The sequence below is a fragment of the Streptomyces sp. NPDC059142 genome (genome assembly GCF_042755665.1).
GTDB lineage: Bacteria > Actinomycetota > Actinomycetes > Streptomycetales > Streptomycetaceae > Streptomyces.
The window spans coordinates 1-46,746 of sequence record NZ_JBHZDA010000032.1; the positions used below are offsets into that span (position 1 = coordinate 1).

Consider the following 46,746-nt stretch of genomic DNA (forward strand, 5'->3'; position numbering starts at 1 on the left):
AAAAAACAAACAATCATTAGTTTGGGGTGCGCGCGCGCCCCCCCCCCACCGCGCCGCCGGCGGGCCCCCCCCCCCCGCAGCTCATTTGAGAGGACAGAGAAGCTCCCATGGCGAAGATCCTGAAGTTCGACGAGGACGCCCGTCGCGCCCTTGAGCGCGGCGTCAACAAGCTTGCCGACACGGTGAAGGTGACGATCGGCCCCAAGGGCCGCAACGTCGTCATCGACAAGAAGTTCGGCGCCCCCACCATCACCAACGACGGTGTCACGATCGCCCGCGAGGTCGAGCTCGACGACCCGTACGAGAACCTGGGCGCCCAGCTCGTGAAGGAGGTGGCGACCAAGACCAACGACATCGCGGGTGACGGCACCACCACCGCCACCGTGCTGGCCCAGGCGCTGGTCCGCGAGGGCCTGCGTAACGTCGCCGCCGGCGCTTCCCCGGCCTCCCTGAAGAAGGGCATCGACGCCGCGGTCAAGGCCGTCTCGGACGAGCTGCTCGCGACCGCGCGCCCGATCGACGACAAGTCGGACATCGCCGCCGTCGCCGCGCTCTCCGCGCAGGACGAGCAGGTCGGCGAGCTGATCGCCGAGGCGATGGACAAGGTCGGCAAGGACGGTGTCATCACCGTCGAGGAGTCCAACACCTTCGGTCTGGAGCTGGACTTCACCGAGGGCATGGCCTTCGACAAGGGCTACCTGTCCCCCTACATGGTGACCGACCAGGAGCGTATGGAGGCCGTCCTCGACGACCCGTACATCCTGATCCACCAGGGCAAGATCGGCTCGATCCAGGACCTGCTCCCGCTGCTGGAGAAGGTCATCCAGGGCGGCAGCTCCAAGCCGCTGCTGATCATCGCCGAGGATGTCGAGGGCGAGGCGCTCTCCACCCTCGTGGTCAACAAGATCCGCGGCACGTTCAACGCGGTCGCGGTCAAGGCCCCCGGCTTCGGTGACCGCCGCAAGGCCATGCTCGGCGACATCGCCACCCTCACCGGTGCGACCGTCATCGCCGAGGAGGTCGGCCTCAAGCTCGACCAGGCCGGTCTGGACGTGCTGGGCTCCGCCCGCCGCGTCACCGTCACCAAGGACGACACGACCATCGTCGACGGCGCGGGCGCCGCCGACGAGATCACCGGCCGCGTCAACCAGATCAAGGCCGAGATCGAGTCCACGGACTCCGACTGGGACCGCGAGAAGCTCCAGGAGCGCCTCGCGAAGCTGGCCGGCGGCGTGTGCGTGATCCGTGTCGGTGCCGCCACCGAGGTGGAGCTGAAGGAGAAGAAGCACCGTCTGGAGGACGCCATCTCCGCGACCCGCGCCGCGGTCGAGGAGGGCATCGTCTCCGGTGGTGGCTCCGCCCTGGTGCACGCCGCCAAGGTGCTGGAGGGCAACCTCGGCAAGGAGGGCGACGAGGCCACCGGTGTCGCCGTCGTCCGCCGCGCCGTCGTCGAGCCGCTGCGCTGGATCGCCGAGAACGCCGGCCTTGAGGGCTACGTCATCACCTCGAAGGTGGCGGAGCTGGACAAGGGCCACGGCTTCAACGCCTCCACCGGCGAGTACGTCGACCTGGTGAAGGCCGGCGTCATCGACCCGGTCAAGGTCACGCGCTCCGCCCTGGAGAACGCCGCCTCCATCGCCGCGCTGCTGCTCACGACCGAGACCCTGGTCGTCGAGAAGCCGGCCGAGGAAGAGGCCGACGCGGGCCACGGCGGCCACGGCCACAGCCACTGATTCTCGCGGCTGAACCCGACGCGGCTCTCCCGCGACGCACAGCCGGGCCCGGTACCCCAGAAGGGGTGCCGGGCCTCGCTGCTGCTGTGGTGCCGGTGGTGCCGGTGGTGCCTCACCGCCGGTGTCCGGTGCCGCCCACCCGTACCGCCGGTGCCGGTTCACCCCTGCCGCCGGTGCCGGTGATCCGTACCGTCGGTGTCCGCGGCGCCCCCGCTCCTACTGCGGGCCGTACTTGCGGCCCGTCTTCGAGGTGACCCCGCCGAGCAGTCCGCGCGGGGTCAGCTTCACCACACCCATCAGCGCCTTGTACCGCGGATCCGGTACGGACACGACCTTCCCGCGCGCCAGATCGGTCAGCGCGGCCGTCACCAGCTTGTCCGCGTCCAGCCACATCCACCCCGGGATGCTGTCCGTGCCCATCCCGGCCCGGTCGTGGAACTCGGTCCGTACGAAACCGGGGCACAGCGCCATCAGCCGTACCCCCGACCCCGTCAGATCCCGCGCCACGCCCTGGGTGAACTGCACGACCCATGCCTTCGACGCGCCGTACGTCCCGCGCGGCACGAACGCGGCGACCGACGCCACATTGACGACCCCGCCCCGCCCGCGCGTTCTCATACCGCCGACCGCGGCCGACGTCAGCCGCAGCACCGCCTCGCAGTGCACCTTCAGCATCGTCAGCTCATCGGCCATCGGGACATCGAGGAAACTGCCCTTGTTGGCGAAGCCCGCGTTGTTGACCAGCAGGTCCACCGCGTGCTTGGAGTCCGAGAGCCGCTTCTCCACCGCCCCGATCCCGGCCTCCGTGGACAGGTCGGCGGTCAGCACCTCGGCCTCGATGCCGTGCAGGTCGTGCAGTTCGGTGGCCTGGTCGCGCAGGCGCTCGGTGTCGCGGGCCACGAGCACGAGGTTGTGCCCGTCAGCCGCCAGCCGTCGCGCGAAGGCGGCGCCGATGCCCGCCGTCGAGCCCGTAATCAGAGCAGTCGTCATACGCGCACGGTAGTGCCTGTGCCGCGGCCGCCCCGGCTCCGTCCAGAACCGGCCGCCCGCCCCGCCGGAGGCCGGCCGGGGCTACCCGCGCCCGCCGTGCTTCTCCACGTACTCCCGCGCGGTCCTCAACTCCTCGCCGTGCAACGCCTCTCCGGCCGCCAGCACCCGCGGCAGCAGCTCCCGCTCCGTCGTGACCGCCCGGAACGCCAGACCCACCGTCACCTCGTGGTCCGGCCGGTGAACCACCTCGATCGGGTCACCCGCGCGGATCTCGCCCGGAGTGATGACCCGCAGATAGGCACCGGTCACCGCCTCCCGGGTGAAGCGCCTGACCCAGCCCTTCTCGCCCAGCCAGCTCTGGAACGTACGGCACGGGATCCGCCCGCTCGTCGTCTCCAGCACCACCTCGGAACCGATCCGCCAGCGCTCCCCGATCCGCGCGTTCATGATGTCGAGGCCGGACGTCGTGAGATTCTCGCCGAACGTGCCGTTGGGGAGCGGCCGCCCCAACTCGCGCTCCCAGAAGTCGAGATCCTCCCGCGCGAACGCGTACACCGCCTGGTCGGTGCCGCCGTGATGGCGCAGATCACAGACCGCGTCCCCGGAGACCCCGCTCGCCCCCTCGCCCTTGGCGCCGGGATCGGCCACCCGCACGGGACCCTCGACCGGGCGCTTGTCGATCCCCGTCGCGCCGCCCGGCGCGTCCGTGTACTCCACGGCCCGGGGCCGTCCCACATTCACGGTCAGAAGCTTCATGGCCACACGCTAACCACCCCCGCCCAAGCGATCCATTCAATAATGATCGATACCTCCAAGGATCACTTATATTCGGGACATGCGAGGAATGATCGAGGCCCGCCATCTCCGCGTGCTGCGCGCCGTGGCCGCCACCGGCTCCTTCTCGGCCGCCGCCCGTGAGCTGGGCTGTACGCAGCCCGCCGTCAGCCAGCAGATGAAGGCGCTCGAAACCTCCGCGCGCACACCGCTGATCGTCCGCACCGGCCGTGAGACCCGGTTGACCCAGGCGGGTGAAGCGCTCGTACGCCACGCGACCGGCATCCTCGCCGGGCTCACCGCGGCGGAGGAGGAGATGGCCGCCATCGCCGGGCTGCGCGCGGGCCGGGTCCGGCTGGTCTCCTTCCCGAGCGGCAGCTCCACCCTCGTCCCCACCGCACTGGCGGCCCTGCGCGCCGCCCACCCCGGCACCCGCGTCTCGCTCGTCGAGGCCGAGCCGCCCAGCTCGGCGGCGATGCTGCGGGACGGCGACTGCGAGGTGGCGCTGGCGTTCCGGTACGGCCACCCCGGGACGGAATGGGACGACCTGGTCGTCCGGCCGCTGCTCAGGGACCGGCTCGTCGGCCTCGTCCCCGAGGGCCACCGGCTCGCGGACGCGGGCGGCGCCCCGCTCGGCGAGTTCGCCGGCGAACCGTGGATCGCGGGATGCCCGCGCTGCCGTACCCAGCTCGTCGACGCCTGCGGGGAGGCGGGGTTCACGCCCCGGATCGACTTCGCGACCGACGACTGCCCGGCGGTGGTCGGACTGGTCGCGGCCGGGCTCGGGGTGGCGATGCTGCCGGAGCTGGCGATGGAGTCGGTCCGTACGGAAGGTGTGCGGACGCTGAGGGTCGAGCCGTCCGTGGAACGGGAGATCGTCGCGCTCACGCTGCCGGACCTGGCGCGGGTCCCGGCCGTGGCGGCCATGCTGGACCAGCTCGCGCGGGCCGCCGCGCGCTGACCCCCGCCGACACGCCGGAAAACGCCCCCGTGAAGGTGCGGGAGCCGCGACAGAGAGATGCGGAAACGTTTCTTCCTTGAGGCAGGGTCGTGTTCAGTCCATCCCGTGATGTCCCCCGGGCCCCGCGCCCCCGCCCGGCCCCGGAGCGCCCGCGGACGCCGGTGCCGAGTTCGCGGTGGTGGACGGCGTGGAGGCGTGCGCCGTGATCAGCCGGGAGCGCGCGCGTCCCATCAGCTCCTCACGCTCGTCCTCCGTCAACCCGCCCCACACGCCGTACGGTTCCCGTACCGCCAGTGCGTGCGCCGCGCACTCCGCGCGGACCGGGCACCGCATGCACACCTCTTTCGCCGAGTTCTCACGCGCGCTTCGTGCCGCGCCCCTTTCCCCCTCCGGGTGGAAGAAGAGCGAACTGTCCACACCGCGACAAGCCGCGAGCAGCTGCCAGTCCCACAGATCTGCGTTCGGTCCGGGAAGGCGGGAGAAATCTGCCATTGCTCATGTCCCCTTGAAACCGTGCTGAGGCGGATACGCGCCGCTTGGACGCCGGGTACGAGCCCGGCGCGTACCCGCACCGGTGCTCCCGACCGTACATCTACTATGTAAGTAGATGTAAATATGACTCATTGCGAATCTAGCCACAGACACCAGTAAAAGTGAAGAAAACCCGCTAAATGGGGCATAGCTTCCACTGGGCACCGGAAGACTTACCGCCGCTCTCCTCCGTGTGCGACCCCTCACGGGGAGTGCCGAAGTCGGCCGTCGGACCCGTAACTCTTTCGAGTGACCGTCGTTGAATGTGCGAGGCGGTTGAGAGAATGAGCGATCGGGCACATGTCCGAGAGCGTCAATCGCACAGGTGACGATATGTACCCAGCCTGGAGGCTCAAGGTGACGCGCACTAGCTGCGGAGGACGGTCATGACATCCGTCCTCGTCTGCGACGACTCCCCGCTTGCCCGAGAGGCGCTTCGCCGCGCGGTCGCGACCGTGCCCGGTGTCGAGCGCGTGACGACCGCGGCCAACGGCGAGGAAGTCCTCCGCCGCTGGGGTGCCGATCGGTCGGATCTCATTCTGATGGACGTACGGATGCCCGGCCTCGGGGGTGTCGAGACCGTCCGCCGGCTGCTCTCGGCCGATCCCGGCGCCCGGATCATCATGCTGACGGTGGCGGAGGATCTGGACGGCGTCGCGCTCGCGGTCGCCGCCGGGGCCCGCGGCTATCTGCACAAGGACGCCTCGCGCGCCGAGCTGCGCGCGACGGTCACCCAGGCGCTCGCCGACCCGACCTGGCGGCTCGCCCCGCGCCGGCTCCGGTCGGCCGAGATGGGCGCGGCGCCCACGCTCACGGCGCGTGAGATCCAGGTGCTCGAAGGCATGAGCCACGGCCGCTCCAACGCCGAGATCGGCCGGGAGCTGTTTCTCTCCGAGGACACGGTCAAGACGCACGCCCGGCGGCTCTTCAAGAAACTCGGCGCCTCCGACCGGGCACACGCGGTGGCGCTCGGCTTCCGGTGGGGCCTGGTCCGCTGACGTACGACCGGTCCTGACCCCTCGCCCGCCGACGGTTCCCGACGGCGGGCGAGCCGGCGTTCCGGGCCGTCGGGAGAGGGGATTCCGGACGGTACGCGGTGGTTTCCGGGCGCCGGGTGAGGCAACGTACGTCCGTACACACCCGTTTCCCGCGCAATGCCGCATCCTTGAGATGTGGACTTCCACGGGGACGAGTCGGACGAGCGCGAGGGGAGAGCGCAGGAGATGAGTTCTGCCGCACCACCTCATAACGCTTCGGTGCACAACTACGGACGCAGTGCCACCGATCAGCAGCCGCCAAGGCACCATGGACCGATGCGCGAAGACGAGCCCACGGTGATTGGTGCGCTCGTTCACCGCGCCGTCAACGGTGACGAACGGGCCACGCACGACCTGCTGGCCCGCGTCCATCCGCTCGCGCTGCGTTACTGCCGTACGAGACTCAACCGGCTGCCGGGTGACGCGCGCCACTTCGTCGAGGACCTCGCGCAGGAGGTCTGCGTCGCCGTACTCATGGCGCTGCCGCGCTACCGGGACACCGGACGGCCCTTCGAGGCGTTCGTCTTCGCCATCGCGGGACACAAGGTCGCCGACCTCCAGCGGGCCGCCATGCGGCACCCGGGATCCACGGCCGTACCGTCCGACGAGATGCCCGAGCGGCCCGACGACTCCCTGGGTCCCGAGGAGCGCGCGCTGCTCAGCAGCGACGCCGAATGGGCCAAGAAACTGCTGGCCAACCTGCCGGAGAACCAGCGCGAGCTGCTGGTGCTGCGGGTCGCCGTCGGGCTCACCGCGGAGGAGACCGGACAGATGCTGGGCATGTCCCCGGGAGCGGTCCGGGTCGCCCAGCACCGCGCGCTGAGCCGGCTGCGGGCGCTCGCGGAACAGTGACCGGGGCGTGCCCCGGGCGTACTCCCCGCGCGCGTTCGCGCGTACGGGGCCGTTCGCCGTACGAACGTACAAAGCCGGATCGGTGATCTCAAGCGTGGAATGAGAGGCCCGCAGAGGCCGTTAGCATGGACATCCGCACCGATCAAGGCCATTTGGGGAAGGTGTCATGACTGCAAACGTCGACGGAGTGCCCGAGAAGTTCGCGACGCTCGGGCTGACATACGACGACGTGCTGCTGCTGCCGGGCGCCTCGGAAGTGCTGCCGAACCAGGTGGACACCGCGTCTCTGGTCTCGCGGAACGTCAAGGTGAACATCCCGCTGCTCTCCGCGGCGATGGACAAGGTCACCGAGGCCCGCATGGCGATCGCCATGGCGCGGCAGGGCGGCGTCGGCGTGCTGCACCGCAACCTCTCCATCGCCGACCAGGCCAACCAGGTCGACCTGGTGAAGCGCTCCGAGTCCGGCATGGTGACCGACCCGATCACGGTCCACCCGGACGCGACGCTCGGCGAGGCGGACCAGCTCTGCGCCAAGTTCCGCATCAGCGGTGTCCCGGTCACCGACCGCGCGGGCAAGCTGCTCGGCATCGTCACCAACCGTGACATGGCCTTCGAGGCGGACCGGACGCGCCAGGTGCGCGAGGTCATGACCCCGATGCCGCTGGTCACCGGCAAGGTCGGCATCTCCGGCGTGGACGCCATGCAGCTCCTGCGCCGCCACAAGATCGAGAAGCTGCCGCTGGTCGACGACGCGGGCATCCTCAAGGGTCTGATCACGGTCAAGGACTTCGTCAAGGCCGAGAAGTACCCGAACGCCGCCAAGGACGCCGAGGGCCGGCTGCTCGTCGGCGCGGCCGTCGGCGCCAGCCCGGAGGCGCTGGAGCGCGCCCAGGCGCTGGTCGCCGCAGGCGTCGACTTCCTCGTGGTGGACACCTCGCACGGCCACAACAGCAACGCGCTGAGCTGGATGTCCAAGATCAAGTCGTCGGTCTCCGTCGACATCATCGGCGGCAACATCGCCACCCGCGACGGCGCCCAGGCGCTGATCGACGCGGGCGTGGACGGCGTCAAGGTCGGCGTGGGCCCCGGCTCGATCTGTACGACCCGTGTCGTCGCCGGCATCGGCGTGCCGCAGGTCACGGCGATCTACGAGGCGGCCGTGGCGTGCCAGGCCGCCGGGATCCCGGTCATCGGCGACGGTGGCCTCCAGTACTCCGGCGACATCGGCAAGGCGCTCGCGGCCGGGGCCAGCACGGTCATGCTCGGCAGCCTGCTCGCCGGGTGCGAGGAGTCGCCGGGCGAGCTTCAGTTCATCAACGGCAAGCAGTTCAAGTCGTACCGCGGCATGGGCTCCCTCGGCGCGATGCAGTCGCGCGGCCAGGGCCGCTCCTTCTCCAAGGACCGCTACTTCCAGGCCGAGGTCTCCTCCGACGACAAGCTCGTCCCCGAGGGCATCGAGGGCCAGGTCCCCTACCGCGGCCCCCTCTCCGCCGTGCTGCACCAGCTCATCGGCGGACTGCGCCAGACGATGGGGTACGTGGGCGCCGCGTCCATCGACGAGATGGAGCGCAAGGGCCGCTTCGTACGGATCACGTCGGCGGGCCTCAAGGAGAGCCACCCGCACGACATCCAGATGACGGTCGAGGCGCCGAACTACACCGGCCGCTGACGCCCGCGTGGTCGACTTCACCCAGGTCCGTCCTGAGGTGTGACCACGGGGATACTGGGACGGCAGACGTAGAGGGAAAGGCCACACATCGTGACTGAGATCGAGATCGGGCGCGGCAAGCGCGGCCGCAGGGCGTACGCCTTCGACGACATCGCCGTCGTCCCCAGCCGGCGCACCCGGGACCCGAAGGAGGTCTCGATCGCCTGGCAGATCGACGCCTACCGGTTCGAGCTGCCGTTCCTGGCCGCGCCGATGGACTCCGTGGTCTCGCCGAGCACCGCCATCCGCATCGGCGAGATGGGCGGTCTGGGCGTCCTCAACCTGGAGGGTCTGTGGACCCGGTACGAGGACCCCGAGCCGCTGCTCGACGAGATCGCCGAACTGGACGAGTCGAGCGCCAACCGCAGGCTCCAGGAGATCTACGCCGAGCCGATCAAGGAAGAGCTGATCGGCCGGCGCATCAAGGAGGTGCGGGACTCGGGCGTCGTGACGGCCGCCGCGCTCTCGCCGCAGCGCACCGCGCAGTTCTCCAAGGCCGTCGTGGACGCCGGGGTCGACATCTTCGTCATCCGCGGTACGACGGTCTCCGCCGAGCATGTCTCGGGGGCCGCGGAGCCGCTCAACCTGAAGCAGTTCATCTACGAGCTGGACGTCCCGGTCATCGTCGGCGGCTGCGCCACGTACACCGCCGCCCTGCACCTGATGCGTACGGGTGCGGCGGGTGTGCTGGTCGGCTTCGGCGGCGGCGCGGCGCACACCACCCGTAACGTGCTGGGCATCCAGGTGCCGATGGCGACGGCGGTCGCGGATGTCGCGGCGGCCCGCCGCGACTACATGGACGAGTCCGGCGGCCGGTACGTGCATGTCATCGCGGACGGCGGTGTCGGCTGGTCCGGCGACCTGCCCAAGGCGATCGCGTGCGGCGCGGACTCGGTGATGATCGGCTCCCCGCTGGCGCGGGCGACGGACGCGCCGGGCAAGGGGCGCCACTGGGGCATGGAGGCCGTCCACGAGGACGTGCCGCGCGGCAAGCTGGTGGACCTGGGCATCGTCGGCACGACGGAGGAGGTCCTGACGGGCCCCTCGCACATCCCGGACGGGTCGATGAACTTCTTCGGCGCCCTGCGGCGCGCGATGGCCACGACGGGCTACAGCGAGCTGAAGGAGTTCCAGCGCGTCGAGGTGACGGTCGCGGACTCGCAGCACCGCCGCTGAACACCGTCCCGCAGGGACGTACGAAGGCGCGTGAAGGCGTTTTCGGGAGAAGGCCGCTTCCTTGGAGGAGGCGGCCTTCTCCGCGTCCAGGCCTCCAAGAAGTGGCCTTCTCCGCGTCCGGGCGTCTAGGAGGCGGCCTTCTTCGCGCCCGAGAACGCGGCGAAGGCGGCCAGTGCGAAGAAGAGGAACGTCATGACGTCCTTGCCCTGGTTCCACGCGTCGGTCAGCAGACCGAAGTGGTCGAGGAAGACGTCCGTCGCGGACAGGTTCAGCTCCTTGGCGACGATGATCGCGATCCCGACGATCTGGCCGAGGTAGACGGCGCCCAGCGCCAGTACGCCGCTGACGACCGGCAGGACGGGGTTGGTGCCGCCCACCTTGCCCGCGACGAGCCCGATCAGGAAGCCCACCCCGATGGCCGCCCAGCCGATCTCCCGCTCGATGGCCCCGGCGATCCCGCCGTAGATGCCGGCGGCGACCAGAGCGGTGACCAGAGCCGCCGCCAGACCGAGCGCGATGTTGTCACGGGCGGGCGCGGGCGGAGGGGCGAACGGCGCGGGCGGCACGGCGCCCGGGGCGAAGGGGTTGCCGGGTGGCGGAACGGACTGGCTCATGGTGAAACATCCCCCAGGGAAATTGGCGCGAGCATGACTTGCGCGCGACAGCCCCGGACAGTAGCAGCCGGCTCCGACAACGGGCCCGGTAATTCCCCGGGGGATCCCGGTAATTCCTTGGAGGAAGCTCCCCGGAGGGGACCGTGGAGGGCGGCGCCGACAGGCTCCGCGCGGCTCAGAGGCGGTGCGCGGCGCCCGCCGGGCTCGCGCCCCTGGTGTCCAGCAGGAGCTGCGCCTTGACCGCCAGGCCCTGGAGGTCGTACGTACGGTGGTGCTGGAGCAGCACCGTCAGATCGGCGTTCGCGGCGGCCTCGTAGAGGGAGTCGGCGCGCGGTACGGGCTGCTCGCGTACCCGCCAGTCCGGGACGTACGGGTCGTGGTAGCTGACCGCCGCGCCCAGGTCCATCAGCCGGCAGGCGATCTCGGTGGCCGGTGAACTCTCCTGGTCGGCGAGGTCCGGCTTGTAGGTGACGCCCAGGAGCAGCACGCGGGCCGCGCGCGCCGACTTGCCGTGCTCGTTGAGGAGGGCGGCGCAGCGCTGGATGACGTACTGCGGCATCCGGTCGTTGATCTCCTGGGCGAGGCCGACCATCCGCAGCGGGTGGCCGGGCGTACGGCCCGCGTGCGGCAGATAGCTGGGATCCAACGGCACTCCGTGCCCCCCGACCCCCGGGCCGGGGCGGAACGCCTGGAAGCCGAAGGGCTTGGTCTCGGCACAGCGGATGACGTCCCAGAGGTCCACGCCGAGGTCGTGGCAGAGCACCGCCATCTCGTTGACGAGGGCGATGTTGACATGCCGGAAGTTGGTTTCGAGGAGCTTGACGGTCTCGGCCTCGCGCGGGCCCCTGGCCCGTACGACCTTGTCGGTCAGGCGGCCGTAGAAGGCGGCGGCGGACTCGGTGCACGCGGGGGTGAGGCCGCCGATGACCTTGGGGGTGTTGGCGATGCCGTGGGTGCGGTTGCCGGGGTCGAGCCGGCCCGGTGAGTACGCGAGGTGGAAGTCGCGGCCGGCGCGCAGCCCTGAGCCCTCCTCCAGGGTGGTGCGCAGGAAGCCCTCCGTGGTGCCGGGCGCGGCGGGCGACTCCAGCAGCACGGTGGTGTGGGGGCGCAGCTTGGCGGCGAGCGCGCGGGCCGCCTCACCGAGGGCGGTCAGATCGGGGGTGCGGTCGGCGCCGAGCGGGGTGGGCGCGCAGATCACGGCGGTACGGACCCGGCCCAGCTCGGTCGGGTTGGTGGTGGGCCGGAATCCGCCGGCCAGCATTCTGCGGATGTCGGAGGGGGCGAGCGGGCCGTCGACGGGGGTGTGGCCGGCGGCCAGCTCCGCGACGGGGCGCGGGTCGGTGTCGAAGCCGATGGTCTGGATCCCGGCGGCTACGGCGGCCTGGGCGAGGGGCAGTCCGAGATGACCGAGTCCGATGACGGCGAGATCTGCGGGCATGGCGGTGGCCGTCCTTCCCTTAGCCGGAGTGGACAGTGAGCGCAAGCCCTGTGGACAGAATGGGCGGGCGCAATGTCAGACTAGGCGTAAATATGACCGTTATGCGGCATTGCGGGGCCGGAGGATTCGTCCTGTCGCCCGCGCGCCGGTCGCGGGGTGGCAGCGGGGTGGCGGTGGGGCGGCGGCCCGGCGCGGTGGGATCCGGTCCCGGGCAGGGGTGTGGCCGGGGTTGTCCACAGCCGGTGGCTGAAGTCGGTGAGTGCGGACAGAATCGAGACGTGAGCCCGATCACGGGGGGACGACGGGAGGCAAGCGGTGAGGACAGCGACACTGGGGCCTGCGGAGCGCGCCCGAGCGCTCGCGGCGATGGCCGAGCGTGAACTGGACATACTGGTCGTGGGCGCGGGGGTGGTCGGCGCCGGGACCGCTCTCGATGCCGCGACCCGGGGCCTGGCGACCGGCCTCGTGGAGGCGCGGGACTGGGCGTCCGGCACATCGAGCAGATCGAGCAAGCTGATCCACGGAGGTCTGCGCTATCTGGAGATGCTCGACTTCACACTCGTGCGGGAAGCCCTCAAGGAGCGGGGGCTGCTGCTGGAGAAGCTGGCGCCCCACCTCGTGAAGCCGGTGCCGTTCCTGTACCCGCTGAAGCACAAGGGCTGGGAGCGGTTCTACGCGGGCTCGGGCGTCGCGCTGTACGACGCGATGTCCGTCTCCTCCGGGCACGGCCGGGGCCTGCCGGTCCACCGCCACCTCTCCCGGCGGCACGCCCTGCGCGTGGCGCCCTGCCTCAAGAAGGACGCCCTGGTCGGCGCCCTCCAGTACTACGACGCCCAGATGGACGACGCGCGCTATGTGGCCACCCTGGTCCGCACGGCCGCCACCTACGGAGCGCACGTCGCCGGCCGGGCGCGCGTCGTCGGCTTCCTGCGGGAGGGCGAGCGGGTCGTCGGCGTCCGGGTGCGGGACGTGGAGAGCTCGACACGGGAAGGGGCCGGCGAGTACGAGATCCGGGCCAAGCAGGTCGTCAACGCGACCGGTGTGTGGACGGACGACACCCAGGCGCTGATCGCCGAGCGCGGGCAGTTCCACGTCCGCGCCTCCAAGGGCATCCATCTCGTCGTCCCCAAGGACCGGATCCACTCGACCACGGGGCTGATCCTGCGGACGGAGAAGTCCGTGCTCTTCGTCATCCCGTGGGGCCGCCACTGGATCGTCGGCACCACGGACACGGACTGGGACCTGGACAAGGCCCATCCCGCCGCCTCCAGCGCGGACATCGACTATCTGCTCGAACACGTCAACACGGTGCTGCACACACCCCTCACCAGGGACGACGTCCAAGGGGTGTACGCGGGGCTGCGTCCGCTGCTCGCCGGGGAGTCCGACGCGACGAGCAAGCTGTCGCGCGAGCACACGGTCGCACACCCGGTGCCCGGCCTCGTCGTCGTCGCCGGCGGCAAGTACACGACGTACCGGGTGATGGCCAAGGACGCGGTGGACGAGGCGGTGCACGCCCTCGACCAGCGGGTGGCGGAGTGCGTCACGGAGGACGTGCCGCTGCTCGGAGCCGAGGGGTACCACGCGCTGTGGAACGCGCGGGCCAGGATGGCGGAGCGCACCGGCATCCATGTGGCACGGGTGGAGCACCTCCTGAACCGCTACGGCACGCTGGTCGAGGAGGTGCTGGAGCTGATCGCCGGCGAAAAGGGACTCGGTGAGCCGCTGGGCGGCGCGGAGGACTATCTGCGCGCGGAGGTGGTCTACGCGGCCTCGCACGAAGGGGCGCGCCATCTCGACGACGTCCTGACGCGGCGGACGCGCATCTCGATCGAGACCTTCGACCGGGGGACGCGCTGCGCCCGGGAGTGCGCGGAGCTGATGGCGCCGGTGCTGGGCTGGGACAAGGACCAGATCGAACGGGAGGTGGAGCACTACGAGAAGCGGGTGGAGGCCGAGCGGGAGTCGCAGCGCCAGCCCGACGACCAGACGGCGGACGCGGCCCGGCTGGGAGCCCCGGACATCGTGCCCATCTGAGCCGGGCTCAGGCGATCCGTCCCACTGACGCGCGCCCGTCCGGGGGGCTTCCGGCGCAGGCCCCCCGGGGGCGCGTCCTGGCACGGCGTGCCTTTCCGGTCCTCTGCGGTGCCGCCGCCCACGGGAGTTGAGTCATCGGCGGCCGTGTTCCGTACTGATCACAGGCGTGCGTGGGCAGCGTGCGCCGGTGACGGTCCAAGGGCGGGGACGAGGGCGTGAGGAAGCGTCAACCCGCCCTCGGTGAACACGGGTGCCCCCTCGTGGGGGATACTCCCGTAACCCCCACTCCGGCCCCACGCGTCACAGCATGCTCATCCGTCACCAGGTATCCGTTCCTCCGCCGAACGGGTACCTGACCGGCTGGGTGCTGGGCGGGGCCCGGGGTAGTGGCAGTGTGGGGGGCTCCTCCGTCGGGCACCGCCGAGGCGGACGCCGGACCCGGGAGCAGTGGCTGTCCCGGAATGAGGGACAATGAAGGCTCTGCCAGGGCGCGTTACGGCACCGCGCGGTGAGGGCAGTCGCGGGCCAGGATCAGGGATCGCAGAGGGGACGCATGTCGGAGTCGGAGCAGTCGCGGGACACGGCGAAGGAACCTCGGCAGGACGCGGGGAAGAGCGCCGACAGCAGCCCTGAAGGGCGTCTGCTCGCGGGCAGGTACCGGCTCGGCGGGGTGCTCGGGCGCGGGGGCATGGGCACGGTGTGGCGTGCCCTCGACGAGACGCTGGGCCGTACGGTCGCGGTGAAGGAACTCCGCTTCCCCTCCAGCATCGACGAGGACGAGAAGCGCCGGCTCATCACGCGCACCCTGCGCGAGGCCAAGGCGATCGCCCGGATCCGCAACAGCGGCGCGGTGACGGTCTTCGACGTCGTCGACGAGGACGACCGGCCGTGGATCGTCATGGAGCTGGTCGAGGGCAAGTCCCTGGCCGAAGCCGTGCGCGAGGACGGACTCCTGACGCCGCGGCGGGCCGCCGAGGTCGGTCTCGCCATCCTCGACGTGCTGCGCTCGGCACACCGCGAGGGCATCCTGCACCGCGATGTGAAGCCGTCCAACGTGCTGATCGCCGAGGACGGCCGCGTCGTCCTCACCGACTTCGGCATCGCCCAGGTCGAGGGGGACCCCTCGGTCACCTCGACCGGCATGCTCGTCGGCGCGCCGTCCTACATCTCGCCGGAGCGCGCCCGGGGCCACAAACCGGGGCCCGCGGCCGACCTCTGGTCGCTCGGCGGCCTGCTGTACGCCTCGGTGGAGGGCTTCCCCCCGTACGACAAGGGCTCGGCGATCGCCACGCTGACCGCCGTGATGACCGAGCCGCTCGACCCGCCGAAGAACGCGGGCGCGCTCACCGAGGTCATCTACGGGCTGCTCGCCAAGGACCCCGACCAGCGGCTCGACGACGCGGGCGCGCGGGCCCTCCTGGAGGACATCGTCCAGGCGCCCGAGGCGGAGCCGGAGCCGCCGCTCGACGTCACCCGGATCGTCCCGATGCCTCCGCTGCCCGAGGAGTCCGCCGAGCGCACCGGCCGTAAGTCCGCCGCCGAGTCGGGGAGCGACCGGGTACGCGGAGCCCTGCGCTCCGCGCGGAAGGCCACGGTGCCCGTGGGCGCTTCGGCCTCCGTCGGCTCGGCCTCGGCGGCGTCGGCGGGTCCCCGGCCGGAGCCCGCGGCGGCTCCGTACCGGCCGGCCGCGACGCGCGCCTCGCTCACCGACGTGGTGCCCCGGCGCACGCTCGTGATCATCGCGGTCGTCGCCGCGGTGGCCCTGATCTCCACGGTCCTGGTCGTCGCCCTCTCCGGTGGGGACGAGAAGGACGCCGGCGGCGGCAAGGCCACCGAAGGCACCAACGCGCCGGTCGTGCCCAAGTCCGACGGCACCAACGGCAGCGCGGACGCGGGCAAGAGCCCCGCCGAGGACGGTAAGGACTCCGTCGCCACCGGCGGGTCGGAGACGGAGGGCGACGACTCCGGTTCCGACCCGGGTTCTTCGGGCGACTCCGACGAGGACGGCGAGGACAGCGGCGACGACACCGGCGGTGACGGCGGCGGAAAGGCGGGGGAACTGCCGGAGGGGTACACCACCGTCAGCGACGACCGGTTCCGCTTCACGATGGGCATGCCCGAGGACTTCAAGCGCACCGCCATAGCCGGTGTGAACTCCGGTGGTATCTACAACCGGTCCGCGGGCGCCTTCCCGCGTGTCCAGGTCGACTTCAACGCCAAGCCCACGGACGACGCCGCGGCGGCGTGGCGGGGGGCCGAGCCGGCGGTCGCGGGCAGTAGCAGCAACTACAAGCTGCTCTCCATCAAGGAGATCGAGTACAACGGCTACCCGACCGTCGCCGACTGGGAGTTCGAGCGCAGGCAGGGCGGCCAGCAGATACGGGTGCTCAACCGGGGCTTCAAGATGGACGGCACGCACGGTTACTCGATCATGGTGAGCTGCAAGGCGAGCGAGTGGGACGGCACGGAGTGCAAAACCCTCCGGGAGACGGCGCACGCGACCTTCGCCCCCAAGGACTGACCGAGCGGAACGACCGGACTGGTGAGTTCCGGCTGCGGGCGGGAAGGATGCGGCATACCGGATGCGAACGTTCCGCAGCGGGTTGCCGCGACCCGGCGGCATGTTCCCCCGCCGCCACGTATCGTGAGAACTCGCGAACCGTACGCATCCACAATGAGCCGGTAAACGACCGGAATTGGCGGTTTCGCGGGTCTCCGTGACCAGGAGACGGCCTGTTTGTGGGGAGGCGTCGTGGACGAATACGCGGGTCGAGTGCTCGCAGACCGCTATCGCCTGCCGTTGCCGCCCTCCGACGAGTATGAACTCGTCGAGACGCGCGCGTTCGACACGTACAGCGGACAGGAAGTCCTCGTCAGGCAGGTGCCGCTGCCGGAGGTCGTGGAGGCCGAGGTCGTGGAGGCCGACGGCGCGGCGCCGCGCCGGGTCCACGGGCGTACGCCGCGCAAGGCCACGGATCCGGCGGTGCGGCGGGCCATCGAGGCCGCGCAGAGCGCCGCCCAGATCCCCGACCATCCGCGTCTCGACCAGGTCTTCGACGTCTTCGCGGAGTCCGGTTCGCTGTGGATAGTGAGTGAACTCGTCGCCGCCAGACCGCTGGCGGCGCTGCTCGCGGAGAAGCCGCTCAACCCTTTCAGGGCGGCCGAGATCGCCTCCGACGTGCTCACGGCCGTACGCGTGGTGCACGCCCACGGCTGGACCCACCGGAACATCACCGTCCGTACGGTGCTCGTCTGCGACGACGGGCGGGTCGTGCTCACCGGGCTCGCGGCGGGCGCGGCCGAAGAGGCCCTGTGCGGTTACGCACCGGTGCCGGAACCACTGGATCCGGATCCGCTGTCCGAGGGGCCTGAGGGCCAGGACCAGGGGCACGGTCAAGGGCCTGATCCGGTCGATGACGCACAGCGGTCGGGGCCCCAGGGGCAGTCCGCGCTGCCCGAAGGGTTCGCGCCGACCGGGGGAGTGCCGGGCGCCCTGCGCCAGGGGGCGGCGTACGAACCGGGCCCGACGGCGGGCGTGCCGGGACCCTCCGGCCACGCCGAACTGGAACGTGCCCGCCCGGAGAACCCGTACGGGGACGGTACGTCGTCCGGTACGTCCGGCGCCTTCCCCCGGCCGCAGGGCGCCACCCCGGGGGTGCCCGCCCCGTACGACGGCCGGCCCGCGCTGCCCGGCGGGAACGCCTCGGGCGACATCCGCGCCGCGCGCGCCGGCGCCATCGCCGCGTACCGCGCGGGCGCACGCGCCGCCGCGCGCGCCGGTGAGGACCCGAACTCCGGCAGGACGGCGGTGCCCCCGCTCCCCGAGCCGGGCACCGGCACCGGCATCAGCGGCGCGGACACGGGATCCGGCGCCACGGGCGTGGCGGGCGGCCCCGGCGGCGGTACGGGGCACGGGCCCCGGGAGACTCCGCGCGACTCCCGACCCGACCCGGACTGGTGGGCCCAGCCGCGCGGCTTCTCGGCCGACGATCCGGACGGTGACGCCGACGCGGACGAGGACGACGACCCGCCCACCCCCTACCGCCCCCAGCTCGCCGGAACGTGGCGCGACGGCCCGGCGTCCTGGAACGACGCCTCGGGGTCCGTGCCCGCGGGCGGTGGCGGTCTCCAGGGCGGCGGCGCGGACCCGTACGCGGGACCGTACGGCCGGCACCCCGGCTCCTACGGAGGGGGCGCCACCTCCGGCACCACCTCGGGCATTCCCGTGGGCGGCGTCCCCGACCAGCGGCCCGGCACCGACCTGGTCATGGCCCGGGGCGGCGGCGACCCGTACACCGGCCCGGGTTCCGGGCACGGCGGGAACGACGGCGCCCCGGGCGCTCCGGGCAGCGAGGCGCGGCGGCAGTCGCTCCAGCTCCCCGCCGTCGCGGGCGGCGGCGCCGGCCGCTGGGACGAGGTCATGGCGGGCAGCGTCACCCCCGCCTACCGCGGCCCGGCCACCCCGCTCGCCGCCGAGCGCGCCCGGCAGGCCCGGATCGCGGTCGTCGGCGCCGTCACGGAGCGCTGGTCGCCCGAGCAGGCCGGCCCCGTACACGAGAACTGGCAGCTCGCGCCGCCCATCGGGCCCGCCACCGACCTGTGGGCGCTCGGCGCGCTGCTCTACCGCGCGGTGCAGGGCCACGCCCCGTACCCCGAGGAGAGCGCCATAGAGCTGGTGCAGCTCGTCTGCGCCGAGCCGCCCGCGTTCGCCGAGGAGTGCGGCCCGCTGCGGCCCGTCGTCGAGTCGCTGCTGCGTCAGGACCCCACCGAGCGGCCGGACTTCGAGGAGCTGCGCGGCTGGCTCCGCTCGCTCGTACGGTCCGCGCCCGAGCCCGAGGCCGGTCTCGACGTCGTCCCGCTGCTCTCCGAGGACGCCACACGGCTGCCGATAAAGCGGCGCAGGGGCGAGCTGGTCCGCAGGCGGCGGCGCCGCGACCTCGGCCACGGACGGCACCGCCAGAAGAAGGGCAACGAACGCAAGGAGAAGGCGGGCAGGCCCGGGAAGGCCGAGCGCTCCGCGCGGACCGGGGTGGAGGAGCCGCGCCGGTACGAGGCGTACGAGGCGCTGCGGCCCGAGACCGAGGCCATGTTCCACCGTCAGGACCGTCTCGACGACGGGCTGGACAGCAGGGTGGACGACCTGGCGTCCGACCGCACCGGAGGCAGGTCGGACGGCAGGTCCGGCGGGCGCTGGGACGATCGCGAGGACCGCGAGGAGAAGGGGCGCGGCCCCCGTTCGCTGGGCCGCAACCTGCTGTTGCTGATCCTGCTGCTCCTCGTGCTGGCCATCGGGTACGCCGTGGTGTTCCTGCCCAAGGCCGACACCACCCAGGACAAGGGGCAGAGCGTCGGCGAGGCGTCGCCGAGCGCGTCGTCGGCGCCACGCTCCCCGACCGGCGACCCGGCCTCCGACAGCCCGTCGGGGAAGCCCAACACGTCGGCGCCGCAGACCTCCGGGCCCGCCGCCGACGTCGCCGACGGGTACGCGATGCGCGACGACACCGAGGGCTTCACCACGGCGGTCGACAAGGACTGGCAGCGACGCCCCATCAACGACAGCGGCCAGGTCCGTTACGTCGGCGGCGACTTCACCCTGATCGTGGTCCCCGGCCGGGACAGCGTGGCGGACAACGGCGACGATCCGCTGGCCTACCAGCGCGACAAGGAGCGGGAACTCCAGCCGTACCGCGACTCGTCGTGGTCCAGCGCGACCGGGCTGCGCCGGATCGACGTGGGCCGCCAGGCCATGGCGGAGGGTCAGTACACCTGGCAGGACAGCAGTGGACGCCAGGTCTATGTGCGGAACCTCGCGATGATCATCGAAGGCAGGTACCACATAGTGCAGGTGATCGGTCCGGACGATCAGCGCGACAAGGTGTCCGAGATCTATCAACAGGCCACGGGTGCCTACCGTGTAACGGGCTGACACGCCCCGAGGTTTCCCGTCACTGTGTTCCCTCCGTACCCTGTGATCCCAAGGAACGGGGCTGGGACGTGGAGCATTCGCAGAGTACGGGCGCGAGCACAGGCGCGGGCGCGGCTACGGGAACGGCCGGGACGGGGACCGGGCCGGTGCTCGCCGGGCGTTACCGCCTAGGCGAGACCATCGGCCGCGGCGGCATGGGCAAGGTGTGGCGCGCGCACGACGAGGTGCTGCACCGCACGGTCGCCATCAAGGAGCTGACCGCGGGGCGTTACGCCTCCGAGGCGGACCGCGCCGTACTCCACCAGCGCACGCAGAAGGAAGCGCGCGCCGCCGCCCGGATCAGCCACCCCGGCGTCGTCACCGTCCACGACGTCCTCGACCACGACGACCGGCCGTGGATCGTCATGCAGTACGTCGACGGCCCTTCCCTCGCGGACGCCGTGAAGGAGTCCGGCAGGCTCGACCCCCGCGAGGTGGCCAGGACCGGCCTCGCGGTCCTCGACGCGCTGCGCGCCGCGCACGCCGCCGGTGTGCTGCACCGCGATGTGAAGCCGGGCAACGTCCTGCTCGCCCGGGACGGCCGCGTCCTGCTCACCGACTTCGGCATAGCGGCCATCGAGGGCGACTCGACGATCACCAGAACGGGCGAACTGGTCGGCTCCATCGACTATCTGGCACCCGAGCGGGTACGGGGCAAGGACCCCGGCCCCGCCTCCGACCTCTGGTCGCTGGGCGTCACGCTCTACACGGCCGTGCAGGGGACGTCGCCGTACCGTCGCGGCACCCCGCTCTCCACGATGCAGGCGGTCGTCACGGACGAGCCGGCCCACCCCGACCAGGCGGGCCCCCTCGCCCCCGTCATCGCGGCGCTGCTCCGCAAGGATCCGGCGGAGCGGCCGGATGTCGCGGCGTGCGCACGCCTGCTCCGCGAGGTGGCGGAGGGGCGGGATCAGGACGGCGCCGACGCCCCGGACGCGGCGGACACGGGGAACGAGGCGACGACGTACGCCGTGACCCGGCCCGTGTCGGGTGGTGCCGCGGCGCCCGCCGGGCCTGCGGGCGGCTTCGACGGTTCCGGGGGATCAGGCAGCACAGGCAGCTCAGTTGGCTCAGGCAGCACAGGCGGCTCCGGTGGCTTCGGCGGCTCAGGCGGCACAGGCGGCTCCGGTTCGGGGCATGTGACCCGGGCCGCGCCGCTGCCCGCCGCCGCGCCGGCACCCGCCCCCGGACCGGTCTCCCCGCAGTCGCCGACCGCGCCGTCCCTGCCCGACCGGTCCGGTCGGGGCCGCCGCTGGCGCAGGGCGGCGGTGGCCGTCGTGGCCGCGGCGGTCCTCGGCGGGGGCGCCGGATTCGTCGCCCTGCACTACGCGGGTGGGGGATCGGGCGCCGCGAACGGTGCGGCGGGCGACCCGTCGGACCCGGACACCTCGGCCGGACAGTCGGACGGCGGGGGCGGCGACGTCGACGACGGTTCCGACAGCGGCGGTTCCACCGCCGAGGGGTGGAAACGCGTCAACGCGCCGGAGGGCTTCAGCGTCAGTGTGCCCGAGGACTGGACGCGGCTGACGAACAGCGAACAGATCGACTACAGCCCGGACGGCGGGCTGCACCTGCTGCGGATCAGCATCACCAAGCCGGACTTCGAGACCCCGCTCCAGCACATGCGGAGCATGGAGCAGAGCCTGCGGCAACGGCTGGCGTACAACCTGATCACGCTGGAGGCCAACCGGTACCGGGACAAGCAGCAGGCCGCGATATGGGAGTTCACCTGGGTGGAGAAGGGCGTCCATCCGGGCAAGCGGCACGCCATCGACCAGATTTACTACTCGGACGACAGCGGCACGGAATACGCGATCTACATGTCCGGTCCCGATGAGGACTGGGCGGAGATGCGCAAACAGTTCGACGCCGTGCTGCGAAGCTGGCAGGAGCCGCCCGCCGGATCCGGGGATGCCGGGGATTCCGGGGGCTGAGCGCGGCACACGGGGCGCACGGGGTGAACGGGAGGTGCGGGACATGTCCGCAGGAGAGGGCGGGCCGCCCGACGGCCGCCTGATCGCCGGACGGTACCGGCTGGGGAGCAGGCTGGGCCGCGGTGGCATGGGCACCGTATGGCGGGCGGAGGACGAACTCCTCGGCCGGTACGTCGCCGTCAAGGAACTGCACGCCCCGCACGACGGCCACGACGGCCACGGCGGTCCGCACGGCGAGGGCGGTCCGCACGGCCAGGACGGCCGGAGCGCGACGACACTGCGCGAGGCGCGCGCGGTCGCCCGCGTCAAGCATCCGCATGTCGTGGTCGTCCACGACGTCGTCCAGGAGGACGGCCGTCCGTACATCGTCATGGAGCTGGTGGAGGGCGGTTCGCTCGCCGACCGGCTCAGGGCGAGCACGCTCGACCCGCGCGAGGCCGCGCGGGTCGCGCTCGCGCTGCTGAGCGCGTTGCGCGCGGCGCACGGCCTCGGGGTGCTGCACCGCGATCTCAAGCCCGCCAACGTGCTGCTGGAGGAGCCCACGGGGCGGGTCGTGCTGACCGACTTCGGGATCGCCCGTCTGGTCGGCGCCACCACGATCACCGATCCGGGTGCGTTCGTCGGCTCGCCCGAGTACTCGGCACCGGAGCGGGTACTGAACGCCGAGGCGGCGGGCCCCGCCTCCGACCTCTGGTCGCTCGGCGCGCTGGTGTGCGCGATGCTCAGCGGCGAGTCGCCCTTCCGCCGCGACTCGCTGCCGGGCGTGCTGCACGCGGTGGTGGCCGACGAGATCAGGCCGCCGGCCGCGGCGGAGCCGCTGCTGCCGCTCGTACGGGGGCTGCTGGAGCGCGACCCGGAGCACCGGCTGGACGCGGCGGAGGCGGAACGGCTCCTGACGCGGTACGTCGCGACGGGCGCCCCCCTCCAGGAACCACCGCTTCCGGCCCCGTCGCCCCCAGGGCCCCCACCCCCAGGGCCTCCGGCCCCGGGCCCCGTCCGCGCGCCCGCTGTCGCACCCGCGCCCGTGCCCGCTCGCGCTGCCGCTCCGCCCGCCGACGGCACCGAGGACGCGCCGACCGCCGACCGGCCACTGCCCGCCGCCTTACCGGCCCCGGCCCCTTCGACCACCCCTTCACCGGGCCCGGCGCCCTTACCCGGCCGTACCCGTATCCGTATCCGTACGCGGACCACGCTGGTCGTCGGCGCCCTGGCCTGTGTGCTCGCCGGAGCCGGTGCCGTGACCGCGCTGCTGCTCCGGGACGGGTCGGACAGCGGCCGTACGACCGGGAACCTGACGACCGCGAGCGCCGCGCCCGTCCACCGGACCGGAAACCCGCACGCCCCTTCCCCCTCGCCCTCCCCTCCCTCCCCTCCCTCCCCTTCCGCCACGGCGCCGCCCGCCGCCGCACCGCCCGCCGCGCCCGACGGCTACCGCTCCGTCCGCGACCCCATGGGCTTCACCCTCGCCGTACCCGACGGCTACGCCCGCTCCCACGACGACAAACGCGTCTACTACATGTCGCAGGACAAGGCCCTCAGGATCGGCATCCGCGTCCAGGACCGGATCCCCGGCGGCCCCGTGGCGTCCATGCGCCAGGCGGACGAGAGAGGCGTGCACACCAACCCCGGGTACCACGACGGCAGCGTCACCCCGACCAGTCACAACGGTTTCCGGGCCGCGCTCTGGGAGTTCACCTGGGAGGGGTTCACCCCCGCCGAGGGGGAGCGCCACACGTTCGACCTGTGCTGGGAGGAGGCCGGGCGGATGTACGACGTCTGGGTCTCGGCCCCGCTGGACAAGCTGGACACCGCGCGCGGCCAGTTCGACGCCGCGCTGGACTCCTTCGTACCGGCGGCGACAGCGGCGGCGTCGGCCCCGGTTCCCTTGCGCTGATTGGCTGTTACTGCCGGGTATTCAAAGTCTCGTCCACGGAATACGCTCGGCTCCATGACGGACTCGCAGGTCTCCACCCCCACCTCCGCCCCCGCCGGCTCCCGCACCAACCCCGTGGCCCCCACCCCGGCGGGTGTGCGTACGGCGGCCGATGTGGTCACCCCCGAGGTGGTCGCCCAGCTCACCCGTGGTGTCGTCGGCTCCGGCCGTACCGCCAACCACACCCCGTTCACCGGGGAGAAGCTGGCTGACCTGCCCGAGTCCACCCCGGAGGACGTGGCCACCGCCTACGAGCGGGCCCGCGCCGCCCAGCCCCTCTGGGCCGCCCTCCCCGTACGGCGGCGGGCCGCCGTGCTCCTCCGCTTCCACGATCTCCTCCTGGAACGCCAGGCCGAGGTGCTCGACCTGATCCAACTGGAGACCGGCAAGGCCAGACTGCACGCCCACGAGGAGGTCCAGGCGGTCGCCGTCGCCGCCCGCCACTACGGGCGCAAGGCCGCCGCGTACCTCCACACCAGGCGCCACACCGGCGCCGTACCGCTGCTGACCAAGGTCAGCGAGGCGCGTCGGCCGCGCGGCGTCGTCGGCCAGATCGCTCCGTGGAACTATCCGCTGGAGCTGTCCGCCGGTGACGCGCTGCCCGCGTTCGTCGCCGGGAACGCCGTCGTCATGAAGCCCGACACGGAGACCGCGCTCACCGCGCTGTGGGCCCGTGACCTGCTGGTCGAGGCGGGGCTGCCCGCCGAGGTCTTCCAGGTCGTCCTCGGCGAGGGGCCCGTCGTCGGCCCCGAGCTGGTGCGGCACGCGGATTACGTCTCCTTCACCGGCTCCACCAGGACCGGCCGCGAGGTGGCCAGGGGCGCGGCCGACCGGCTCGTCGGTGTCTCCCTCGAACTGGGCGGCAAGAACGCCATGCTGGTCCTCGCCGACGCGGACATCGAGAAGGCCGCGGCGGGCGCGGTGCGCGCCTGCTTCTCGTCGGCCGGGCAGCTCTGCATCTCCATCGAGCGGCTGTACGTGCACGAGTCGGTGGCCGACGCGTTCGTGGAGCGGTTCGTCGCCCGTACGAAGGCGATGCGGCTCGGCAGCGCGCTCGCGTACGGCGCCGACATGGGATCCCTGGTGGGGGAGCGGCAGTTGACGGCCACGGTCGGTCATGTCGAGGAGGCCGTCGCCAAGGGCGCCACGGTCCTCGCGGGCGGCGTGGCCCGCCCCGACATCGGGCCGTTCTTCCACGAGCCGACCATCCTCGAAGGCGTCGAGGCGCCGATGGCCGTCTGCGCGGAGGAGACCTTCGGCCCGGTCGTCTCGCTCTACCGCTTCCGCGACGAGGACGACGTGGTCGACCGTGCCAACGACACGCCGTACGGCCTCAACGCGAGCGTCTGGACGCGGGACTCCCGGCGCGGCCACGCGATCGCCGCGCGGCTGCGCACGGGCACCGTCAACATCAACGAGGGGTACGCGTCGGCGTACGGCAGCGCCCAGGCCCCGATGGGCGGAATGAAGGAATCCGGCCTCGGCCGACGCCACGGCTCCGAGGGCATCCTCAAGTACACCGAGGCCCAGACGGTGGCGGAGCAGCGGATCATGCCGATGGCGCCGTTCCTCGGGATGACCGACGACCAGTACGCGGCCTTCATGAGCGGCAGCCTGCGGGTGATGAAGGCGCTGCGGCTGCGGTAGTGCGCGGCTGCGCGAGTTCTCGACGAGGAGAGCCGATGTCACAGACGGACGATCACGACAACGACGTGGACGCGTACGTCCCCGACGACGCGTACGACGATGACGACACGCACGACGATGACGACGCGTACGACTACGACGTGATCGTGGTCGGCTCCGGTTTCGGCGGCTCGGTCTCCGCGCTGCGGCTGACCGAGAAGGGGTACCGGGTCGGCGTCCTGGAGGCGGGCCGCCGGTTCACCCGCGAGACGCTCCCCAAGAACTCCTGGGACGTCCGGAACTACCTCTGGGCACCCGCCCTCGGTCTCTACGGCATCCAGCGCGTCCATCTGCTCGGCAATGTGATGGTGCTGGCGGGCGCCGGGGTCGGCGGTGGCTCGCTCAACTACGCCAACACGCTCTACGTGCCCCCTGCTGCCTTCTTCGAGGACCCGCAGTGGGCGGGCATCACCGACTGGGAACAGGAGCTGAAGCCCTACTACGACCAGGCCAGGCGCATGCTCGGCGTCCGGCTCAACCCGACCACGACCCCCTCGGACGTCCACCTCAAGGCGGCGGCCGAGGCGATGGGCGTGGGCGACAGCTTCCACCTCGCCCCGGTCGGGGTCTTCTTCGGGGACGGCGAGGACGCCGGGGGCGGCGCCGGTACGGCGGCGGTCCGGCCGGGGACCACGGTGGACGACCCGTACTTCGGCGGCGCGGGCCCGGCACGGCGCGCCTGCACCGAGTGCGGCGAGTGCATGACGGGCTGCCGGCGCGGCGCGAAGAACACCCTCACCGAGAACTACCTGTACCTGGCGGAACGGGCGGGAGCGGTCATCCACCCCATGACCTCGGTGACCGCTGTCACGGAGGACGAGGGGCACGGTCTGCGCGTCACCACCGCGCCGACGGACCAACGGCGCAAGGGCCGTACAAAAGGTCACACAAAAGGTCACACCAAAGGAAGGGTCGGCGGAAGCGGTGGAACCGGCGGTCCGGAGAAGGTGCTCCGCGCTCGTCATGTCGTGATCGCGGCCGGTACGTACGGCACCCAGACCCTGCTCCACACCATGCGCGACCGGGGCCTCCTGCCGCGCCTCTCCCCCCGGCTGGGCGAGCTGACCCGTACCAACTCCGAGGCGCTGGTGGGCGCACAGACCCTGGACCGGCGCTACCGCGCACGCCACGGCGCGCGGAAGGCGGACTTCACCCGGGGCGTCGCCATCACGTCCTCCATCCACCCCAACGCCACCACCCACATCGAGCCCGTGCGGTACGGGAAGGGCTCCAACGCGATGGGCGCGCTCTGCGTCCTCCAGGTCCCGTACGGCGACCACCGGGTACGGGGCTGGCTCGGGAACGCCGTGCGCCATCCGGTGCTGCTGCTCCGCTCGTTCTGGTACCGCTCCTGGTCGGAACGGACGATCATCGGACTGGTCATGCAGTCGCTGGACAACTCCCTCACCACGTACCGCAAGGCCGGCGGCGTGGGCAAGGGCCTGCTCACCGCCCGCCAGGGCCATGGCGCCCCCAACCCGAAGCAGATACCCGAGGCGACGCGCGCGGCGTCCCTCATAGCCGAGGAGATAGGCGGCTTCCCCGGCAGCAACTGGGGCGAGCTGATGGGCACCCCGCTGACCGCGCACTTCCTGGGCGGATGCGTCATCGGCGCCTCGGCGCGGGACGGCGTCATCGACCCGTACCACCGGCTGTACGGGCACCAGGGGATCTCGGTGGTCGACGGCTCGGCGGTCTCGGCCAACCTGGGCGTGAACCCGTCGCTGACGATCACGGCCCAGGCGGAGCGCGCGATGTCCTTCTGGCCGAACAAGGGCGAGCGCGACCCGCGCCCGGACCAGCGTGCGGGAACGGAGGGGGGAACGGTGTCCTACGAACGGCTCGCGCCCGTGGAGCCGCGGTCGCCGGTGGTCCCGGAGGGCGCGTTCGGCGAGCTGAAGCTGCCGTTCCTGGGGATGCCGACGGTCCCGAGCAGAAGGAACTCCTGAGGGCGGGGCGCCGCGGACACAGAAAGGCGCTGCACCCCCCTCCGAGTGCAGCGCCTCTCCGGCTTCAGCGGTCCTTCTTCAGCGGTCCTTCTTCAGCGGGCCGATGTCAACGGTCCGATGTCAGCGGTCCGGCTTCAGCGGTCCGTGTCCCGCGTGGGTGTTACGCGGCGGCGTCGCCACCGCGGCGGCGCTTCATCGCGAACATCACACCGGCACCGGCGACGACGGCGATCCCGCCCGCCATGCCGATGACCGGGACCATCGAGGAGGAACCGGTCTCCGCGAGGTGGCCCACCGGCTTGATCTCGATGTTGCCGGCCGGCTTCGCCGGAATCGGCTTCTTGCCCCCGGTCTGCGGCTTGGCCTCACCGGGCTCGCCCGCGTCCGAACCGGCGGTCACGATGTCGAACTCGTAGACCCCGTAGTCGTCCGCGATGACGCAGTTGCCCTTGTCGTCCGCGTAGAGCCCGATGCCGATGGCGTAACCGAGACCGGACGGGGCGGACTTGTCCACGCTCAGCCGCAGCTCGACGGAGAACGTCTCCTTCGCCCGGATGTCGGTGTAGCCGAGGTAGCCGGAGCCCTCGTCGTCGTCATCCAGGGAGATGCCGGTCCATGCGCCGGTCTCCGGGTCCTTGTACTGGAGCGTCAGATGGCGGGAGTCCTCCTCCCAGGTGTTCTCGTCGATCTGGCCCACGAAGACACCGAGGTCGACGCGCTTGTAGGTGTTCTCGCCCTTGTTCGAGACATTGAGCTCGAACGCGTGGAAGCCGCTGCCCGCGACGATCCGCTCCGGCAGCCCGGTCAGACGGGTCCGGAGGTTCTTGTCGAAGGTGACCTCGCCGTCCTCGGAGCACTGGACCGGGCCGGGGGACGCGGTGGTCGCCGTGGCGGACGGCTCGGCGGGCTCGCTCGTGCCGGGGCTCGCGCTCGGGCTTGTGCTCGCGCCCGGTGAGGTGCTGGTCGAGGGCTTCCCGGCCTCGGGGGCGCCCGCGTCGGGGTCTTCGGGCTGCGTGGGCGCCGATTCCGTCGGCGCCGGGGCCTCGTCGGTGGTCGACGACGACGGCTCGGCGGGCGGCTGCCCGGCCTCGGCGTTCTCGCCGGCGCCGGGTGCGGGCGCCTCGGACGAGGTCTGCGGGGTGACGTTGTCGCCGTCGGTGGCGAACGCGGGCGTGGCCGCGAGGAACGCGGCGGGGGCCATGACGGCGGTCGCGGCTGCGACGGCCATGGCGCGGCGGAGCTTCATGAAAGACCTCAGCGAAGTTCGGCGCACCGGCAGGCTGCGGTGCGGAGTCGTGGGGCCCTCTCGCATGATGTGGGGTCACGGGTGAGGCCGTAGGTTACGCATGCAAGACCTGCGACCTGCGGGAATGGTTGCAGCGATCTTCACAGAAACTTTATGTGTCCTGCGTCACGCCGTATCGGCCGCTCTGCGCGGCGGCCCGCCGTGCGCGGCGGTCTGCCCGGCGAGGTGGCGAGTTCTGCACGGCGCGGTGGCGAGTTCTGCACGGCGGCCGGTTCCGGGCGTCCCCGGAACCGGCCGTTCCTCTGGCGACCGGCCGGCTGTCCCCTGCCGTACGGTCACGGGCGCCGGGACGAGGTCCCACGACGTATGACGTCGCACGCCCCGGCGGAGCCACGCGGTCCTTCTCCCGACTGCGATGGAGTGCGCTGCGTGCCCGTACGAACCAACGAAGCGCGCCAGGGGCGGTCACGCGCCGTACGGGTGAGAGCGGTGCCCGAACGCAGATACGCCCCCCGGGAGGCCCGGCCGGACGCGGTCGCTCCGCATCTGGCCCCGGAGAGCGCGGTCCGCCAGACGTGGCCGCCAGACGCGGCCCGTCAGACGCGGCCCCGGCTCAGCTCCAGCAGCGTCATCGCCAGCGCCGTGCCCGGTTTGCCGAGGGCGTCCCGGTAGCGGCCGAGGATCTCCATCTCCCGGGAGAGATGGACGCGGCGGCCTCCCGAGCCGATCCGGGCGTCCTGGATCACGGCCGAGATCGCCATCCGTTCCTGGATGAGGCCGATGATGCGGTCGTCGAGCGTGTCGATACGTTCGCGGGCGCCGCCGATGAGCGAGGTGGCCTCGGTGGTGCGGGCGCCGGTGTTCTCGGGGGTGACGGTGGTGGCAGGGATGGCAGATGTGGCAGAGGTGACGGTGCGGGTGACGGTGGTGTCGGATGCCATGACGGGTCCTTGTCGGTTCGGGGGCCTGAGCCGCACGGCCCCGAACGCGACAGACGCCCCGGGCCTTGTCGGCCCGGGGCGCCTGGGAAGTCGCTTGTCAGCTCAAGCAGCACGACCATGGCAGCCGGACGGGCCGGTGCCATAGGTAAAGACGAAGGTGAGCTGCTTCCGCATGCGCACAGTATGGACCCGGAGCCCCGGCGGACGGCAAAACGGGGCCGGATGGTGAGACGAGGCCGGATGAGCCGGGTGAGGGGGCTGAGGGGGGAGCCGAAACGATCTGTCCGCGACCCCTCACCGTCCCCCGTTAGAATCGAAGAACAGCATCGCGCTCTCGTCACACCTCCGCCGGAAGGCCGCCCCGTGCCCGCAGCACCCCCCGCCGCCCCCGACGTCGTACTCGTCGTCGACTTCGGCGCGCAGTACGCCCAGCTCATCGCCCGCCGCGTCCGCGAGGCCCGGGTCTACAGCGAGATCGTCCCGTCGACGATGCCCGTGGCCGAGATGCTGGCCAGGAACCCGAAGGCGATCATCCTCTCGGGCGGCCCGTCCTCCGTATACGCGGAGAAGGCGCCGAGCGTCGACCGCGCGCTCTTCGAGGCCGGGGTCCCCGTCTTCGGCATGTGCTACGGCTTCCAGCTCATGGCGACCACGCTCGGCGGGACCGTCGACAACACGGGTGCGCGCGAGTACGGCCGCACCGCGCTGACCGTCTCCCGGCCGGACTCCACCCTCTTCGAGGGCACCCCGGCCGAGCAGTCCGTCTGGATGTCGCACGGCGACGCCTGCTCGGCCGCGCCCGAGGGGTTCACCGTCACCGCGTCCACGGACGTCGTACCGGTCGCCGCGTTCGAGAACGACGAGAAGAAGCTGTACGGGGTCCAGCACCACCCCGAGGTGATGCACTCCACCTACGGGCAGCAGGTCCTGGAGCACTTCCTCTACCGGGGCGCGGGCATCGAGCCGAACTGGACCACCGCCAACGTGGTCGACGAGCAGGTCGCGCTCATCCGTGAGCAGGTCGGCACCAAGCGCGCCATCTGTGGGCTGTCCGGCGGCGTGGACTCGGCCGTGGCCGCCGCGCTGGTGCAGAAGGCCATCGGGTCGCAGCTCACCTGCGTGTACGTCGACCACGGTCTGATGCGCAAGGGCGAGACCGAGCAGGTCGAGAAGGACTTCGTCGCCGCGACGGGCGTACAGCTCCGCGTGGTCGACGCCGAGGAGCGCTTCCTCACCGCGCTGGCGGGGGTCTCCGACCCCGAGCAGAAGCGCAAGATCATCGGCCGGGAGTTCATCCGGGTCTTCGAGCAGGCCCAGGCGGAGATCGTCGCGGAGGCGGGCGCCGAGGGCGAGGACGTCGCGTTCCTCGTGCAGGGCACGCTCTACCCGGACGTCGTGGAGTCCGGCGGCGGCACCGGCACCGCCAACATCAAGTCGCACCACAATGTCGGCGGGCTCCCCGACGACATCGAGTTCCAGCTCGTCGAGCCGCTGCGCAAGCTGTTCAAGGACGAGGTCCGGATGGTCGGCCGGCAGCTCGGCCTGCCGGACGAGATCGTCCAGCGCCAGCCGTTCCCCGGCCCCGGCCTCGGTATCCGTATCGTCGGCGAGGTCACGCGCGACCGCCTCGAACTGCTCCGCGACGCGGACGCGATCGCCCGCGAGGAGCTGACGGCGGCGGGCCTGGACCGCGACATCTGGCAGTGCCCGGTAGTCCTGCTCGCGGACGTACGCTCCGTGGGCGTCCAGGGCGACGGCCGGACCTACGGCCACCCGATCGTGCTGCGGCCGGTCTCCTCGGAGGACGCCATGACCGCGGACTGGACCCGGATGCCGTACGACGTCCTGGCGAAGATCTCCACCCGCATCACCAACGAGGTCCGGGACGTCAACCGCGTGGTCCTCGACGTGACCAGCAAGCCCCCGGGCACCATCGAGTGGGAGTAACCACTCCGCAGATCAACGCCGTCGCCGTCGCCGTCGCCCATCCGTCCGGGCGGCGGCGTTGCCGTTCCTCCTGGGTGCGCTGCTGGTAGAGGCGGGACTCCGTCGTACTGGAGGCGTCGCTCCGCCGAGCACTGACTCTCACGGGTCAACACCGTAACGATGTTGTCACCCGCACCGACCCGGCAAACTCCGCGTATCCCTCCCTTCGTGCGGGACAATTTCCCTGCGATGTAAGGAAGTTCACTGGGTTGGAGTTCGGGGCGGAACTCGGGGCGGGGAAGGCGGCAATCGGCGTGGCGGTGCAAGAGGTGCGGCAGGGCGCGCACGGCGGTGGCTGCGCGTGCGGGGACTGTCCGCACGGGGCCCGGGAAGGGCATCGGCGAGCCGTGGCCGCGTTCCTGGCGAAGCGGGACGAACTGGCCGCGGGGCAGGGGCTGCCGGCCGCCGTCGCGCACTCCGCGGGAGCCTCACGGCAGTGGGTCTCCGACGAACTCACCCAGTCCGCCCGCGCGGTGGCGGACCGCAGCCGCGAGGCGGGCGACGCCTGGCTGCACACCGTCTGGCGGCACACGCTCTTCGGCGCCTGGGGCGGTGTCGTGCTGCTCCTGCTGGCGCAGACGGTCACCGCGATCGGCGCCGGCTGGACCCTCGCGCGGACGGCCGGACTGCTCGCCGCCCTCGTCTGCGCCGGACTGCTGACCGTGTCCGCCTGGCTGCACCGCGCCCGCGGCGGGCTGCTGGCGCCGCTGATCGGGGAGGACAACCGGCTCTCGACCTCCCGGACCGTGGCCTCCGTCTGGGTGCTGCTCGTCGTCTTCGCCGTGCTCGTCCTCGCTCTCCAGCTCGCCGGTGCCTCCGGGCCCGACCGCCGCGACGAACTGATCGCCGGTCTCGAACTGGCCCGGGGCGCCGGACTGGTGGGCGTCCTCGCCGCCGTGTGCGCGATCGCCGTCGTCGTCCGCCGTGTGGTGTCCGTACGGGTCCTGGGCCAGCGGCTCCAGAAGGTGCGCGCCGACCGGCCCCGGCTCGCCGACCTGCTCTGCGACGACGGCGGACGCGGCAGCTTCACCGACGTTCAGTACACGCTGGTGAACGCCGTCGCCGCCGTCTTCGCCGCCGTCCGGCTCGCCCGGCGCCCCGAGCAACTGCCCGATCTGCCCTGGGCGCTGGCCCTGCTCGTCGGGGTCTCCGCCGCCACCTACTTCGCCGGGAAGTACGCGGAGGGCGGGCGCCCCGTCGTGCTGTCCGTCGTGCGGGCCAGGGAGGCGGGCGATCTCGACGCCCCCATCCGGACCGGTGACGACATCGAGATCCGCGGCGCCGGATTCGTCCCGCCCGGCGCCGGCACCCCCGACCGGCTGGCCCGGATGGTCGTCCGGATCGGCGCGGTCCATGTCCATGTGCCGCTGGTGCCCGTCCCCGGCGGGTTCGCCAACCCGGCGGACACCTCACTCACCGTGTCCGTACCGGTGGAGGTGGAGCCCGGAGCCGTCGAGGTCCAGGTCGTCACCGCGGCGGGGGTCGAGACCAACCGCGTGATCATCGAAGTCATGGACTGAGCGAATTCGGCCGATTGTTGCTCCTGTTCTGATGGAGAGTTTTCACATCTTTTCCGAGGGGGCCCATTCCGCCCGGCCCAACGGCTGGTTCACTGAGCGCCGGATGTGTTCACTGCGTATGCAGGGGCAGGGCACGCGGGGGCAGTCGCCCGCGCGGCCGCGGTGCGGGACAGGGAGAGGTGGACCCGGCGATGACACACGGCTACCGGAGGGACGGTTACGGAGGGCTCGGCGGCGAACGCCTCGGCCGGCGTGAGAGCGCCGCGCGCCACGCGCTCCTGCCACTGAGGATCTTCCTCGGCGTCACCTTTCTCTACGCGGGCATCGACAAACTGACCCAGGGCGGCTTCTTCGCGGCCACCGGCAGTGGCTCCGTCGGCGAGATGATGCGGGGCGTCCGCGACAGCTCCGCCATCCCCGCCCTCGTCGACCTGGCGCTCAAGAGCCCCGCCGGCTTCGGATACGCCATCGCCCTCGGCGAGATCGCCGTCGGCCTCGGCGCCCTCTTCGGCCTCCTCACCCGGATCGCCGCGCTCGGCGGCGCCCTGATCTCGCTCAGCCTCTGGCTCACCGTGAGCTGGGGGGCCACGCCGTACTACTACGGCAACGACCTGCCCTATCTCATGGCCTGGCTGCCGCTCGTGCTCGCCGGGGCGCCCTCGTTCTCCTTGGACGCCGTCCTCGCCGACCGTCGCCGCCGTATCCGGTAGTGGCACCAGGTCACCACGGCCGCCAGCAACAGCCCCCAGAACATGATGGGGAACGCCACGAACCACGGCGTCGGCCCGGCGTCCGCCGCGTCGCCCACGTACGCGGCGGACACCGCCAGCGCCGTCAGTCCCACGATCAGCCGGCCCGGCCGGAACTCATGAAGCAGCACGGGTGACCTCCACCTGTCCGAGCCCGACTTCGAGCTCCAGCCGCAGCGTCCCCGCCGGGGCGCTGCCCGCGACCGGAGCCAGGGTGAGAGCCCGCGACTGCCTCGGCGAGACGTCCACATCGTTCGGCGGCTCACCGGGAAGCCTGATGTCCCCCAGCGCGGCCTTCGCCGTCATCCTCACCGTCACTCCCTTCGGTACGACGACCTTGAGCAGACCCGCACCCACCTCGGCCGACGAACTGACCGTCCGTCCCTCGGGCACGGACACCCCGCTCAGATCGAGCAGGCCCCTGCCCGACCCCAGCTCGTAGCGCGGCTCCACAGCCGCCACCGACACCGGTGTCCACTCCTTGCGCGCGAACTCCGTCGTGATGTTCTTCGGCAGGGCGGCGCTCCCGGCGAGCAGCCCGGCCGTGACCACCGTCAGGAAGATCGTGCCCACCCCGGTACGGCCCAGGAAGCTGCTGACCGCGATCCCCAGACCGAACACCGCGAGCGCGGCGGTCAACCCGATCTCCAGGCTCGTGCCCAGCGGCCGGCTCTCCCAGGAGAGCCCCGTACCGAGCCCGCCCGCCAGCAGAGCCAGCAGGAAGACGACCCCGGCGATCCCGCGCGGGCCCCGCGGGCGGGGCTCCCGTATGCGTGACGCCGCCCGGTCCCCGCAGCCCGCCCCGTCCTTGCCCCGCCTGTGCCAGCCCCAGGGCCGCGCCTCCACCTGCTCGCCCGTCGGGCCCCACAGATAGTCCGTGCCCACCGGGCCCGTGGTGCCGTCCTTCACGATCGGGTCCCGCCACCACGACGGGGCCCCCGGCGTCGGCGGCGCCTTCGTCTCCGGCGGAGCGTCCGCCACCACATGCGCGGCGGCCGGATCGAGCGGCCCGCCGTCCGGCAGGGTGCCCCGCCGGCGCTGCGACCAGACGGCCGCCCCCACCACCGTGATCGACAGGATCCCGGCGAAGCTCAGCGTCTCCCCGTTGTCCAGCATCGACAGGAACAGACCGCACCCCGCCAGCGCGAGCAGCACGGCGATCAGCGACGCGCCGTCCACCCGACCCGACAGCAGCCTGCGCGCCTCGTTCTCCTCCTCGCCCTCCAGCGGTATCAGCAGCCAGGCGAAGCCGTAGAAGATCAGCCCGAGCCCGCCCGTGGCCGCGAGCACACCGAGCACGATCCGGAAGATGACGGGGTCGACGTCGCAGTACCGGCCGAGCCCGCCGCACACGCCCGCGAACACCTTCTGCCGGGGGCTGCGGTGCAGATGCGCGGGGGCGCCCGCGACCGCGGTGGCGCCCGAGGGCGGTGGCGGTGCGGCGGACGGCGCGGTCGGCGAGGACGGCGGCTGAGTCGGCGGCTGGGTCATACGACCATGGTGACGGGGCGAGGGCCCGGTCTCCACCGGCGACGACCCCGGTCTGACCCTGATATTGGCCCCCCGGAGCCCCCGGTCCCGGATCAGGGTCACGTCAGGGGTACGACCCTGATGCCCTGTCCCGCCCCGCCGTGTGACCATCGGTGCATGCCAGCCGCCCCGCCTCGCACCGCCGCGTCGCCGCACTCCCGTGCCCCCGGGCCCGAGGAGCAGCCGCCGCGCAAGCTGTACCGCAGCGCGGACGGCCGGATGCTCGGCGGGGTCGCGCGCGGACTCGCAGGCCATCTCGGACTGCCGGTGGCCTGGGTCCGGCTCGTCTTCCTCATCTTCTTCTTCTCGCAGGGCCTGGGCGCCCTGCTCTACGCCGTGTTCTGGATCGTCGTCCCGCTCGGCGTCGGCGGCCGGGCCGTCGAGTCCCGCCCGCTCTTCGAGACCAGCCCGGACGGCAGACGCCGGCTGCGCAAGCCCGACAAGGGCCAGCTCTTCGCCCTGCTCGCGCTGGTCGTCAGCGCGGCCACCTTCATCGGCAACGTCAGCCTGGGCCGCAGCGACGCCGACCGCTACATCTGGCCGATGCTGCTGATCGGCGTCGGCGTCGTCCTCGTCTGGCGTCAGGCGGACAACGCGCGACGCGCCCGCTGGACCGAGATCGGCCGCCGCCGCCGGATACTCCAGCTCGCCCGGGGGCTCTCCGGCGTCGCCCTGGTCGGGCTCGGCCTCGCCGTCTTCATGGTGGTCCGCGGCGCGGCGGCCCAGTTCGGCAATGTGCTGACGGGCGCGATCGCCGTCGTCGCCGGGGTCGCGCTGCTCGCCGGGCCCTGGCTCGTCCGGATGACCCAGGACCTCTCCGAGGAGCGCCTGATGCGGATCCGCGCACAGGAGCGCGCCGAGGTCGCCGCGCACGTCCACGACTCCGTGCTGCACACCCTGACGCTCATCCAGCGCAACGCGGACGACGGGGGAGAGGTACGCAGACTCGCCCGCGCCCAGGAGCGCGAGCTGCGCGCCTGGCTCTACAAGCCGGAGGGCACGGGCAAGGACGAGGCGGACGAGCCCACGACGCTCGCCGACGCGGTGAAGCGGACGGCGGCCGAGGTGGAGGACTACCACGGCGTGCCGATCGAGGTCGTGGTCGTCGGCGACTGCCCGCTCGACGAGAAGCTGTCCGCGCAGATGCAGGCCGCGCGCGAAGCGATGGTCAACGCCGCCAAGTACGGTGGCGAGGGCGGCGCCGTACAGGTGTTCGCGGAGGTCGAGGGGCGTACGGTCTTCCTCTCCGTACGCGACCGCGGCCCCGGGTTCGATCTGGACTCCGTCCCGGACGACCGGATGGGCGTCCGGGAGTCGATCATCGGCCGTATGCAGCGCAACGGAGGCACGGCCCGGCTGCGCGCGGTGCCCGACGGCGGCACGGAGGTCGAGCTGGAGATGGAGCGCGCCGACTGAGCGGGGGCACGCGCCGACCGGCGGTGGATGGACCGGTCGCCGGGAGGGGACCGTACGGTACGAGAGCCGCGCAGACGGCTGCGGAGCGACAAGGGCGAGGGACAGACACCATGAGCGAGGGCGTACACGCCGAATCCACTCCCGCGGCGAGCGGGGACCCGGCGGGGGACGGCCGCCGCGTCCGCGTCGTGCTCGTCGACGACCACCGGATGTTCCGTACGGGCGTCCAGGCCGAGATCGGCCGTACGGAGGAGACGGGCGTCGAGGTCGTCGGCGAGGCGGCCGACGTCGACCAGGCGGTCACCGTGATCACCGCGACCCGCCCCGAGGTCGTCCTGCTCGACGTCCATCTGCCGGGCGGCGGCGGGGTCGAGGTGCTGCGCCGCTGCGCGCCGATGATGACGGCGGCCGAGAACCCGGTGCGTTTCCTGGCGCTCTCGGTCTCGGACGCGGCCGAGGACGTCATCGGCGTGATCCGGGGCGGCGCCCGCGGCTATGTCACCAAGACGATCACCGGCACGGATCTGGTCAACTCGGTCTTCCGGGTCCAGGAGGGCGACGCGGTCTTCTCGCCCCGGCTGGCCGGCTTCGTCCTGGACGCCTTCGCGTCGACCGACGCGCCGCCCGTGGACGAGGACCTGGACCGGCTCACGCAGCGCGAGCGCGAGGTGCTGCGGCTCATCGCGCGGGGCTACGCCTACAAGGAGATCGCCAAGCAGCTCTTCATCTCGGTGAAGACCGTGGAGTCCCATGTCTCGGCGGTCCTGCGCAAGCTCCAGCTCTCCAACCGCCACGAACTCACCCGCTGGGCGACGGCCCGCCGGCTGGTCTGACCGCGGAGCCGACGCCCGGCGCCCTGCCGACCGGCCCGACTGCGGAGCCGACGCCCGGCGGCCCGCCGGGCGCGGCCCCGTCCGCGGCTCACCGGCAGTGCCAGCCGGTCACGTACAGCCGCCCCTGGTGGGCCAGCACGCCGCGGATGCACTCGCCGGGCCGCGTGTCGAGGACGCCGGTCAGCTCGGCGCGGCCCTGCCGGGTGCGCACGGTGCCGAACCAGCCGGGGAACGCCGTGATCCGGGCATCCCTGCGCTGGTAGCCGAGGCGGACGGGGATCTCGTGGCCGACCCCGGTCCGTACATAGCGCGTGGTGAAGTGGCCCGCGCCGCCGATCGGGCCCTCGACACAGAGCCGGCCGCCGGAGAGATCCCCGCAGCCCTTCGGGGTGACGCCCACGGGCGCCAGGACGAACAGTGCGCCGACGACGAGGACCGTCGTACTGACAGCGGTGGCTCGGCTCACGACCGCCCCTTTCCTCTCCCCCTCACCGTTCCGATGGCGTTCTCGTGCTCATCGTCAACCGGGGAAGGGAACGAGGCACTCCGGCATGGGCCGTCGGAGACAACCCCTCGGCGGCCGGGGCCCCATGACGGATCCGGCCGGTGCCGCGTGACAGTCATCAGAGGTGTCCGGGGGGCGTCAGACGGGCCGGGCGGCCCCCGCGAACGGCATCTGGTCGACCGGCGCGAGCCGGACCGCCGTGCCCGGCCGCGGCGCGTGGATCATCTGCCCGTCGCCCACGTAGATCCCGACATGGCTGATGCCCGAGTAGAAGAACACCAGGTCACCGGGGGCCAGCTCGGAGCGTGTGACGCGCCTGCCCGCGTTGATCTGTGTGTAGGTGGTACGGGAGAGGGCGACCCCGGCGGCGCGCCAGGCGGCCTGGGTCAGCCCCGAGCAGTCGAAGGACCCTGGGCCGGTCGCGCCCCAGACGTACGGCTTGCCGATCGCCCCGTACGCGAAGGCGACGGCGGCCTCGGCCCGCGCGTTCGGCGCCCGTACCGCACCGCGTGGCGTCCCGCGGTCCGCGCGCGCGGCGTACCCGCCGTCCCGCGCCTCGTAGCGGTCGCGCTGCTCGGCGGTGAGCCTGTCCAGGAGCCGCCGGGCGGAGGCGATCTTCCCCTGGACGGTGGACTTGTGCCGGGCCAGCTCGGCGCGGCGGGCCGTGAGATCGGTGAGCTGGGTGTCCGCCCGGGAGCGCAGCCCGGCGACGACCGACAGCTCCCTGCGGATCCCGGCGACGGCGGCGGCCTGCCGGCTGCCCGCACGCTCGGCGAGACCGGCCCGCTCCAGATACTCCTCGGGACGGGAGCTGAGGGCGAGCTGTACGGCCGGGTCGAGGCCACCGCTGCGGTACTGGGCCGAGGCGATCGAGCCGAGTTGGTCCCGCGAGGCGTTGAGCCGCTCCGTCCTGCGGGTGGCCTCGTCGCGCAGCACGGTGAGCGAGGCGCGGGCCTCGTCGGCCTTCACCTTCGTGCCGTTGTACTGCTCGGTGGCGGCCTCGGCCTGCGTGTACAACGCGTCGACCTTGGCCTTGATCTGCGCGGGGGTGAGCCGGGGCTCGGTGTGCGCGGGTCCCGCCGCCGTGGCGGTCGCGGCACCGGCGAGCGCGAGCGTCGCGGCGGTGCGGCCGGCCTGGCCGGTGAACGGGCGTTGTCTGGGCTTTCGGTGCGCTGCCACGGGGGCGGGGTCCGTTTCCTTCGTCTCCGTCGATTCCGTGCGGTACGGCCGCCCGGTACGGCCGGGGAGGGGCCGCACGCAGGACGTTAGGACGCCGGATCACGACTCGGCCTCGGCATGGCGGGAATTGGCGGGAGGTGAAGGTTCCGGAGCGCTTCCTGATCAGGATCGTCCGTCCGGAGTGCGCACTTGTGCCCTTCCGGACGGACCCGATCGATCATGGAAGTAAGCCTCACCTCACCGAGGAGGGGTGATACGGCCCGGCTACGCTCCCGGCATGGACGTACTCATCAATGTCTTCGTCGCCCTGCACATCATCGGCATAGCCTCGCTGCTCGGCGGATTCCTGACGCAGACGAAGGCGATGAGCGCCGGGACGGCGCGCTTCACCCCTCCGATGCTGCACGGAGCGCTGACGATGCTGATCACGGGGATGGTGCTGGTGGGCCTCAGCCAGGCCGACGACCAGGCGCTCAACAACATCAAGCTCGGCGTCAAGATGGCCGTCCTGGTCGTGATCCTGGGCATCGTGTACGTGAAGCGGGACGACGAGGCCGCCGCGAAGCCGCTGTTCGGCGCGGTGGGCGGGCTGACGGTGGCGAACATCCTCATCGCCACCCTCTGGACCTGATCCCGGCGCTCCGTCCCCCGCGTGCGCGGGGGAACCGGAGGCCGGGGACGGACCGCTCAAGGACCCGCCGCATACCGGACCCGAGGACCCGCCGCAGACCGAACCCGAGGCCCGGCCGGAGACCCGGGCCGTAGACCGGACCCCAGGGCCGGCCGGAGACCCGGGCCGGAGATCCGACCCGAGGCCCGGCCGGTGACCGGGCCGGGGGTCAGGCCGGGCGGACGCTGCCGTAGATCGGCATGTAGTAGATCGATTCCTCGCGTACGTTCGCGCCCGGCTTGGGCGCGTGGATCATCATGCCGTCGCCGATGTAGATACCGGCGTGGCTGAGGTCGTCGTAGAAGAAGACCAGGTCGCCCGGGAGCAGGTCGTCGGTGGCGACGCGCGTGCCGGTGTTCACCTGGGCGGCGGTGGTGCGCGGCAGCTCGACGCCCGCCGCCTTCCAGGCAGCCTGGGTCAGCCCCGAGCAGTCGTACGAACTCGGCCCCGAGGCGCCCCAGACGTACGGCTTGCCGATCTGGGCGGCGGCGAAGGCCAGCACCTTGGCCGCCTTGGCCGCGTACGTGGCGGCCGGGTCACCGCCGGTCCCGGCCTCCATGGCGGTGCCGCCGACCGCGACCGGAACCGTACCGCCGACGGTGCTCGCCGCCGCGAGACCGCCCGCGTCGGTGACCTGGGGCTGTCCCGCCTCGCGCCGGCGCTCCGCCTCCGCTTCGGCCTCCGCCTTGTCGCGGGCCTCCGCCTTGGCCTGCGCCTCCGCCGCGCGCCGGGCCTCTTCTTCCCTCTTGCGCTCCAGCGCGGCCAGCCGCGCCTGCTCCTCCGCGGTGAGCCGCGCCAGCAGCGCGCGGGCCTCGGCGAGCTTCTTCTGGATGCTCTCCTTGCTGTTCCGCAGGGAGGCGGGCGACTCGTCCGGATCGAGGCTCATGGCGGCCCGGTCCCGCTCCTCCACCGCCTCCGCGTGGCGCGCCGGGGGCTCCGCGACGGTGCTCCGCCGACGGTCGGTCGGCGCGTCCACCGCCCCGCTCCGCCCGGCGTGCGGCTGCGGGCCGTCCGTGAACGCCAGGGTGGCCGCCGGGGTGCCCGCGGCTTCCCCGGGCCGTGCGGCGGGGGAGGAACCGAGCGTACGGCGCGCCTCGTTCAGCTTGTCCGCGCTCTTGGCGACGCCCTCGATGACCCGGTCGACCGTGCGCTTCTGCTTGGCCGTGGTCTCCTTCGCCCTGCTGTACGTCTGCGACTCTCCACCGGCCTGGCGGTACAGGGCGTCGACCTTCTTCTGCACCTCTTCGACCGACGGTTTCGAATCCGCGGGCGCGGCGTCCGCGCTTTGCGTCGACAGCAGCGTGACCGAGGCGATGGCGGCCGTCGTCACTCCGACCGCGGAAGAGTTGGGGCCTACTCCGCTACGGCTGCGCGACTTGCGATGCGACGCCAAGTTCGGCATCTCCTTCCGTGGACCGCCTACCGGGTTAGCTGTCGGGTTCGGGCGGAACGGAAGGCTGCCCTACGGGCCTTGTGCGTACGGCGAACGTACGGCCCGATTCACCCCGGTCGTGCAGAGTGGGTCCCCGGTTCCGAACTTCCTTGCGGAAAGCCCGGATTCGGCGTGGGCCGCCCGCTCGGCGCGGATCGCCATCAGAGGTACGGGCTGCCTGATCGAGCACGCTAGCCAAAATGTGGCGCTGATGTGAAGGTGGATGGCCGATATGCCCGATACATTTCTGTGACCATTTGCTCGTGTGGAGTGCAGGGAGCCCCCGTGCGGGGTATAGCGTCACGCTCCGTATGTGGACCGGGACCGTCCGGCTTCCCGGCCCGGCCCGCGGGGCCGACTTCCCCCACCGGCTTTCCCGGTCGGGCGCCGACTGTCAGTGCGGCCGCCTAGACTCGTTAAGCGATGAGCAGCCTCTTTGACGACAGCTTCCTGGCCGACCTCCAGCCCTCCGGCGACGAGCACCCCCCGCCGCCCGAGGACCAGGACGAGCACGCCCCGGAGCAGGTGCCCGACGACCTGTTCCAGGGCGCGTACGACGTGCCCCCGGCCCGGGACCCGTACCACCGCGACGGCGCGCCCCGCACGGTCATCGACCCCGCCTCGCTCCTCGAAGGGCTGAACGAGGAGCAGCGGGCGGCCGTCGTGCACACGGGATCGCCGCTGCTCATCGTCGCCGGGGCCGGGTCCGGCAAGACCCGGGTGCTGACCCACCGGATCGCGCATCTCCTCGGCACCCGAAGCGTCCACCCCGGCCAGATACTGGCGATCACCTTCACCAACAAGGCCGCGGGCGAGATGAAGGAGCGCGTCGGCCAGCTCGTGGGCCCGCGCGCCCAGGCGATGTGGGTGCTGACGTTCCACAGCGCCTGCGTACGGATCCTGCGGCGCGAGTCGAAGCGGCTCGGGTTCACGTCGTCGTTCTCGATCTACGACGCCGCCGACTCGAAGCGGCTGATGGCCCTGGTCTGCCGCGATCTGGACCTCGACCCCAAGCGCTATCCGCCGAAGTCCTTCAGCGCCAAGATCTCCAACCTGAAGAACGAGCTGGTCGACGAGGAGACCTTCGCCGGGCAGGCGGTCGACGGCTTCGAGAAGACCCTCGCCGAGGCGTACCGGATGTACCAGGCGCGGCTGCGCGAGGCCAACGCTCTGGACTTCGACGACATCATCATGACCACCGTCCACCTGCTCCAGGCGTTCCCCGACGTCGCCGAGCACTACCGGCGCCGCTTCCGGCACGTCCTGGTGGACGAGTACCAGGACACCAACCACGCCCAGTACACCCTCGTACGCGAACTGGTGGGCCCCTCGGGCGAGGGCGAGGACCCGGCCGAGCTGTGCGTCGTCGGCGACGCCGACCAGTCGATCTACGCCTTCCGCGGCGCCACGATCCGCAACATCCTCCAGTTCGAGGAGGACTACCCGGACGCGACGACGATCCTGCTGGAGCAGAACTACCGCTCCACGCAGACGATCCTCAGCGCGGCCAACGCGGTCATCGAGCGCAACGAGAGCCGCCGCCCGAAGAACCTGTGGACCAAGGCCGGCGCGGGCGCCCAGATCACCGGCTACGTCGCGGACACGGAGCACGACGAGGCGCAGTTCGTCGCCGACGAGATCGACCGGCTGACGGACGCGGGCGAGGCCAAGGCGGGCGATGTCGCCGTCTTCTACCGGACGAACGCGCAGTCCCGTGTCTTCGAGGAGATCTTCATCCGGGTCGGCCTGCCGTACAAGGTCGTCGGCGGAGTGCGCTTCTACGAACGCAAGGAGGTCCGGGACGTCCTGGCCTATCTGCGTGTCCTCGCCAATCCGGAGGACAACGTACCGCTGCGCCGGATCCTTAATGTGCCCAAGCGCGGCATCGGGGACCGCGCGGAGGCCATGATCGACGCCCTGGCGCTCCGGGAGAAGATCACCTTCCCGCAGGCGCTGCGGCGCGTGGACGAGGCGTACGGCATGGCGGCGCGCTCCGCCAACGCCGTCAAGCGCTTCAACACGCTCATGGAGGAGTTGCGTACGGTCGTCGAATCGGGCGCCGGACCGGCCATGGTCCTGGAGGCCGTACTCGAACGGACCGGCTATCTGGCCGAGCTTCAGGCGTCGACCGACCCGCAGGACGAGACGCGGATCGAGAACCTTCAGGAACTGGCCTCGGTGGCGCTGGAGTTCGAACAGGAGCGCAGTCAGGCCGCCGCGACCGCCGGTGACGGCGGCGACGCGGACGCGGGCGGAGAGGGCGGCGGGGACGGTACGGACGCTGCCGCCGCCCCGGCCGCGACACCGACCCTCGCCGAGTTCCTGGAGAAGGTCGCGCTGGTCGCCGACTCCGACCAGATCCCCGACGAGGACGAGGACGGCTCCGGTGTCATCACGCTGATGACGCTGCACACCGCCAAAGGCCTCGAATTCCCGGTGGTGTTCCTCTCGGGCATGGAGGACGGCGTCTTCCCGCACATGCGCGCCCTCGGCCAGACGAAGGAGCTGGAGGAGGAGCGCCGACTCGCGTACGTGGGCATCACGCGCGCCCGTGAACGGCTCTATCTGACACGGTCGTCGATGCGCAGCGCCTGGGGGCAGCCCTCGTACAACCCGGCTTCGCGGTTCCTGGAGGAGATCCCGGGACACCACATGGAGTGGAAGCGGACCGGCGCGCAGATCCCGGCGGGTCCGACGTCCGGGATCACGTCGTCGCTCTCCTCCTCGGCGTCGCGTTCACGGTCGGGCGGCGGGCCCTCGGGCTTCGCGACGCGGCGCGCGAGCGACAAGCCGGTGATCGCGCTGGTGGTGGGGGACCGGGTCACGCACGACCAGTTCGGCCTCGGCACGGTCATGGAGGTGACGGGCGTGGGCGCGGACGCGCAGGCGACGGTCGACTTCGGGGACACCAAGCCCAAGCGGCTGCTGCTGCGGTACGCGCCGGTCGAGAAGCTGTAGGGACGAGGCAAGGAAGAGCGCCGCGGCCGGTGGGCCGCGGCGCTCGCCTCTGGCTGTGCTGTTCTGTGCCGCGTGACCCGGCTACGTCGGGTCGAGGCTGTGGCTGCGGAACCAGGACAGCGGGTCGATCGCCGAGCCGCCGCCGGGCCGTACCTCGAAGTGCAGGTGCGGTCCTGTGGAGTTGCCGGAGTTGCCGGAGTAGGCGATCACGTCACCGGCCTTGACCGAACCGGAGCGGATCTTCGTACTGCTGAGGTGGCAGTACCAGGTCTCCGTGCCGTCCGGGGAGGTCACGATGGCCATGTTGCCGTAGGCGCTGTTGTACTGCGTGCGTACGGTGCCGTCGGTCGCGGCCATGACCGGTGTGCCGTACGAGACGGGGAAGTCGATCCCGGTGTGCATGGACATCCAGTTGACGCCGGCCTGGCCGTAGTACGCGCTGAGTCCGTGCTGCGAGACGGGGAGGGCGAACTTGGGGCGGGCCGCCTCCTTGCGCGCCGCCTCTTCGGCGGCCCGCTTCCGCTCCTCGGCCTTCCGCTCCTGGAGGTCGATCCGCTCCTGCGTGCGGCTGGCGCGGTCGCCGAAGTCGCGGGCGTCGGCGCTGAGCGCGGCGAGCTGGGTGTCCAGCTTGTTGTTGGCCGCCGCGGCGACGGGCTTGGCGGAGGCGGTGTCCTCGGCGGAGGCCGTGGTGGTGGAGTCGTCCTTGGTGTCCTCACCGGTGAGTCCGCCGACGGAGGCGGCGGCGATACCGGCGACGCCCATCACACAGGCGGAGGGCACGGCGACGGTGAGGAGGGCGGAGCGCTTGGCGGGGGTACGGCGCCGGCCTCGGCTGCCGTTCCCGGCGCCGCCGGCCCGGCGCACGGGGCGCGGGGTGATCGTCACCGCGGGCGTGGCCATCGTGGCCGCCGTGTGCAGCGAGTCGGGGTCGTCCTCCGGCGTGGCCGGTTCCACGGGGTTCTCGGCGTCCGGGGCGAAGTCGTCGGCTCCCGGACGGTGTTCGGCTTCGGCTCCGGGGCCGGTCTCCGGTGCGGTGACCGTCTCGACGGCGCCGGTGTCGTAGCCCTGCTGCTCGGTCTTGTAGACCGGCTCCGCCTCGTAGCCCGGTTCGGCGGTGTAGCCGGGTTCGGGTTCGTAGCCCGGCTCCGCGTCGTAGGCCCGTTCAGGTTCGGGGCCCGGGGCGCCGTACGCGTACGGCGCCTCCTCGGGCGTGGTGCCCGTGCCGTTCCAGGCGGTCGCGTCGTACGAACCGGTGTCGAACGACGGCGCGTTCCACTGGGCGGTCGCCTCGTAGGAGAACGGTGCCGCTTCGAACTGCGCCGCTTCGAACTGGGCGGTTTCCAGGGCGGCGAGCTGCGCCGGGTCGAAGGTGGCGGTCGGCGTCGCCCCGGGCGTGTCGTAGCCGCTGTACGAGACGCCGTCGAACGCCGTGGTGTCGAACTGGCCCGTGTCGCCGGGGCCGTTCGGCTGGACGACCTGGTGCCAGGCGCCGGAGCCCCACTCGCCGGTGGCGTCCTGCGGATAACCGCCGGTGACGGGGGAGTCGGGGGTGACGGTCGGCCACTGGCCGCTGGTGTCGTACCCCTGCGCGCCGTACGCGTCGTAGCCGGTGGCCTGGTGGTGAGCGCCGGTGTCCCACTGGGTGTTGTCGTACTGACCGGAGTGCCCGGCGTGCGGGTGTCCGGCCTGCATGGGGTCACCGTGCAGAGGATCGCCCTGTGCGTGGTCGGCCTGCACGGTCGCGTACTGGCCGGTGGCGGCGGAAGTGTCGCCGTACCCACCCGTGCCACCCGAACCGTCCGGCAGCGAGCCGAAGAGGGGATCTGTCTCGAAGCTGCCGTTCTGGTAACCGTCGTAAGCGGTGTACCCGGCGTGGGCGTGCTGGTCGTTCACCAACTTCTCTCTCGCCTCGGCAGCAGAACCAGGCTCTGGGAAATCGGGTCCTGTGTGGAAAGGGCCCCCAGAGGGAAAGCAGTGGCCGCGACTGTACCCGGCGGTATGCGACGGCGACAATCTTCCGCGAGTTTCGTGCTTTACGGAAACGGGCATTCGGCCGTGTTTCGGCGAACTGTGGGCGCAGGCTTGGCCATACGTTCGAAATGCGTTCGAGTGTGAGAGTGGGGCCAGGCTCCGCGGATCAGGCGACGGAAGCGGATCCGGAACCCTCGGCCGGAGGTGTCGGCACGGAATCTTCACCGGAACTGGTCGCAGGGGTCGATCCGTCGAGCGCGTGCCGGATGCCGGCGGCGACCCCCGAATGGATCGGCAGGGCGAGATGGCCGACCCCGCTCACCAGCACGTTCTCCACGAGAAGGTCCGGATGTTCGATCCTGGCCGTGGTGACCGGCGCCATCAGGGGGTCTGCGTCGCTCCAGAAGCTCACGAACCGGGTGCGGGGGGCGGGGGGCGGCGGCCCCCCCACCCCCATTAACCGCGCTCCCGGGCGCGACAGGCGGAACACCC

The 46,746-nt window shown here is 71.9% G+C and carries 32 protein-coding genes, 1 pseudogene and 1 riboswitch; of the genes and pseudogenes, 20 read left to right on the top strand and 13 right to left on the bottom strand.

Annotation, left to right across the window (positions count from 1 at the left end):
* The first annotated feature begins 107 nt into the window (after positions 1-107).
* Complete coding sequence (gene groL / locus ACFXPK_RS14570) at positions 108-1,733, top strand: chaperonin GroEL (protein WP_329828696.1); 1,626 nt, start codon at positions 108-110, stop codon at positions 1,731-1,733.
* A 216-nt stretch (positions 1,734-1,949) separates the two neighbouring features.
* On the opposite strand, the gene ACFXPK_RS14575 is transcribed toward groL, so the two are convergent.
* Positions 1,950-2,723, bottom strand: coding sequence for an SDR family NAD(P)-dependent oxidoreductase (locus ACFXPK_RS14575; RefSeq protein WP_384994973.1), 774 nt, complete (start codon positions 2,721-2,723; stop codon positions 1,950-1,952).
* An 81-nt stretch (positions 2,724-2,804) separates the two neighbouring features.
* On the bottom strand, positions 2,805-3,479 hold the full coding sequence (locus ACFXPK_RS14580) for an MOSC domain-containing protein (RefSeq protein ID WP_384994975.1): 675 nt from the start codon (positions 3,477-3,479) through the stop codon (positions 2,805-2,807).
* A gap of 88 nt (positions 3,480-3,567) precedes the next feature.
* Between ACFXPK_RS14580 and ACFXPK_RS14585 the strand changes: the two genes are divergently transcribed.
* On the top strand, positions 3,568-4,458 hold the full coding sequence (locus ACFXPK_RS14585; RefSeq protein ID WP_385075281.1) for a LysR family transcriptional regulator: 891 nt from the start codon (positions 3,568-3,570) through the stop codon (positions 4,456-4,458).
* Positions 4,459-4,551: 93 nt separating this feature from the next.
* On the opposite strand, the gene ACFXPK_RS14590 is transcribed toward ACFXPK_RS14585, so the two are convergent.
* Positions 4,552-4,950: a WhiB family transcriptional regulator gene (locus tag ACFXPK_RS14590; protein WP_384994977.1), complete on the bottom strand. Its 399-nt coding sequence runs from the start codon at positions 4,948-4,950 to the stop codon at positions 4,552-4,554.
* Between the two features lie 425 nt (positions 4,951-5,375).
* Between ACFXPK_RS14590 and ACFXPK_RS14595 the strand changes: the two genes are divergently transcribed.
* The 4 genes from ACFXPK_RS14595 to ACFXPK_RS14610 all read left to right on the top strand — a co-directional run bounded on the left by ACFXPK_RS14595 (position 5,376) and on the right by ACFXPK_RS14610 (position 9,762).
* Positions 5,376-5,987, top strand: a complete 612-nt coding sequence (locus ACFXPK_RS14595) for a response regulator transcription factor (protein ID WP_003948568.1) — start codon at positions 5,376-5,378, stop codon at positions 5,985-5,987.
* Positions 5,988-6,302: 315 nt separating this feature from the next.
* Complete coding sequence (locus ACFXPK_RS14600; protein WP_384994979.1) at positions 6,303-6,878, top strand: sigma-70 family RNA polymerase sigma factor; 576 nt, start codon at positions 6,303-6,305, stop codon at positions 6,876-6,878.
* A gap of 166 nt (positions 6,879-7,044) precedes the next feature.
* Entirely contained in the window at positions 7,045-8,547 is a 1,503-nt protein-coding gene (guaB, locus tag ACFXPK_RS14605) for an IMP dehydrogenase (protein WP_385075202.1), read from the top strand.
* A gap of 90 nt (positions 8,548-8,637) precedes the next feature.
* A complete protein-coding gene (locus tag ACFXPK_RS14610; RefSeq protein WP_384994983.1) occupies positions 8,638-9,762 on the top strand; it encodes a GuaB3 family IMP dehydrogenase-related protein in 1,125 nt (374 codons plus the stop codon).
* A 125-nt stretch (positions 9,763-9,887) separates the two neighbouring features.
* Here the strand turns inward: ACFXPK_RS14610 and ACFXPK_RS14615 are convergent, their stop codons facing one another.
* A complete protein-coding gene (locus ACFXPK_RS14615) occupies positions 9,888-10,376 on the bottom strand; it encodes a hypothetical protein (RefSeq protein WP_385075205.1) in 489 nt (162 codons plus the stop codon).
* A gap of 175 nt (positions 10,377-10,551) precedes the next feature.
* Positions 10,552-11,814: a nucleotide sugar dehydrogenase gene (locus ACFXPK_RS14620; RefSeq protein WP_384994988.1), complete on the bottom strand. Its 1,263-nt coding sequence runs from the start codon at positions 11,812-11,814 to the stop codon at positions 10,552-10,554.
* Positions 11,815-12,129: 315 nt separating this feature from the next.
* Here ACFXPK_RS14620 and ACFXPK_RS14625 point away from each other — a divergent pair, with 315 nt between their 5' ends.
* The 7 genes from ACFXPK_RS14625 to ACFXPK_RS14655 all read left to right on the top strand — a co-directional run bounded on the left by ACFXPK_RS14625 (position 12,130) and on the right by ACFXPK_RS14655 (position 27,318).
* On the top strand, positions 12,130-13,851 hold the full coding sequence (locus tag ACFXPK_RS14625; RefSeq protein WP_384994990.1) for a glycerol-3-phosphate dehydrogenase/oxidase: 1,722 nt from the start codon (positions 12,130-12,132) through the stop codon (positions 13,849-13,851).
* Between the two features lie 553 nt (positions 13,852-14,404).
* Entirely contained in the window at positions 14,405-16,372 is a 1,968-nt protein-coding gene (locus tag ACFXPK_RS14630; protein ID WP_385075209.1) for a serine/threonine-protein kinase, read from the top strand.
* Positions 16,373-16,603: 231 nt separating this feature from the next.
* Positions 16,604-19,777, top strand: coding sequence for a protein kinase (locus tag ACFXPK_RS14635; protein ID WP_385075212.1), 3,174 nt, complete (start codon positions 16,604-16,606; stop codon positions 19,775-19,777).
* 68 nt (positions 19,778-19,845) lie between these two features.
* A complete protein-coding gene (locus tag ACFXPK_RS14640; RefSeq protein WP_385075215.1) occupies positions 19,846-21,750 on the top strand; it encodes a serine/threonine-protein kinase in 1,905 nt (634 codons plus the stop codon).
* A 43-nt stretch (positions 21,751-21,793) separates the two neighbouring features.
* On the top strand, positions 21,794-23,644 hold the full coding sequence (locus tag ACFXPK_RS14645) for a serine/threonine-protein kinase (RefSeq protein ID WP_385075218.1): 1,851 nt from the start codon (positions 21,794-21,796) through the stop codon (positions 23,642-23,644).
* A 54-nt stretch (positions 23,645-23,698) separates the two neighbouring features.
* Positions 23,699-25,330, top strand: coding sequence for a succinic semialdehyde dehydrogenase (locus ACFXPK_RS14650; RefSeq protein WP_385075221.1), 1,632 nt, complete (start codon positions 23,699-23,701; stop codon positions 25,328-25,330).
* A 35-nt stretch (positions 25,331-25,365) separates the two neighbouring features.
* On the top strand, positions 25,366-27,318 hold the full coding sequence (locus tag ACFXPK_RS14655) for a GMC oxidoreductase (RefSeq protein WP_385075224.1): 1,953 nt from the start codon (positions 25,366-25,368) through the stop codon (positions 27,316-27,318).
* A 160-nt stretch (positions 27,319-27,478) separates the two neighbouring features.
* On the opposite strand, the gene ACFXPK_RS14660 is transcribed toward ACFXPK_RS14655, so the two are convergent.
* Together ACFXPK_RS14660 and ACFXPK_RS14665 are read right to left on the bottom strand one after the other, a co-directional pair.
* Positions 27,479-28,564, bottom strand: coding sequence for an LAETG motif-containing sortase-dependent surface protein (locus tag ACFXPK_RS14660; protein ID WP_385075227.1), 1,086 nt, complete (start codon positions 28,562-28,564; stop codon positions 27,479-27,481).
* Between the two features lie 596 nt (positions 28,565-29,160).
* A complete protein-coding gene (locus tag ACFXPK_RS14665; RefSeq protein ID WP_385075230.1) occupies positions 29,161-29,505 on the bottom strand; it encodes a chorismate mutase in 345 nt (114 codons plus the stop codon).
* A 363-nt stretch (positions 29,506-29,868) separates the two neighbouring features.
* Here ACFXPK_RS14665 and guaA point away from each other — a divergent pair, with 363 nt between their 5' ends.
* The 3 genes from guaA (at position 29,869) to ACFXPK_RS14680 (ending at position 33,721) form a co-directional block, all read left to right on the top strand.
* Entirely contained in the window at positions 29,869-31,452 is a 1,584-nt protein-coding gene (gene guaA / locus ACFXPK_RS14670) for a glutamine-hydrolyzing GMP synthase (RefSeq protein ID WP_385075233.1), read from the top strand.
* Between the two features lie 293 nt (positions 31,453-31,745).
* Positions 31,746-33,011, top strand: coding sequence for a hypothetical protein (locus ACFXPK_RS14675; RefSeq protein ID WP_385075236.1), 1,266 nt, complete (start codon positions 31,746-31,748; stop codon positions 33,009-33,011).
* Positions 33,012-33,202: 191 nt separating this feature from the next.
* Positions 33,203-33,721: a DoxX family protein gene (locus ACFXPK_RS14680; RefSeq protein ID WP_385075239.1), complete on the top strand. Its 519-nt coding sequence runs from the start codon at positions 33,203-33,205 to the stop codon at positions 33,719-33,721.
* A gap of 156 nt (positions 33,722-33,877) precedes the next feature.
* Here the strand turns inward: ACFXPK_RS14680 and ACFXPK_RS14685 are convergent, their stop codons facing one another.
* Entirely contained in the window at positions 33,878-35,251 is a 1,374-nt protein-coding gene (locus ACFXPK_RS14685) for a PspC domain-containing protein (RefSeq protein WP_384998448.1), read from the bottom strand.
* Between the two features lie 156 nt (positions 35,252-35,407).
* Here ACFXPK_RS14685 and ACFXPK_RS14690 point away from each other — a divergent pair, with 156 nt between their 5' ends.
* Together ACFXPK_RS14690 and ACFXPK_RS14695 are read left to right on the top strand one after the other, a co-directional pair.
* Positions 35,408-36,706, top strand: coding sequence for a PspC domain-containing protein (locus ACFXPK_RS14690; protein WP_385075242.1), 1,299 nt, complete (start codon positions 35,408-35,410; stop codon positions 36,704-36,706).
* 110 nt (positions 36,707-36,816) lie between these two features.
* Positions 36,817-37,539 (top strand): LuxR C-terminal-related transcriptional regulator, encoded by a 723-nt coding sequence (locus tag ACFXPK_RS14695; protein WP_384998442.1) that lies wholly within the window; start codon positions 36,817-36,819, stop codon positions 37,537-37,539.
* Between the two features lie 88 nt (positions 37,540-37,627).
* On the opposite strand, the gene ACFXPK_RS14700 is transcribed toward ACFXPK_RS14695, so the two are convergent.
* Both ACFXPK_RS14700 and ACFXPK_RS14705 read right to left on the bottom strand, forming a co-directional pair.
* Complete coding sequence (locus ACFXPK_RS14700) at positions 37,628-38,005, bottom strand: hypothetical protein (RefSeq protein ID WP_384998439.1); 378 nt, start codon at positions 38,003-38,005, stop codon at positions 37,628-37,630.
* Between the two features lie 177 nt (positions 38,006-38,182).
* Complete coding sequence (locus ACFXPK_RS14705) at positions 38,183-39,223, bottom strand: NlpC/P60 family protein (RefSeq protein WP_385075247.1); 1,041 nt, start codon at positions 39,221-39,223, stop codon at positions 38,183-38,185.
* Positions 39,224-39,500: 277 nt separating this feature from the next.
* On the opposite strand from ACFXPK_RS14705, the gene ACFXPK_RS14710 reads away from it, so the two are divergent.
* Positions 39,501-39,854 carry a hypothetical protein gene (locus ACFXPK_RS14710; RefSeq protein ID WP_385075250.1) on the top strand — a complete coding sequence of 118 codons (354 nt, stop codon included), beginning with the start codon at positions 39,501-39,503 and terminating at the stop codon, positions 39,852-39,854.
* A gap of 208 nt (positions 39,855-40,062) precedes the next feature.
* Here ACFXPK_RS14710 and ACFXPK_RS14715 read toward each other — a convergent pair whose 3' ends face one another.
* Positions 40,063-41,295, bottom strand: a complete 1,233-nt coding sequence (locus ACFXPK_RS14715; RefSeq protein ID WP_384998430.1) for an NlpC/P60 family protein — start codon at positions 41,293-41,295, stop codon at positions 40,063-40,065.
* A riboswitch (cyclic di-AMP (ydaO/yuaA leader) is annotated at positions 41,294-41,468 on the bottom strand. Its footprint overlaps the gene before it by 2 nt.
* Positions 41,469-41,748: 280 nt before the next feature.
* Here ACFXPK_RS14715 and ACFXPK_RS14720 point away from each other — a divergent pair.
* Positions 41,749-44,283, top strand: a complete 2,535-nt coding sequence (locus tag ACFXPK_RS14720) for an ATP-dependent DNA helicase (protein ID WP_385075253.1) — start codon at positions 41,749-41,751, stop codon at positions 44,281-44,283.
* An 81-nt stretch (positions 44,284-44,364) separates the two neighbouring features.
* On the opposite strand, the gene ACFXPK_RS14725 is transcribed toward ACFXPK_RS14720, so the two are convergent.
* Together ACFXPK_RS14725 and ACFXPK_RS14730 are read right to left on the bottom strand one after the other, a co-directional pair.
* Entirely contained in the window at positions 44,365-46,176 is a 1,812-nt protein-coding gene (locus ACFXPK_RS14725) for a peptidoglycan DD-metalloendopeptidase family protein (RefSeq protein WP_385075256.1), read from the bottom strand.
* 244 nt (positions 46,177-46,420) lie between these two features.
* Positions 46,421-46,746, bottom strand: a pseudogene (locus ACFXPK_RS14730) (lipase); the annotation flags it as partial.

Coding starts and splice junctions, on each gene's coding strand:
- groL (WP_329828696.1), top strand. CDS start 108: ATGGCGAAGATCCTGAAGTTCGACGAGGACGCCCGTCGCGCCCTTGAG.
- ACFXPK_RS14575 (WP_384994973.1), bottom strand. CDS start 2,723: ATGACGACTGCTCTGATTACGGGCTCGACGGCGGGCATCGGCGCCGCC.
- ACFXPK_RS14580 (WP_384994975.1), bottom strand. CDS start 3,479: ATGAAGCTTCTGACCGTGAATGTGGGACGGCCCCGGGCCGTGGAGTAC.
- ACFXPK_RS14585 (WP_385075281.1), top strand. CDS start 3,568: ATGATCGAGGCCCGCCATCTCCGCGTGCTGCGCGCCGTGGCCGCCACC.
- ACFXPK_RS14590 (WP_384994977.1), bottom strand. CDS start 4,950: ATGGCAGATTTCTCCCGCCTTCCCGGACCGAACGCAGATCTGTGGGAC.
- ACFXPK_RS14595 (WP_003948568.1), top strand. CDS start 5,376: ATGACATCCGTCCTCGTCTGCGACGACTCCCCGCTTGCCCGAGAGGCG.
- ACFXPK_RS14600 (WP_384994979.1), top strand. CDS start 6,303: ATGCGCGAAGACGAGCCCACGGTGATTGGTGCGCTCGTTCACCGCGCC.
- guaB (WP_385075202.1), top strand. CDS start 7,045: ATGACTGCAAACGTCGACGGAGTGCCCGAGAAGTTCGCGACGCTCGGG.
- ACFXPK_RS14615 (WP_385075205.1), bottom strand. CDS start 10,376: ATGAGCCAGTCCGTTCCGCCACCCGGCAACCCCTTCGCCCCGGGCGCC.
- ACFXPK_RS14620 (WP_384994988.1), bottom strand. CDS start 11,814: ATGCCCGCAGATCTCGCCGTCATCGGACTCGGTCATCTCGGACTGCCC.
- ACFXPK_RS14630 (WP_385075209.1), top strand. CDS start 14,405: ATGTCGGAGTCGGAGCAGTCGCGGGACACGGCGAAGGAACCTCGGCAG.
- ACFXPK_RS14645 (WP_385075218.1), top strand. CDS start 21,794: ATGTCCGCAGGAGAGGGCGGGCCGCCCGACGGCCGCCTGATCGCCGGA.
- ACFXPK_RS14650 (WP_385075221.1), top strand. CDS start 23,699: ATGACGGACTCGCAGGTCTCCACCCCCACCTCCGCCCCCGCCGGCTCC.
- ACFXPK_RS14655 (WP_385075224.1), top strand. CDS start 25,366: ATGTCACAGACGGACGATCACGACAACGACGTGGACGCGTACGTCCCC.
- ACFXPK_RS14660 (WP_385075227.1), bottom strand. CDS start 28,564: ATGAAGCTCCGCCGCGCCATGGCCGTCGCAGCCGCGACCGCCGTCATG.
- ACFXPK_RS14665 (WP_385075230.1), bottom strand. CDS start 29,505: ATGGCATCCGACACCACCGTCACCCGCACCGTCACCTCTGCCACATCT.
- ACFXPK_RS14680 (WP_385075239.1), top strand. CDS start 33,203: ATGACACACGGCTACCGGAGGGACGGTTACGGAGGGCTCGGCGGCGAA.
- ACFXPK_RS14685 (WP_384998448.1), bottom strand. CDS start 35,251: ATGACCCAGCCGCCGACTCAGCCGCCGTCCTCGCCGACCGCGCCGTCC.
- ACFXPK_RS14690 (WP_385075242.1), top strand. CDS start 35,408: ATGCCAGCCGCCCCGCCTCGCACCGCCGCGTCGCCGCACTCCCGTGCC.
- ACFXPK_RS14695 (WP_384998442.1), top strand. CDS start 36,817: ATGAGCGAGGGCGTACACGCCGAATCCACTCCCGCGGCGAGCGGGGAC.
- ACFXPK_RS14710 (WP_385075250.1), top strand. CDS start 39,501: ATGGACGTACTCATCAATGTCTTCGTCGCCCTGCACATCATCGGCATA.
- ACFXPK_RS14715 (WP_384998430.1), bottom strand. CDS start 41,295: ATGCCGAACTTGGCGTCGCATCGCAAGTCGCGCAGCCGTAGCGGAGTA.
- ACFXPK_RS14720 (WP_385075253.1), top strand. CDS start 41,749: ATGAGCAGCCTCTTTGACGACAGCTTCCTGGCCGACCTCCAGCCCTCC.